The organism is Dehalococcoidia bacterium, assembly GCA_030018455.1.
Lineage (GTDB): Bacteria > Chloroflexota > Dehalococcoidia > DSTF01 > JALHUB01 > JASEFU01.
This window is the reverse complement of sequence record JASEFU010000007.1, coordinates 57,672-115,342: the sequence shown is the minus strand read 5'-3', so window position 1 is coordinate 115,342 and position 57,671 is coordinate 57,672. Positions and strand designations below refer to the sequence as shown.

At 67.1% G+C, this 57,671-nt stretch carries 48 protein-coding genes, 1 tRNA gene and 1 pseudogene (2 of these 50 cut by a window edge); 26 read left to right on the top strand and 24 right to left on the bottom strand.

Features of this window, described 5'->3' with window-relative positions; all coding sequences use genetic code 11:
- Together QME71_09220 and QME71_09215 are read left to right on the top strand one after the other, a co-directional pair.
- Positions 1-973 carry the 3' portion of a CoA transferase gene (locus QME71_09220; GenBank protein MDI6858478.1) on the top strand. It extends 233 nt beyond the left edge of the window, so the window shows 973 of its 1,206 coding nt (coding positions 234-1,206); the start codon falls outside the window, past its left edge; it ends in the stop codon at positions 971-973.
- A gap of 16 nt (positions 974-989) precedes the next feature.
- A complete protein-coding gene (locus QME71_09215) occupies positions 990-2,204 on the top strand; it encodes a CoA transferase (protein ID MDI6858477.1) in 1,215 nt (404 codons plus the stop codon).
- 164 nt (positions 2,205-2,368) lie between these two features.
- On the opposite strand, the gene QME71_09210 is transcribed toward QME71_09215, so the two are convergent.
- Positions 2,369-3,343 carry a serine hydrolase gene (locus tag QME71_09210; GenBank protein ID MDI6858476.1) on the bottom strand — a complete coding sequence of 325 codons (975 nt, stop codon included), beginning with the start codon at positions 3,341-3,343 and terminating at the stop codon, positions 2,369-2,371.
- A gap of 12 nt (positions 3,344-3,355) precedes the next feature.
- Here QME71_09210 and QME71_09205 point away from each other — a divergent pair, with 12 nt between their 5' ends.
- Positions 3,356-4,183 (top strand): class I SAM-dependent methyltransferase, encoded by an 828-nt coding sequence (locus QME71_09205; GenBank protein ID MDI6858475.1) that lies wholly within the window; start codon positions 3,356-3,358, stop codon positions 4,181-4,183.
- A 64-nt stretch (positions 4,184-4,247) separates the two neighbouring features.
- On the opposite strand, the gene QME71_09200 is transcribed toward QME71_09205, so the two are convergent.
- From QME71_09200 to QME71_09185, 4 genes are all read right to left on the bottom strand, one after another.
- Complete coding sequence (locus QME71_09200; GenBank protein ID MDI6858474.1) at positions 4,248-5,864, bottom strand: hypothetical protein; 1,617 nt, start codon at positions 5,862-5,864, stop codon at positions 4,248-4,250.
- A 153-nt stretch (positions 5,865-6,017) separates the two neighbouring features.
- Complete coding sequence (locus tag QME71_09195; protein MDI6858473.1) at positions 6,018-7,121, bottom strand: hypothetical protein; 1,104 nt, start codon at positions 7,119-7,121, stop codon at positions 6,018-6,020.
- Positions 7,118-7,939, bottom strand: coding sequence for a formyltransferase family protein (locus tag QME71_09190; protein ID MDI6858472.1), 822 nt, complete (start codon positions 7,937-7,939; stop codon positions 7,118-7,120). The genes QME71_09195 and QME71_09190 overlap by 4 nt, the downstream gene beginning before the upstream one ends.
- Positions 7,936-8,937, bottom strand: a complete 1,002-nt coding sequence (locus tag QME71_09185; GenBank protein MDI6858471.1) for a carbohydrate kinase family protein — start codon at positions 8,935-8,937, stop codon at positions 7,936-7,938. The genes QME71_09190 and QME71_09185 overlap by 4 nt, the downstream gene beginning before the upstream one ends.
- A 178-nt stretch (positions 8,938-9,115) precedes the next feature.
- Between QME71_09185 and QME71_09180 the strand changes: the two genes are divergently transcribed.
- Positions 9,116-10,216, top strand: coding sequence for a potassium channel protein (locus QME71_09180; GenBank protein ID MDI6858470.1), 1,101 nt, complete (start codon positions 9,116-9,118; stop codon positions 10,214-10,216).
- Positions 10,217-10,290: 74 nt separating this feature from the next.
- Here QME71_09180 and QME71_09175 read toward each other — a convergent pair whose 3' ends face one another.
- A complete protein-coding gene (locus QME71_09175; protein MDI6858469.1) occupies positions 10,291-10,938 on the bottom strand; it encodes an ArsR family transcriptional regulator in 648 nt (215 codons plus the stop codon).
- 182 nt (positions 10,939-11,120) lie between these two features.
- Here QME71_09175 and QME71_09170 point away from each other — a divergent pair.
- A pseudogene (locus QME71_09170) lies at positions 11,121-11,612 on the top strand (NADH-quinone oxidoreductase subunit B family protein).
- Between the two features lie 208 nt (positions 11,613-11,820).
- Here QME71_09170 and QME71_09165 read toward each other — a convergent pair.
- Both QME71_09165 and acs read right to left on the bottom strand, forming a co-directional pair.
- A complete protein-coding gene (locus tag QME71_09165; GenBank protein MDI6858468.1) occupies positions 11,821-12,777 on the bottom strand; it encodes a cohesin domain-containing protein in 957 nt (318 codons plus the stop codon).
- Positions 12,778-12,948: 171 nt separating this feature from the next.
- Positions 12,949-14,874 (bottom strand): acetate--CoA ligase, encoded by a 1,926-nt coding sequence (gene acs / locus QME71_09160; GenBank protein ID MDI6858467.1) that lies wholly within the window; start codon positions 14,872-14,874, stop codon positions 12,949-12,951.
- Positions 14,875-15,246: 372 nt separating this feature from the next.
- On the opposite strand from acs, the gene QME71_09155 reads away from it, so the two are divergent.
- A complete protein-coding gene (locus QME71_09155; protein MDI6858466.1) occupies positions 15,247-15,888 on the top strand; it encodes an HAD family phosphatase in 642 nt (213 codons plus the stop codon).
- Between the two features lie 17 nt (positions 15,889-15,905).
- On the opposite strand, the gene QME71_09150 is transcribed toward QME71_09155, so the two are convergent.
- The 4 genes from QME71_09150 to QME71_09135 all read right to left on the bottom strand — a co-directional run bounded on the left by QME71_09150 (position 15,906) and on the right by QME71_09135 (position 21,033).
- The gene (locus QME71_09150; protein MDI6858465.1) at positions 15,906-17,999 is read right to left on the bottom strand and encodes an FG-GAP-like repeat-containing protein; all 2,094 of its coding nucleotides are present in this window, start codon (positions 17,997-17,999) and stop codon (positions 15,906-15,908) included.
- Between the two features lie 347 nt (positions 18,000-18,346).
- Positions 18,347-19,228 (bottom strand): alpha/beta hydrolase, encoded by an 882-nt coding sequence (locus QME71_09145; GenBank protein ID MDI6858464.1) that lies wholly within the window; start codon positions 19,226-19,228, stop codon positions 18,347-18,349.
- Positions 19,229-19,243: 15 nt separating this feature from the next.
- The gene (locus tag QME71_09140) at positions 19,244-20,050 is read right to left on the bottom strand and encodes a glucose 1-dehydrogenase (protein MDI6858463.1); all 807 of its coding nucleotides are present in this window, start codon (positions 20,048-20,050) and stop codon (positions 19,244-19,246) included.
- Positions 20,051-20,121: 71 nt separating this feature from the next.
- On the bottom strand, positions 20,122-21,033 hold the full coding sequence (locus tag QME71_09135; GenBank protein MDI6858462.1) for a PAC2 family protein: 912 nt from the start codon (positions 21,031-21,033) through the stop codon (positions 20,122-20,124).
- Between the two features lie 109 nt (positions 21,034-21,142).
- On the opposite strand from QME71_09135, the gene QME71_09130 reads away from it, so the two are divergent.
- Entirely contained in the window at positions 21,143-22,564 is a 1,422-nt protein-coding gene (locus QME71_09130; protein MDI6858461.1) for a CoA-binding protein, read from the top strand.
- Between the two features lie 42 nt (positions 22,565-22,606).
- Here the strand turns inward: QME71_09130 and QME71_09125 are convergent, their stop codons facing one another.
- Complete coding sequence (locus tag QME71_09125; GenBank protein ID MDI6858460.1) at positions 22,607-23,893, bottom strand: MFS transporter; 1,287 nt, start codon at positions 23,891-23,893, stop codon at positions 22,607-22,609.
- Positions 23,894-24,053: 160 nt separating this feature from the next.
- On the opposite strand from QME71_09125, the gene QME71_09120 reads away from it, so the two are divergent.
- From QME71_09120 to QME71_09110, 3 genes are all read left to right on the top strand, one after another.
- Positions 24,054-24,470, top strand: coding sequence for a secondary thiamine-phosphate synthase enzyme YjbQ (locus QME71_09120; protein MDI6858459.1), 417 nt, complete (start codon positions 24,054-24,056; stop codon positions 24,468-24,470).
- A 30-nt stretch (positions 24,471-24,500) separates the two neighbouring features.
- Positions 24,501-25,367 carry a L,D-transpeptidase gene (locus QME71_09115; GenBank protein ID MDI6858458.1) on the top strand — a complete coding sequence of 289 codons (867 nt, stop codon included), beginning with the start codon at positions 24,501-24,503 and terminating at the stop codon, positions 25,365-25,367.
- Between the two features lie 234 nt (positions 25,368-25,601).
- On the top strand, positions 25,602-26,462 hold the full coding sequence (locus tag QME71_09110) for an alpha/beta hydrolase (GenBank protein ID MDI6858457.1): 861 nt from the start codon (positions 25,602-25,604) through the stop codon (positions 26,460-26,462).
- A gap of 157 nt (positions 26,463-26,619) precedes the next feature.
- Here QME71_09110 and recJ read toward each other — a convergent pair whose 3' ends face one another.
- The 3 genes from recJ to acpS are packed head-to-tail and all read right to left on the bottom strand — an operon-like array spanning position 26,620 to position 30,274.
- A complete protein-coding gene (recJ, locus tag QME71_09105) occupies positions 26,620-28,293 on the bottom strand; it encodes a single-stranded-DNA-specific exonuclease RecJ (GenBank protein ID MDI6858456.1) in 1,674 nt (557 codons plus the stop codon).
- A complete protein-coding gene (locus QME71_09100; protein MDI6858455.1) occupies positions 28,290-29,840 on the bottom strand; it encodes an NAD(P)H-hydrate dehydratase in 1,551 nt (516 codons plus the stop codon). The genes recJ and QME71_09100 overlap by 4 nt, the downstream gene beginning before the upstream one ends.
- Positions 29,837-30,274, bottom strand: a complete 438-nt coding sequence (gene acpS, locus QME71_09095; protein ID MDI6858454.1) for a holo-ACP synthase — start codon at positions 30,272-30,274, stop codon at positions 29,837-29,839. Before acpS ends, QME71_09100 begins: the two co-directional genes overlap by 4 nt.
- Before the next feature lie 115 nt (positions 30,275-30,389).
- On the opposite strand from acpS, the gene QME71_09090 reads away from it, so the two are divergent.
- The 5 genes from QME71_09090 (at position 30,390) to QME71_09070 (ending at position 35,658) form a co-directional block, all read left to right on the top strand.
- Positions 30,390-30,842, top strand: a complete 453-nt coding sequence (locus tag QME71_09090) for a metallophosphoesterase family protein (protein ID MDI6858453.1) — start codon at positions 30,390-30,392, stop codon at positions 30,840-30,842.
- Positions 30,843-31,188: 346 nt separating this feature from the next.
- Positions 31,189-32,442 carry a thiolase family protein gene (locus QME71_09085; GenBank protein MDI6858452.1) on the top strand — a complete coding sequence of 418 codons (1,254 nt, stop codon included), beginning with the start codon at positions 31,189-31,191 and terminating at the stop codon, positions 32,440-32,442.
- Positions 32,443-32,733: 291 nt separating this feature from the next.
- On the top strand, positions 32,734-33,987 hold the full coding sequence (locus QME71_09080) for a thiolase family protein (GenBank protein ID MDI6858451.1): 1,254 nt from the start codon (positions 32,734-32,736) through the stop codon (positions 33,985-33,987).
- 175 nt (positions 33,988-34,162) lie between these two features.
- Complete coding sequence (locus tag QME71_09075) at positions 34,163-34,732, top strand: LemA family protein (GenBank protein MDI6858450.1); 570 nt, start codon at positions 34,163-34,165, stop codon at positions 34,730-34,732.
- A complete protein-coding gene (locus tag QME71_09070) occupies positions 34,729-35,658 on the top strand; it encodes a M48 family metallopeptidase (GenBank protein MDI6858449.1) in 930 nt (309 codons plus the stop codon). Before QME71_09075 ends, QME71_09070 begins: the two co-directional genes overlap by 4 nt.
- 166 nt (positions 35,659-35,824) lie before the next feature.
- On the opposite strand, the gene QME71_09065 is transcribed toward QME71_09070, so the two are convergent.
- From QME71_09065 to selD, 3 genes are read right to left on the bottom strand one after another with little or no spacing between them, the layout of a single operon-like run.
- The gene (locus tag QME71_09065; protein ID MDI6858448.1) at positions 35,825-37,321 is read right to left on the bottom strand and encodes an MFS transporter; all 1,497 of its coding nucleotides are present in this window, start codon (positions 37,319-37,321) and stop codon (positions 35,825-35,827) included.
- Positions 37,321-38,034, bottom strand: a complete 714-nt coding sequence (locus tag QME71_09060) for an LppX_LprAFG lipoprotein (GenBank protein MDI6858447.1) — start codon at positions 38,032-38,034, stop codon at positions 37,321-37,323. Before QME71_09060 ends, QME71_09065 begins: the two co-directional genes overlap by 1 nt.
- Positions 38,031-39,089 (bottom strand): selenide, water dikinase SelD, encoded by a 1,059-nt coding sequence (selD, locus tag QME71_09055; GenBank protein MDI6858446.1) that lies wholly within the window; start codon positions 39,087-39,089, stop codon positions 38,031-38,033. Before selD ends, QME71_09060 begins: the two co-directional genes overlap by 4 nt.
- Before the next feature lie 229 nt (positions 39,090-39,318).
- Here selD and nth point away from each other — a divergent pair, with 229 nt between their 5' ends.
- The 11 genes from nth to QME71_09000 all read left to right on the top strand — a co-directional run bounded on the left by nth (position 39,319) and on the right by QME71_09000 (position 49,934).
- On the top strand, positions 39,319-39,996 hold the full coding sequence (gene nth / locus QME71_09050; protein MDI6858445.1) for an endonuclease III: 678 nt from the start codon (positions 39,319-39,321) through the stop codon (positions 39,994-39,996).
- 247 nt (positions 39,997-40,243) lie between these two features.
- A tRNA-Ser gene (locus QME71_09045) sits at positions 40,244-40,335 on the top strand.
- Between the two features lie 58 nt (positions 40,336-40,393).
- Positions 40,394-41,671: a MiaB/RimO family radical SAM methylthiotransferase gene (locus QME71_09040; GenBank protein MDI6858444.1), complete on the top strand. Its 1,278-nt coding sequence runs from the start codon at positions 40,394-40,396 to the stop codon at positions 41,669-41,671.
- A complete protein-coding gene (locus QME71_09035) occupies positions 41,668-42,333 on the top strand; it encodes an NUDIX domain-containing protein (protein MDI6858443.1) in 666 nt (221 codons plus the stop codon). Before QME71_09040 ends, QME71_09035 begins: the two co-directional genes overlap by 4 nt.
- Before the next feature lie 223 nt (positions 42,334-42,556).
- The gene (gene nadA / locus QME71_09030; protein ID MDI6858442.1) at positions 42,557-43,747 is read left to right on the top strand and encodes a quinolinate synthase NadA; all 1,191 of its coding nucleotides are present in this window, start codon (positions 42,557-42,559) and stop codon (positions 43,745-43,747) included.
- A gap of 85 nt (positions 43,748-43,832) precedes the next feature.
- The gene (nadB, locus tag QME71_09025) at positions 43,833-45,386 is read left to right on the top strand and encodes an L-aspartate oxidase (GenBank protein MDI6858441.1); all 1,554 of its coding nucleotides are present in this window, start codon (positions 43,833-43,835) and stop codon (positions 45,384-45,386) included.
- Positions 45,379-46,272 carry a carboxylating nicotinate-nucleotide diphosphorylase gene (nadC, locus tag QME71_09020; GenBank protein MDI6858440.1) on the top strand — a complete coding sequence of 298 codons (894 nt, stop codon included), beginning with the start codon at positions 45,379-45,381 and terminating at the stop codon, positions 46,270-46,272. The genes nadB and nadC overlap by 8 nt, the downstream gene beginning before the upstream one ends.
- A gap of 277 nt (positions 46,273-46,549) precedes the next feature.
- Entirely contained in the window at positions 46,550-47,851 is a 1,302-nt protein-coding gene (locus tag QME71_09015; GenBank protein MDI6858439.1) for a thiolase domain-containing protein, read from the top strand.
- A gap of 14 nt (positions 47,852-47,865) precedes the next feature.
- Entirely contained in the window at positions 47,866-48,330 is a 465-nt protein-coding gene (locus tag QME71_09010; GenBank protein ID MDI6858438.1) for a Zn-ribbon domain-containing OB-fold protein, read from the top strand.
- A gap of 6 nt (positions 48,331-48,336) precedes the next feature.
- On the top strand, positions 48,337-49,533 hold the full coding sequence (locus QME71_09005; protein MDI6858437.1) for an acyl-CoA dehydrogenase family protein: 1,197 nt from the start codon (positions 48,337-48,339) through the stop codon (positions 49,531-49,533).
- Positions 49,534-49,535: 2 nt separating this feature from the next.
- On the top strand, positions 49,536-49,934 hold the full coding sequence (locus tag QME71_09000) for a hypothetical protein (protein MDI6858436.1): 399 nt from the start codon (positions 49,536-49,538) through the stop codon (positions 49,932-49,934).
- Between the two features lie 37 nt (positions 49,935-49,971).
- On the opposite strand, the gene QME71_08995 is transcribed toward QME71_09000, so the two are convergent.
- The 5 genes from QME71_08995 to QME71_08975 all read right to left on the bottom strand — a co-directional run.
- Complete coding sequence (locus tag QME71_08995; protein ID MDI6858435.1) at positions 49,972-50,613, bottom strand: molybdenum cofactor guanylyltransferase; 642 nt, start codon at positions 50,611-50,613, stop codon at positions 49,972-49,974.
- A gap of 183 nt (positions 50,614-50,796) precedes the next feature.
- Positions 50,797-51,621, bottom strand: a complete 825-nt coding sequence (locus QME71_08990) for a hypothetical protein (protein ID MDI6858434.1) — start codon at positions 51,619-51,621, stop codon at positions 50,797-50,799.
- 205 nt (positions 51,622-51,826) lie between these two features.
- Positions 51,827-55,321: a transcription-repair coupling factor gene (gene mfd, locus QME71_08985; GenBank protein MDI6858433.1), complete on the bottom strand. Its 3,495-nt coding sequence runs from the start codon at positions 55,319-55,321 to the stop codon at positions 51,827-51,829.
- Between the two features lie 83 nt (positions 55,322-55,404).
- The gene (locus tag QME71_08980) at positions 55,405-56,421 is read right to left on the bottom strand and encodes a cytochrome d ubiquinol oxidase subunit II (protein ID MDI6858432.1); all 1,017 of its coding nucleotides are present in this window, start codon (positions 56,419-56,421) and stop codon (positions 55,405-55,407) included.
- On the bottom strand, positions 56,414-57,671 hold the 3' portion of the coding sequence (locus tag QME71_08975; protein MDI6858431.1) for a cytochrome ubiquinol oxidase subunit I. 83 nt of this gene lie beyond the right edge of the window; the window shows 1,258 of its 1,341 coding nt (coding positions 84-1,341); its start codon lies beyond the right edge, outside the window; its stop codon occupies positions 56,414-56,416. The genes QME71_08980 and QME71_08975 overlap by 8 nt, the downstream gene beginning before the upstream one ends.

Sequence of the window (57,671 nt, the reverse complement as noted above, 5' to 3'; positions counted from 1 at the left end):
CCCCCGCACTGCTACCGGCAGACGCATCTTCCGCGAGCTGGCCGCAGACACCGACGTCCTGATCGAGGACCTGCCGCCCGGCGGCATGCGGCAACTCGGTCTCGATTACGAGACCCTGAGCGGAGAGAATCCCGGCCTTATCATGGCGTCCATCACCCCCTTCGGGCAGGACGGGCCCTACCGCGACTACCGGTGCTACACCCTCAACCTCTGTCACGCCAGCGCTCACACGACGCAGTTCTTCGTTGCCCAGTTCGATGAGCCGGGGCGTGACCCGGTGCCACCCGGCGGGTTCACCGCCGAGTACGATAGCGGGCTGAACGCCGCCATCGCCGTGCTCGGCGCCCTGTTCGGGCGGATGCTCATCGGCGAGGGGCAATACGTCGACGTATCAAAACAGGAGACGCTGATAGGGCTGGAGCGCGTAGACATCTCCCGCTTCGCCGATGGCTCGCGCGCGCCCGCCCGCTTCGGAAAGCAGGTCGGCGGGCTGATGCAGTGCAAGGACGGCTACGTCATCCTCGTCCTGCCGCAGGACCACCAGTGGCAGGGGCTTGTCGAGGCGATGGGCAACCCCGAGTGGGCGCAGAACGAAGAGTACGCGACTGAGTTCGGCCGCTCGCAGCACGTCGAGGAGCTGCAACCGCGGGTCGACGAATGGATCGCGCAGTTCACGAAAGACGAAGTCTATCACCTGGCGCAGAAGCACAGCGTGCCCCTGGCGGCGGTGCGCTCGCCGGAAGAGGTGTTCAACTGGGAGCAGGCGCGGCTGCGCGGCTTCTTCGCCGAGATCGAGCACCCGGTCGCGGGCAAGCTGGAGTACCCGACAGCCGCCTACAAGCTGTCGGAGACGCCGTGGCAGGCGACGCGCCCGGCGCCCATGCTGGGGCAGCACAACGAGGAGATCTATTGCGGACGGCTCGGCTACTCGCGCCAGGAGCTGGTGCGCCTGGCCGCAGCGGGCGTGATCTAAGGAGCGGAAGACGGAAGTGTCGAAGAAGGCGCCTCTCGAAGGCATAAGGGTAGTCGACTTCACCTGGGCGTGGGCGGGCCCGCAGGCGAGCCTCATACTTGCCCTCATGGGCGCCGAAGTGATCAAAGTGGAAAGCCGTCGCCGGCTCGACCACTCGCGCCTGCGCTCGCTCGTAGCCGGGCCGATGGTCGGCCCCGACAGTTCCTTCATCTTCAACACGCTGAACCTCAACAAGCTGAGCGTCACCCTGAACCTGAGCCAGCCCCGCGCCGTCGAGATAGCGAAGGCGATCGTGAAGGTGAGCGATGTCGTAATGGAGAACATGCGGCCGGGCGTGATGGACAGGCTGGGGCTGGGCTACGAGGCGCTGCGCCAGGTCAAGTCGGACATCATCATGCTGTCCTCGTCTGCCGTTGGAGGCACGGGACCCGAGCGGTCGTATACCGGCTACGCGCCGACTTTCGCCGCGATGGGCGGACTTGCGTACATCACCGGCCGACCGGGCGGGCGTCCCGCGCCCCTCATGGGCTCGATCGACCTCCGCGTGGGCAGCACGTCGGCTTTCGCCGTACTCGCCGCGCTCCACTATCGCAAGCGGACGGGCAAAGGACAGTACATCGACCTCTCCTCGGCGGAAGCGGTGAGCGCGCTGATGGGCGACGTGTTCCTGGACTACAGCATGAACCGGCGCGTGCCTCCGCGAATGGGCAACCGCAGCAAGTTCATGGCTCCTCACGGATGCTACCGCTCCAAGGGCGAGAACCAGTGGGTCAGCATAGCCGTCGGCAGCGACGAGGAGTGGCGGGCGCTCTGCGAGACTATCGGCGACAAGCGGTTGAAGGAAGACGAGCGCTTCGCCGACTGCCTGAGCCGCTGGCAGAACCAGGACGCGCTGGACGCCGTCATCGGCGAGTGGACGTCAGCGCACGACCAGCACGAGATCGTCGAGACGCTGCAGAAGGCGGGTGTGGCGGCCATGCCGGTCTACGACGGGCCGTCGCTGGTGCAGGACGAGCAGGTGAAAGCGCGCGGCACGCTCACGCCCGTGGAGCACCCGCTTATGGGCGAGAAGATGGTCGTCGCTCCCATGTGGCGTTTGTCGAAGACGCCGGCGGAGATCAGGCGGCACGGGCCGCTGCTGGGGCAGGACAACGAGTACGTGCTCGGCGAGCTGGTCGGGATGTCGAAAGAGGAGATCGAAAAGCTGGCCGAAGAGCAGGTGGTGTACTAGGCCGCCCCCGCTCCTCAAGGGAACCAGATTGCTTTGCCGGTTGATGCCCCAACCTTCAGGCTGGGGCTCATGTTTGTCACTTCCGCGGCGCGGGCGGCCGTACTATCGCTGTGCGGGCCGTAGAGCGCCTCGCTCTTGCCGGTAAGACATGCGCAGTGCCAACCCTACCACCCGCCCACGTTACACGCCTCCTCCGGCTGCTGAAAACCCCAGTCCAGCAGCCTTATGGCGTCGGTGTAGCGGTCCTGGCTGCCGAGCAGGGCAACGAAGAGGCGCCGCCCGCCGCTCGCCGCGGTGGCGACCATCGTCTGGCCTGCGCCCTCCGTCCAGCCGATTTTCACGCCGTCGCTTTCGGGGTAGAGCCAGAGGAGAAGGTTGCCGTTCCAGAGCTCCGGCCCCGGCCACTGCGGCTGCCAGGTCTTCGTCCGCACGATCTCGGCGAAGAGTGGGTTCTTCATCGCGTAGCGAGCGAGGATAGCCATGTCGTACGCCGACGAATAGTGGCCCGGGGCGTCGAGTCCGTGCGGGTTGGTGAAATGCGTATCGGCGAGGCCGAGCGACTTCGCCTTCGCGTTCATGCGGGCGACGAAAGCGGGCACGTCGCCGGCGACGTGGCGGGCGATGGCCACAGCGGCGTCGTTCCCCGAAGGCAGCAGCAGGCCGTAGAGGAGATCGCGCAGCGTGAGACGCATCCCCGTCTCCAGCCCCATGACCGTGCTGTCGCCATAGTAGAAGCCGTCAACGTCCACGTCGACCAGCTTGTTGACATCGGCGGCCTCGAGGGCCACTATGGCGGCGGCGATCTTCGTGAGGCTGGCGGGAGCGAGGCGCCGGTGCGCTTCTTTCGAGAAGATGAGCCTGCCGCAGCGGTCGTCCACGATTGCGCCCGCCTTTGCGCTTATCACCGGCGTCGCGACGGGCGAGATTTCGCCGACGGCAGGCGCGCCGGCGTCGGAGCCGCCTCCGGCTCCCGCCTTCGACACCGATATCGCGGGCGCGGGCGCGCAGTCGTCGCAGACCACAGGGTTGCCGGAAGAGATCGGGGTGAACCAGTAGATAGAGAGAAGAGACGCAAGTATGGCCACGGCCGCGAGGGTGGCGAAAGAGGCGTTGTCTCGGTTCCTTCCGACGTAGCCCATGACCGGACGTAAATGTACCACATCAGTCAAGACAAAAGCGATAATCAGATCAAGCGGAATACTACTTTTCTATTGCAGCACCGTATTCTGGCGACTGAACGGCGAGGGGCGCATCGCGCGCCCGCCAACGTGCTCCGGCGGCTGGAGGTGGTCGACCTCGACCTGCTGGGGGTGAGGGCGGGCGACCGCGTACTCGATGTCGGCTGCGGGGTTGGCCGCCTGATGCTGAGACAGGCGCGTCGCGGCTGCCGCGTGACCGGGATCGATCTCGTGGACCGGGACCTGCCGCGGGCGCGACGGCTCATTGAGGGCGGGGGATGTCGCGCGGACTTGATCGTCGGCGACGCGGGGCGCCTCCCATTCGACGAGGAAACGTTCGACTTCGTAAGCTGCACCGAGACGCTGGAGCATCTCGCCGACTACCGGCTAGCGTTGCGAGAGGTAGCCAGAGTGCTCCGACGGGGCGGACGGTCTGTCATAAGCGTGCCGGACCCGCTGCCCGAGCTCCTGATCTTCAACCTGTCGGAGATGTACCGCACCGACCCCTGGGGCCACCGTCGCATCTTCAGCAGAAGGGGGATCGTGCGCGCCGTAGAGGACGCGGGGCTGCAGGTATACGCTACGCGGCGGCGGAACTCCGTCGAAGCGGCGTACTGGCTGCTCCTGTTCCTGCTCGACGCTTGCCCGGCGCTAGGCGAACGCGGCGTCGATGCGCTCAATCGATGGCGCGAGCGCTCCAACAGCGAGCCGTACTCGCTCCTCTACCACGTCCTCGACGAGGCGGGCAACCGCTTCTTCCCGAAGAGCTTCGTGGTCTACGCGCGGAAACCGCCCGCGTAGCAAACCGAAAGCGAGAGGGCCGCCCCGATGGGACAGCCCTCGCTATTGCCGTGTTCAGACCCCGTCAATAGACCGGGCAGGCGGCATGCGGGCGGAAAATCACCGAGTTATAAACGGCAAGAGTGTGATCAAGCCTGTTGAAGACGCCGTCCTTGTTGATGTCCAGCGCGGGGTGCGGCGGCAGGATACCCACCACCATGCCCATGATGCGGTTCAGGTCGAGGGAGTTGGCCTGGCCGTCCCCGTTGATGTCGACGATCTCGATCCAGTCCTCGCACCCGTCGGCATCGCTGTCCTTGCTGATGCATGACGTGCCCCAGCCCTTGACCTCCACGCCGTCGAATATACCGTCGCCGTCGGTGTCCTTATTTGCGTCGCTGCAGCCCAGGGCATCCTCGATATTTGCGGGAAGCCCGTCCTTGTCGGCATCGTTTGCGGGTATGCCGGGGGGCTTGCTGGCGTAGCTGTTCGGGTCGTACCCCATCACGCACTCCAGGCCGTCGAGGACAGTGTCGCCGTCGGTGTCCCAGCTTGGACCGTCGTCGAAGATGTCGGTGCCCATGGGCAGGGCGCAATCGCCGTTCTCGTTGTCGTCATAAGCGACGTCGCCGCCGCGGTCGGTGGGGCCGCTGCCGCAGCCCATCGCCTCGAAGATGTCGGGCCACTGGTCGTTGTCGTCGTCGCTATCGCAGGCGTCGCCCAGCGCATCGGTCATCGGGACTGTGCGGTCGATGCCGGGGACGTTGGGGCTGTTCTCGATCGGCAGGGCGTCGCTGTTGGCCTGGCTGGGGTTGAAGTAGGTAGGGCAGTTGTCATAGATGTCGGGGACGGTGTCTCCGTCCGTATCGCCGGCGGAAGGCGTGGGAGTGACGGTAGGCGTATTTGTGGCCAGAGGCGTTTCCGTGGGCGTGTGCGTTTCCGTGGGCGTGAGGGTCATCGTTGGGGCGGGCGTGTCGGTCGGGGAAGGGGAAGGAGTAGGCGCAGGCTTGATGTCTTCGCCGCCGGTGCAGGGCATGGGTTCGATGACCCCAGGGTTGCACGTGCCCATTTCGGTCGCATCGGGGAAGGCAAGCAGGCCGTTGGCGATAGTCAGGGAGTCCTCCCCGCTGGCGATGGCCTGGAAGTGGATTACGGCAATGACGCCGCTCGTCTCGTCATCTCCCAGCGTCCAGGGGCCGGCCAGGCTGTTACATGTAATATACGCGTCGCCATTGCCCGGCCCGCTCGCCGGATTCTTGTCGCCCGTCGGGTAAGCCAAACCGCCGTAGGAACAGTCCCACCCCGTTCCCAGGCTGTCGCCCCACGTCGTCGTGCCGGCGTTGGCGTCGGGGTTGTCGTCGAGCCCGTTCCCGCTGTTCGCCACCTCGGGCGCCACGTTCAACAGGTCGTTGTAGAGGACATCGAAGGCGAGCGTGCCTATCCCTGTCCCGGTAAACCCGCCGCCCGCAGCGTAAAGGCCCGACACGCAGAGGCCGATGTCGTAGATTGTGCCCGGATCATGGAAGGCCGTCGCATCGATGTCGGTGCAGGGGCCGTCGGATGTCTCCATGTCGAGGGAGAGGGCCGGGCCGGCCTGCGCCGAAACGGACGGGGCGTCCTGCGAGGAAAGGGTCGTCCGATACAGAGCGACGAGCGCCGCCAGAGACAGCAAGAGGCAGAGGAGCGAGAATCCTTTCGCCATGGGGGGACCTCCTTTCGAGGCTTCCCAACCGACCGCTCACAACACAAGGAGGCGTGGGCCGCAGCCATTTCCAGGCCCGCCCGAAGAAAAGAACCACCCGCCGATTGGAATATACCACAGTTGTCAAGGGGAGCGCCGAGGCTCCTTCGGGGTCTAGCCCAGGGCGCCGATGTGCTCGCCTCGAAGGAGGACGCGCATCTCCATGCTCCGCGTCCGCGCGCGCTCCTTCGACTCGTCGGTGATGCGGTAGATGCCGATGCCGCGCGTTTGCAGCGAGCGGAGGCGCGCGGCGACGGCGGGCGAGACGCCCATGCGCTCGAGGAGGCGGACCTGCGCGTCCTGCTCAGCCGGCCACGCCTCCGCCAGCTCGAAGACGCCGTCCTTGCCGCGACGGACGAAGACGTCAACGACGATGGAGGTGGCTACTGCGTCGTCGGCGGCGCAGGCGATTTCGGCGGCGTCGACGGCGTAGCGGTTGCCGTTGAAAGCGACCGTCAGCCCGCCGCCCTCCCGGACCAGGTCGAACGCCTTGACGTCGGTGATGCTGTCACCAACGTAGAGCAGGCGGTCGATAGGGTTGCCCGTGCGGGCCAAGCTGTCTCGAATCGCCCTTGCCTTGCCCTCCGCGCCGACCAGTCGCACGGAATCGATGAGCGCCTGCGCCCGCATGCGCGGCAGCTTCTGCCAGAACAGTTCATCCATGAAAGCGATCGTTCCCAGCGCCTCGCCGGACAGCGGCTCGTCCGCCGCATCGGGCAGCTCAAGCGGCGGCAGCGAGGCGGCCTGGCGGGCGAGGTCGCGCAGCTCCTCTATCTCATCAGGCGGCAGCGGCGCGGCCTCAAGGTCGAACGGGGTGCAATAGACGCGGTCGAAAGGGATGCGCAGCTCCTCCGCCACCGCGTGCGCGAACTGCTGATAGCTGGTGCTGACCACGAACGCTTCGATGCTCGATGAACGCGCTTCCTGGAACATCTCGGCGGCGCCGCGCACCATGCCGATATTGCGACGCGAGAACGCGAGCATTTCATCGTTGGTGAGGCCGAACGCCTTGAGGAAGGGGGCGACGAGCCTGAGCGTGCTCCCCGCCTCGTAGCCGTCCTTGCGCACGATGTCGGCCAGGTAGTCGTCGTAGCGGCTCACCTGGCTGAAGAAGCGGTCGCCGTCGGGGATGTAGCGACGGCAGACCTCGAAGGCGTTATCGTTCAGGCAGAGGGGGCCCTCGCAGTCGGAGTCGAGTTGGACGGAGCGGGGCGTCATGGTTGTTCTTTCGCCAGTTGCGCCTCGACGAGATCGTTCAGGCATAGCCCCTGCGTCGAAGGCTTCCCGTCAACGTACACGCCGCCGTCCTTGAGGACGATGCGCCCGGCGGCGACCATGGAGAGGGTGGCGATGAGCAGCGGCACCTCGCGCCGGAATTCATCGCGGCGGATGGCGGCGAAAAGCGGCTCCTCGTAGCCCTCGTTCGACCTGATCTCGTCCAGCGAGGCGTCGCGCAGCTTCTCGCTGAGCGCGGCCCACAAAGGAGCGTAGTCGCCGCCCTTGATGGGGAACGAGCAATAGCCGAGGACGGGGCCTCTATCAAGCTGCGAGGTCGCGACGTGGACCATCGCGCCCGCTTCGTCCTCTTCGTCGGCGATGAGTTGCCAGATGACGTCTTCCCACGCCCCTTTCGGCCCGTCGGGCGTCGCGGGGTGCAGGTTCAGCGCCGCATAGCGCGAGTGCAGGACATCGCTCACGATGAGCATGTAGCCGGCGAGCACGCAGACATCGACCTGGAAGGGAGCGATAAGGGGGAGGATTTCCTCATCGTACAGGCGGCGCCACCACGCGCGATCATTCTTTCGCAGGTCGGGGCGAAAGCGAGCGGAGGACCGGCAGACGACCGGCAGCCCGAGCGAAGCGGCGAAATCGAGAAAGCGGTCGCTTATCTCCGCCTCGCCGCGCTCGCGGTTGCAGAAGACGTACTCAATGCGGGCATCGAGGCTGCCCTCGGAGATTGCGCGGTGGACGCGGGCCAGGATATCGATGGCATCCTCGTCGCGGCCGGTGGAGAACCAACCGATGCGTAGCGTCACACAGGGCCCCCTTTCGCTCTCGGCTCGACAGGCGCTGCCGGGCGGAGCGTTTCCAGCAACTCGCGTCCGGGATAGCCGGCGCGTCCGTAGCCGGTGACGCTGCGCGCCGCCGCCTCGCTGCCGAGGACGGCGCACCGTCGCAGGTCGAGGTCGAGGAGAAGACCGGCGAGGAATCCGGCGGCGAAGACGTCGCCCGCGCCGGTGGGGTCGACAGCGGCGGCCACGCGGGCAGGCAGCTCGAATCGCTCGTCGCGCCCGATGATCTCGACGCCGCGCCTCCCTTTCTTGCCCGCGACGACGGCGCCCTCACGCCTGAGCAGCCGGTAGCAGCCGTCGAATGTGGGCTTGCCGGTCAGTAGCTCTGCCTCGCGCTCGTTCAGAAACAGCACGTCGGTCCGTTTCAGGACGGGGGCAAGCGCTTCCGTCCCCAGCCTGCAGTACAGCTCGCCGGGGTCGAAGCTCAGCGTCACGTCATCCGGCAACGCCTTCACGAGCGCGAGCTGCGTCGCCAGCTCCCCCGCGCGGGCGAGCGACGTGATGTGGAGGCAGCGGGCACCGCCGAGCGAGCGCCAAGTGGCCACGGGATCGAGCGCCGGAGGGTCGGCGGCGGGAAGGACGCGCAACGTGCGCTCCCCGCTCTCGTCGACGATGACGACACACCGGGCGCTGCGTCCGCCACGCAAGACCTGCGAGACATCGACGGGCGCCAGGTCCGCCAGCAGCCGCTCGCCTTCGGGGTCCGCGCCCACGCTGCTTATCATCGCCGTCCGGAAGCCGAGCCGGGCGAGGGCGTAGGCGGCGTTGGCCGCCTGTCCGCCGCCGGACTGCGCGGGGCTCACGCCCGCCTTCTTAAGTCGCGCGGCCAACCGCCCGTACTCCCTGCGGCTTATGGTCTGCTCGGAGCCCGAGAGCATCCGCAGGCCGGAGACTGCCGTTAGGGAAGGGACGAAATACGTCTCGTCGACGTTGATGGCGCCGAAACCGATTACGTCTATCATCGAGCGCTCCCACATTATAGCAGGGCGAGGCGCAAGGGTGTGCTGCGGTGCAGCCGGACGCGCGCGTTACCGATAACCACCTAGAGGCGTATGCCAAAAGGAGTAGCAGCGATGCGGCCGGCCTTCCCACGCCGGGGAAGACACGACTCCGCGCAGACGAAAACCAGGCAGCAGGGACATGGACGAGTATATCCGGAGGGAGAAGCGGCTGGCGGCGGCGGCGGGATCGGTTGTGATCAGGCGTCTCGCCGACGACCCCCATTTACGGCGGGCGGCGTTCGGCGCGGCGGTTTTCGCTTCCCTGCTGGCGCTGGGCACGACGGGGTACATGCTGATCGAGGGCTGGCCCCTCCTCGATGCCCTGTTCATGACGGCCATCACCCTTTCCACCGTCGGCTACGGGCAGATCCATCCCCTTTCGACGGGGGGAGTGATATTCAGCATTTTCCTCATTGTGTTCGGCGTGGGCGCGGTACTCTACGTGCTCAACGCCACAATTCAGGCGGTGTTCGAGGGACACCTGCGGGAAGTCCTGGGGGTTAGAAAGATGAGGACCAAGATCGACTCCCTGCGGGGACATTACGTTGTCTGCGGTTTCGGCCGCGTGGGACAGGAGGTCGCTCAGGAGCTGGAAGCCCAGCGAGTGCCGTTCGTCGTGATCGAGAGCGATCCCGAGAACCAGGAGCGGGCGCGAACCCTCGGCTATCTCTATATAGCCGAGAACGCGACCTCTCAGGAGGCGCTGCTGGCTGCCGGGGCCCGCCGTGCGCGCGGACTGATCGCGGCCGTGGGCAGCGACGCCGAGAACACCTATATCACCCTGTGCGCGCGTTCCCTCAAGCCGGGGCTGTTCATTGTCGCGCGGGCCGGCTCGCCTATCGGCGAGGAGCGCCTGCGCCAGGCAGGAGCCGACAAAGTCATCTCACCCTATCGCATCGGCGGACGTACCATCGCCTTCGCCGCGCTCTATTCCTCCGACGCCGATTTCGTCGACTCGATGCCGGGCAACCGCTGGGTGGCGGAGATGCGCATCGACGAGGGGTCGAACATGGAGGGTCTCACGGTTGAGGAGATGCTGCGGGGGCGGCCCGGCCTGAAGGCGGTCCTGGCCGTGCAGACGGCGGACGGGCAGTTGACGGTGGGGCCGCAGGGAGACAGGCAGCTGCAGGCCGGCGACTGCCTGATCGTGCTCGGGGAGGAGAAGAGCCTGACGCCGCTGCGACTCCGGCAGGAGGCGGACGGCGGCGCAGCGCCGGTCGAAGAAAGACGGGCAGGATAACAGCCGCGGCCGCGAACAACTCCGGCCCCGTGAGACATCGCAGAGTAGCGGGCCGGTCGCGCGGCACTAAGGGGTTACGAGCCGGTCTTGTCTTTGACCAGATAGGCGCAACTGCTGGCCTCGTCCTCCGTGGAGACGCCGACGGGCTGCACTTCCGCTCTCAGTAGCCGCGCCAGGAGCCGCTGATCGTGCGCACAGACTTCGCTGTGCTCGTTGGCGATTCGGGGACAGGGACAGCCGTGACCCAGCAGTAGATAGCCGTCCTTCGTCTTCCGGGCCTCAAAGACGAGCCCTTCCCCGGCGAGAAGGGCGGTAACCTCCCCCACCCGCTCTTTTAGCGTCCGGCCGGTGATGCGCCCCGCGTAGGTCTCGGCCACGCGGTCGGCCATCTTCTCGAAGATGACTTCCGCCAGGTCGACGCCGCTCTTTCCCTTCGTCTCGTCGGGCTTCAGCGTCACCAGCTCGTCGATGATCCGGTTCGTCAGGCGGATGTAGCTTCGAGGGAAGAGGTCCTCGCCGTGCTCGGTGAGGGAGAAGACGTAATGGGGCCGGCCGACGTTACGACGCTTCTGGACCATGCTAACGTAGTTGTCGCGCATGAGGATGTCGAGGTGCCGGCGGATGGTAGCGGGGGCGAGGTGCAGCTCCTTCGTTAGTTCGTCGACCGTGGCGTGCTTGCGCCGCCGCAGTATCTCGAGGAGCGTCTGGCGGGTGCTTTCCATTTCGACCGCTTGGAATCTGAGAATAGCTAAGCTGCGAGACAAATGTACCAGTAACAGGGGCCTGCTGTCAAACTTGATGCGCTTTTCATGCTTTTATCAGCACATATCGTCGCGCCCTATTGGGGGACGCGCGGGGTTGTTCACAAGCGGCAGCGGCCATATCATTGGAAAGCGAGAGAGAGATGACCATAGCAGACCCACCACCCCGGATCCCTGACCTGGCGGAAGAAGTGCGCCACAACGTGCTGATCGCCTCGCTTGAGGCGCTGACGGCGTGGGCGCGCCGCTCGTCGGTCTGGCCGATCATGTGGGGGCAGGCCTGCTGCGCCATAGAGATGATAGCCATGGCCACCTCGCGCTACGACATGGCGCGGTTTGGCATGGAGGTGATGCGCGCTTCGCCCCGGCAGGCTGACCTCATGATCGTCGCGGGCACGATAACGTGGAAACTCGCCCCCTCGATACGACGCGTCTATCTCCAGATGGCGGAGCCAAAGTGGGTGCTGGCGATGGGCGGTTGCGCCATTACCGGCGGCCCGTTCGCCTACGGCTACAGCACGCTGCCAGGCGTCCGCACGGTCATCCCTGTCGACGTTTTCGTGCCCGGTTGTCCGCCGCGGCCGGAGTCGCTGCTGACGGGGCTGATGATGCTCCAGGAGAAGATCAAGCGCGAGGCGGCGGAAGGGCGCTGGCAGCGCGACGAGCCTTCGGGCGATTTCAGCGCCTACCTCCCGCCGGACGACCCGATCCGCAAAGAGCTGGAGTCGCTGTTCCCGCCCTACGCCGGAAAGTAGGACTCTCTCCTTCTACCCCCTTCAACCCATTGCACGCAGGCGTCCTGTCCCGCAGCCACGGGTTTGTTCCGCCGTCTCCGCCTCCAGATTAGCGGTGCCAGAAGCGCTCGCTTTCCTTCTGCTGGGCGTAGAAGCGGAAGGTGAAGGCCCAGGTCGAGAGGCCGAGTATCAGGGCGCCAAACAAGAAGAACCAGCGCCAGAGCTGCGAGGGGCTGCCCGCGGTACCGGCAGAGGGCAGGTTCTGAGCCGTCGCGTTGGCGGCAGCGGCTACCACCGCCGCTTCCGGCGTGGGCGTCGGCGTGGCAACGCTCGACTGCGGCGCGGGCGAAGGCGTGGAGGTGGCGGTGCCGGTGGGCTTTGGCGTCGCCGTCCCCGTGGGCTGAGGTGTGACGGTGCCCGTAGCCGTCGGCTGAGGGGTGCTCGTGCGGGTGGCGGTCGCCGCGCCGGTGGGCGTAGGCGTCGGTGGCGCGGGCGTGGCCGTGCTCGTGGGCGCTGCCGCGACCTCGACGCTCCCGCCACTCGTTTCAGCCGCTATCGGCTCATTCTGGGGGTCCCAGAGGAGGGCGCTCGTTATGGAGAGGGCGCTCGTGCCCGTAGCCTTCGCCTGAAAGCGGATAACGGCAAGGACGCCCGAGCCGCTGGCGGGCGGAGCAGGCTGAATGAGAGTGAAGTCGTAATCGACCGTGCCGGCGGCGTTATCGGCCGCGTTGGTGACGATCTCGCCGGGGCCCTCCGACGGGCCGGGGAACGTGCCAGCGTACACCTGCACGCCGTCGCGGCTGAGATTGGCATCGACCACTTCCAGGACAGCCGGGTCGAACGTGAGGTGGAACGAGGCGCTGTAGAGGTTGGTGACATCGCTGATGCGTATGGACACGTCCGTCGTCTCCCCCACAACGATGCTGCTGGTAGCGGGGTCGACGGCGACGGCGGGGCCTGCGGCATCGGTGCCGCTGCCCGGCAGCGGGCCGAAAGCAAGAAGCACGAACGCCGCTGCCAGAGCAGCCTTCGCCGGCCAGAGCAGCCATCGCTGCCTCCGGGGCATGAGCAGTCCTCCCGCTAGATGCGTCTGTATCTGTATCGGCAGGCGGAGAACGGTTCGACAGGACGGAGGCGGGGAAAGAGGCCCCTGGAAAACAATGAGGGCGGAGACCTGCTCCGCCCTCGACCATCATGTTTATGTTGAAGCGGCGTCCGTACGTCGCGGCCGTCGCGTCTAGACCTCCGTCTTTAGCTCCTCGTACGCTGCCTTCACCTCTTCGATGGAGGCCCCGTCCTCGAGGGTGGTGGCGTCGCCGATAGGCGCCTCCATGGCGACCGCTTTGAGAAGACGCCGCATGATCTTGCCGCTCCGCGTCTTCGGCAGCTTCTTCACCAGGATCACCTTTTCAGGCGTGGCGATCGGGCCCATAGTCGCCCGGATGTGGGCCTTGATCTCCTTCTCCATCTCGCTCGAGGGCTGGTAGCCTTCCCTGAGGATGGCGAAGATGGTGATCGCCTCGCCCTTCACCTCGTCCGGCTTGGCGATGGCCGCCGCTTCGGCCACGGCCGGGTAGGAGACGGCCGCGTTCTCGAGCTCGAGGGTGCCGAGTCGGTGGCCGGCGACCTTGATGACCTCGTCGGCGCGGCCGAGGAGCCAGAAGTAGCCGTCGCTGTCCTGGATCGCGTAGTCGCCGGTAAGGTAGTTGCCGGGGAAGCGACGCCAGTAGGCGTCTTTGTAGCGCTCTTCGTCCTTGTAGAGCGTCATCAGCATGCCCGGCCAGGGCTTCTTGATGACGAGCAGCCCCTTCTCGCCTGCAGCCACCTTGTTGCCGCTCTCGTTGACCACTTCCGGCACGATGCCGGGAAGCGGGAAGCTGGCGGAGCCGGGCTTGAGCGGCGGCATCTGGATAGCCGGCGCCTGCGAGATCAGGATCCCTCCCGTCTCCGTCTGCCACCACGTGTCGACGATGGGGCAGCGGCCCTTTCCGACGTGGTTCCAGTACCAGAGCCACGCTTCGGGGTTGATGGCTTCGCCGACGCTTCCGAGGAGCCTCAAACTGCTGAGGTCGTACTTCTCCAGCCACTCAGCCCCCGCCTGCATGAACATGCGAATGGCGGTAGGAGAGGTATAGAGTACGTTGACGCGGTATTTCTGGATGATCTCCCACCAGCGGCCGAGGTCCGGGTGGTTGGGCGCACCCTCGTACATCACGCTGGTGGCGCCGTAAGCGAGGGGGGCGAAGACGATGTAACTGTGGCCGGTGACCCAGCCGATGTCGGCGGTGCACCAGTAAACGTCGTTCTCTTCGACGTTGAAGACCCACTTGAACGTGGAGTGGGTGTAGACCATGTAGCCGCCGGTGGAGTGGACCACCCCCTTCGGTTTGCCGGTGGTGCCTGACGTGTAGAGGATATACAGGGGATGGCTCGACTCCACCGGCACAGGCTCAACATATTCCTCCGCCTGGGCGATGAGCTCGTGGTACCAGAAGTCGCGCCCTTCGGCCATCTCGACGTCGACGCCGGCGCGCTTCACCACCACCTGCTTCTGAACGGTGGGGGAAAGCTTCATCGCCTCGTCGGCGACTTTCTTCAGAGGGAAGGTGCTTCCACGGCGGAAGCCGCCGTCGGCCGTGACCAGGACCTTCGCCTCCAGGTCGTTGAGCCTGTCGGCGAGCGCCTGCGCGGTGAAGCCGGAGAAGACGGCGGTGAACACTGCCCCGAGGCGGGCGCAGGCGAGCATGACAATCGGCAGTTCAGGGATCATGGGCAGGTAGATGCCGACCTTGTCGCCTTTGCCGACGCCGAGCTTCTTCAGCATCGAGGCGCACCTGTTGACATCTCGGGTCAGCTCGGCGTAGCTAATCACGCGCGTGTCGCCCGGCTCCCCCTCCCAGTAGTAGGCCACCTTGTTTCTTCGCGGGCCTTCGGCGTGCCGGTCGGCGCATAGGTAGGAAGCGTTGAGCTCACCGCCGATGAACCATTTCGCGAACGGTTCGTCCCATTCCAGCACCTTGTCCCACGTCCTGAACCACTCCAGTTTCCGAGCCTCCTCTGCCCAGAACTCCTCCGGGTCTTCGATGGACTTTTCGTAGAGATCGAAGTATCTCCGGCGGGGCCAGTATTCGATCGTGCCGTTGCTCTGCGGAGAACCAGTCAAGTCAGCGTACCTCCTTTAGTCCGCCGCGGGGCGCCGCGGACACAAAGCTCCGCCGCACCCACGCGCGAGAATCACTTGCGCGACTGGGCAAGAACCAGTTTCCCGGGCGCAGCGCCCGCTACAGGACCTTCTGCGCCCTTACCAGGGTTTGGCAACGCCTGAGCGCATTACCGGCTTCTTCGGCGCCCTTTTGTTGGCGGCCCGAATCAGCCCTCGATTTCAGACTAACATCAGTCGGGTTAAAATGCTATACGCAATTCGCGCCGGAAAGTCTACGCGCAATTACCTAGCTCCTGATCGCGCGCCGGACTTGCAGCTCGAGTCGTCGGCAGCCCGGTGAGGAGAGCCGGCGTTTACGCGAATGAGAATGCGATGACCGAAGCCGTCCTCTGGGACCTCGATGGCGTGCTCGCTGATACCGCGCCGTACCACTTCCAGGCGTGGCGTGAGCTGTTTCGCCGCGAGGGCAAGGAGATCAGCGAGGACGATTTCGTCCGCACTTTCGGCCTCAGGAATGCGGCGATCCTGCGCGACATCCTGGGAGAGCTGCCGGAGGAGCGCGTGGAGGAGCTGGCGCGCGCGAAGGAGGAACTCTTTCGCTCAGCGATCAGCCGCGGGATGCGGGCCAATCCGGGCGCGCTGCCGCTGCTGGAGCGACTGCGCGAGGCAGGCAAGAAGATGGCGATAGTGTCTTCCGCGCCGCGGCAGAACGTGGAAACGATACTCGATAGTCTGGGCGCGCGGCCCTACTTCGACACGCTGATCGCGGAAGAGGATGCGCCCCGCGGCAAGCCCGACCCGCAGGGGTATCTCCTCGCCGCGGAGCGGCTGGGGGTGCCGCCGGAGCGGTGCGTGGTTATCGAGGACGCTCCCGGCGGCGTCGAGGCGGCCAAACGAGCCAGCATGCGCTGCATTGGGCTGGCGGCGGGCAGGGCGCCGGAGACGCTACGAGAGGCGGACATTGTCGTGAGAAGCCTGGGGGAAAGCGAAGTCTACTCATTCCTCGGCGTCTGACGCTCAACGGCCCGCTGTCAACGGCAATCGCAGGCGGAGGGAGGCTCGACGAGGCTCGAGTTCAGAGCGGCAATGACGGCATCGAGGGAGTTCATCATCCCGTCCTTGTTGAGGTCGAACGCGGGACTGACCTGAGGGTAAGGATCGGGTACGGGGTCGCCGTCGGCGGGGTCATCGTCCTGGACGGCGAACACCCTCTGGAGAACGCGCACGTAGTCCAGGCCGTTCGCCATAGCGTCGCCGTTGACGTCGGCGATCTCCTTATCATCGTCGCAGCCGTCCCCGTCGCTATCGGGAAGTGTCGGCGATGTCCCCCATCCTCTGACCTCAATTCCGTCCCCTATGCCGTCGCCGTCGCTATCCTTCAGGGAATCGCTCGAGCCGAGGATGGCCTCGACGGCGGCGGGCAGGCAGTCCCTGTCCGCGTCAGAGGGCAGCGAGCACGAAGGCCGGCTACCGGCATCAAGGGGATCGCTGCCGAGGAGGACCTCCGCCCCGTCGATGACGCGGTCACCGTCGCTGTCGCGGAGGGCGGGATTCGTCGAATGGGCAGCCTCGTCCGCGTCTGGCAGCAGATCGTTATCGGCGTCATCGTCGCAAGCGTCGCCGACGCGGTCTTCGTAGGGGTTCGTGACGTCGTCTCCGGGAACGACGGGGCCGTTGTCGATGCGGCCGAGAAGCGTGTTGGCCTGATCGGGATTGAAGACGAGGGGGCAGTTGTCTTCGTCATCGGAGACTGTGTCGCCGTCGGCATCGGGCTCGGCGAGGAACACGAACGCTTCGCCGGCGTCGAGCGACGTCCCGACGTCCGACCACGGCGCCCCGGCGATGAAATCGTCCTGTCCGTCTCCGCTCACGTCCGCCAAAGCGATGGCGCGGGCGAAGAAGGCGAATCGCTCCGGCTGCGGGTCCTCGAAGAAGATGAACTCGTCGAGCGCCGGGCCGAGATAGATATACGCCTCGCCGCCGCTGGTCGCCGCCAGGCCGCCGGAGTCGGCGTCATGCACCCCGATGACGGCATCGGCGTAGCCGTCGTTGTTGACGTCCCCCGTGGTGAGCGCAAAGCCGAAGTAGGCGTCGAGCTCGGGGACGACCTCCTGCAGCATCTTCGAGAACTGGAGCGAGGGGGCCGCGAAGACAAACACCTGGCCGGCGCAGGCGTGCGGCAGCACGTCGGAACCATAAGCGCCCACCATCACGTCGTCATCGCCGTCGCCATCGAAATCGCCGGACGTGACGGCCCGCCCGAAGAAGGCCCCGCTCATCGGCTCGGGGTCTTGCAGGAGGGAGGGCGCGCCGAGAGCGGGCGCGACGAAGACGAAGGCCTGGCCGGCATCGACGAAGCCGCCCGCCACGTCTGAGTCGGGCGCGCCGACGATGACATCGTCGTCGCCGTCGCCCTCGAGATCCCCGGTAGCGACCGCGCGGCCGAAATAGGCCTGGGCCTCGGGCTGCGGGTCCTGAAGGGAGTAGTACGAGGTGAAGCCGGGCCCAAGGAAGACGAAGGTCTTCCCGGCCCGCGTCAGACCGCTCACCGGCGTTTCCGGCGCGCCCACGACAAGGTCGAGGTGGGAATCGTTATTGACGTCGCCGGTGGCGAGGGCACCGCCGAAGCGGGCGTTAGTCTCCGGCGACGGGTTGTCGATGGCAGTGACGGCGGAGAAGTCCGGGCCGCGCATGATGAAGACGCGCCCCGCGCCATCGGTGGCGCCGACGTCGGCGTATGGGGCGCCGGCGATGACGTCGTCCAGCGTGTCGCCGTCCATGTCGCCGGCGGCGAGCGCCCAACCGAAACGCGCCCCACTTTCGGGCACGGGCTGGCGCAGGGTCGGGCCGGCGGCGAGCGTTGGGGCGGCGAAGACGTTGACCTCTCCCGCGTTGGCGAGGCCGTCGACGGATGCGTAGGGAGCGGCCACGGCGACCTCATCGTAACCGTCGCCGTCGAAATCGCCGCCCGTTACCGCGAATCCGAAGTATGAATAGGCTTGCGGCGTCGTCGACCGGAGCGTGATGGCGTCGCCGAAGCCGGCGCGGGCGCCATCGGCGAGCAAGGCCGCGGCGGCCAAGACGCAGAGCATCGGCAGAAGCGGCGCCCGGCGGGAAGAAAGCAAGGCGTTCTCCTTCCCGGTCAAGGGACGGCGAACGGGGCCGTCCAGAACAGCAACGTATCGGCGGGGAAGGTTGTTACACGCCTGCGGGCGGCTTGCGGCTTAACGCTCCTCGACTACGCCCTGGCGAATTCTGCCTCGTATGACCACGCAGAGCGCTCCAACTTCGTTTCTCAGCACCGCGCCCCAAAGGACGCGGCATCTCTGCTCCACACGGCTCCGCGCGGTCCTTCGAATGCGATCGCCGGCCTCATTCTTCCGTTCCTTATGCCCCGGCCTTCAGGCTGGGGTGTAGTTGAACGCTCGGGGCGCTTTCACGCCGCACTTCTAGACCGGCCACAGCTCCTGCGTTAGGACCGCAACTCTGCCAGGAAGTCGATGATAAGGCGGTTGACCTCCTCCGGGCGTTCCTGCTGTGTCCAGTGGCCGCACTCCCTGATCGTCTCCACCCTGAGGTTAGGCACCCAGCGCTCCATCCCCTGCGCCGTCTCGGCCTTGAGGATGGGGTCGCCCTCGGCGCAGACCATCAGCGACGGCACGGTGACTTTACGGCCACGGAGATAAGCTGTCAACTCCCAGTTGCGGTCGATGTTGCGGTAGTAGTTGATAGGACCGGTGAGGCCGCTCTTGCGGAAGGCGGCCGCGAACGCCGCCACCACTTCCGGGGTGATGAAGGCGTCGTTGACGGCGATCCGCCGCATCGTGCTCTCTAGGAACCTCTCAAGGTCCGCCCCGATATCAGCTTCGGCCCGTCCCGGCTCCTGGAAGTAGAGGATGTAGTTGAAGCGGCCGTCGGGGAGCAATTTCATGGCGTCGGTAGGCCGCCGCGAGCCGCGATTGGTGAACGGCGTGTTGAGCGAGATCACGCGCTCGACCCGCTCCGGCGCCAGCAGCGCCCACTGCCAGACGATGATGCCGCCCCAGTCGTGGCCGACGATGACCGCCTTCTCGAGGCCGAGGGCGTCGAGGAGGCCCGTGAGATCGCCGACGAGGTGGTGGATGGTGTAGGACTCAATACCCTCGGGGACGTCCGTGTCGCCGTAGCCCCGCAGGTCAGGCGCGATGACGCGGAAGCCGGCAGCCGCGAGCGCGGGGATCTGAAAGCGCCACGAGTACCAGAATTCGGGGAAGCCGTGCAGCAGGAGCACGGGGAAGCCCTCGCCCTGCTCCACGTAGTGCATGCGTATGCCGTTGGTCTCCGCGGACCTGTGGCTCCACGGCTCGTCCGCCATTGCCGTCTCCCCGCGCTACTCTGCGACCAGGGGCGTGCTCAGCAGGGCCCCGCCATCGACAACGATTTCGGCGCCGGTGGTATAGCTGGAGGCATCAGACGCCAGGTAGATCGCGGCGCCCGCTATCTCGTCCGGCTCGCCGATACGGCCCATCGGCATGTGCGCCGCCAGCGCCGCCTTCTGCCGCCTTGCCTCCTCCGGCGGCAGGTGGAACCAGTGGGAATCGAGCATTTTACTGGTGATGGCGCCGGGCGCGATGGTGTTGACCTGGATATTGTAGGGCGCGAGCTCGGCGGCAAAGGCGAAGGTCACCATGCGCACGGCCGCCTTCGAGATGCTGTAGATGCTGACCCCACGCTCCGGCTTGAAGGCGTCCACGGAGGCGATGTTGATGATCTTCCCGCCGCCCTGCTCCTTCATCACCCGCGCCACCCGCTGGCTCAGGAAGTACAAGCCCTTCAGATTGACGTTCATTATCGTCTCCCAGAGCCGTTCGTCCGACTCCAGGACGCTGCCCATCGCGGGGCTGGCGCCGGCGTTATTGACGAGGATATCGATCCGGCCGTAGCGCTCCATCACCGCATCGACCACCTTCTGGATGTCTTCCATGTGCCCGAGGTGTGATTGGAGCGGCCAGCAGTCGCCGCCGGCAGCGCGGATCTCCTCCGCCGTTGCCTCGAGGTCGTTCATCTTGCGGCTGGTGATGACGACCCTCGCGCCCGCCTTTGCGAAGCCCTCGGCGATGCCCTTGCCGATGCCGCGTCCGCCGCCGGTGACGATCGCCACCTTCCCCTCGAGCGAGAATCTCGTGAGGTCAAACACCTGTGGTCTCTCCCTTCGATACCGTTTGCTTCAGCCCATTGGATCCCGCGCGCGCTGCGTCCGGCCGTCCGCTAATCGCTGCCGCCGTTCTCGCCCCGGCGCCTGCGGAGGAACTCCTCAAGATCGTGTATCAGAGCTTCGCTGGACGGGAACTCGACCTGCTCTCCCTCTTCGCCGGCGGGCTGCTCGCCCCCCAGCGCTGCGTCGACGCGACGCTCGAGCTCGCGGACGTAGGCCGCCGCTTCCGGATTACGGGCGATGACCGTGTTGACCTGCTCCTCAAAGCGTTTCACTGCCTCGTCGAGGTCTTCGAGGTCAATCCCCAGCCCGAACAGGCTATCGACGGAGTGGAGGAGCGCGGAGGCGACCTTCGGGTTCTGGGTGACGCCGAGGTAGTGGGGAACGCTTGCCCAGAGGCTTATCGCCGGGAGCTCTTCGCGCAGACAAGCGTCGTGGATGGCGCCGAGTATGCCCGTTGGGCCCTGGTAGCGGGTGGGGCCGATGTTCATGTCACGGAGCCGGGCAATGAGAGCGGCGTCGGTGGCGAAGCCGATGAGGGGCACCGGCCGCGTATGCGGCGTGTCGGCGAGCATGGCGCCGAGCGTCACGACCATGCTCACCCCGCACTGCCGCGCCAGATCGATCACCTCGCCCGTGAAAGCTTTCCACTTCAGGTGCGGCTCGTTGCCCACGAGGATAACGAGATCGCGCGGTAGCGAGGGGTCCCTGTGATAGTAGTAGGCGTTTGCCGGCCATTCGAGCTGTCGCTGGAAGTCGGCGCCGACGCGGACGATGGGACGCGTGCTCGTGAAGTCGTAGAACTCCTCGGCGTCGATGTCGGCGAAGCGGCGGGCGTCCCACTTGTCAATGAGCACGCGCAGCGATGCGGTCGCGGCTTCGGCGGCGTCGTTCCAGCCGGCGAAGGCGACGAGGAGAAGGGGGTCGCGCAGTTCAGGTAGCTCTTCGACTCTTGTATACTGCATCTCAATCGAGTCGCACGATCTTCCTTCGAGTATAGCAGACCGCGTGAACGCTGAGGCAATGAGTCAGCGTCTCGCGTCGGCACGGAGCGCTAGACATAGGTGAGGAATCATGGATGACAAAGTCGCGGCCGGCGGGCAAGATGCCTGCTCTATTAAGGATACAGCGCCTGGGGCTTTTCCCGCGAAGGCGCTCTTTGAGCCGGAATCCGTCGCGGTCGTCGGGGTGCCGCGGACGCTGAAGCCTGGTCAGATATTCCTGCTGGGGCTGCTGAATCCCGGCTACCGCGGCCGCATCTATCCCGTCAACCCGAACGCGGAGGAGATCGCCGGGCTGCGCTGCTACCCGTCCGTCTCGTCGCTGCCCGAGACGCCCGACCTCGCGATCATCGTCGTGCCGACGGCGGCGGCGGTGCCGGTCGTGGCCGAGTGCGCGGAGAAGGGGGTGAAGGCGGCCGTCCTCTTCACGGCCGGCTTCTCGGAGGCGGGGACGGAGGAGGGACGGCAGCGGGAGGCAGAGGCGCTGGCGGCGGCGCGTCGGACCGGCATGCGGCTTCAGGGCCCGAACTGCATGGGACTCTACGTACCCAAGTCGGGCCTGGCGATGTTCCCCGCCATGCCGCCGGACGTAGGCCCAATATCGTTTGTATCGCAGAGCGGGTCGCTGTGCAGCTTTCTTGTCGGCGTCGGGCACGGACGCGGCCTCGCCTTCAGCAAGGTGGTGAGCATAGGCAACCAGGCGGACCTCGAGGCGTCGGACTTCTTCGAGTTCCTGGCCGATGACCCGGAGACGGAGGTCGTCGGGGCGTACATCGAGGGGGCGAAAGACGGGCGGCGTCTGCGACGGGCGATGGAGCGGGTAGCGCAGCGCAAGCGGCTCGTGGTCTGGAAAGCGGGGCGCACGGCCTCGGGCGCGAAGGCGGCGAACTCGCACACGGGGTCGCTTTCGGGCGAAGCGGAGGTGTGGTCGGGGCTGCTGCGGCAGGTGGGAGCGATCCAAGCGCGCGACATGGACGAGATGGTGGACGTGCTCGTCGCCTGCCGCTACGTGCCGCCGGACTCCGGGCGTCGCATCGCGATACTGGCGGGCCCCGGCGGGCCGGCGGTGTCAGCGTCGGACGCCTGCGAGGAGAACGGGCTGACGCTGGCGCAACTATCGGCGGGGACGCAGGAGGTGCTGCGGGCCATCATCCCGGCCGCGGGCACAAGCGTGCGCAACCCTGTCGATATGGGGATGGTGATCGTCGGCACGAGCGAGATCTACTACCGGGCGACGGAGGCGACAGCGATGGACCCGAACGTCGACGCCCTGCTGGTGATCGGCGGCGCGCCGATGGGAGGGACGATGGAGCCGTACGCGGCGACGATCTCCGACATCTCGCGGCGGACGGGGAAGCCGATCATGCAGTCGTCAGTGGGCGGGGGCGAGATCCTGTTCGACAAGGCGTTCGCGCGGCACGGAGTGCCGTCGTACTCGAGCCCGGAGCGCGCGCTCTGGGCCTACTCGCGCGCCACGCGGCGCGTCATCACCTGAACGTTCAACGATTGCACAGCGCGAGATCTCAGGGTCGTCGCATCAATAAGCGGGCGCGGTGCGGCTCAGCACGAGGCGCCACGCCGCCCACCCCATGGCGCTGATGACGATCCCCTCGATGACCGCCAGCGCGCGCAGCCCGACGACGTCGGCTATCGCGCCGGCAAAGACCGCGCTTATCGGAAAGACGGCGACGACCGTGAACATGAGGCCGAGTACGCGGCCCCTGATCTCGTCGGGAAGGCGCAGCAAGAGGAACGTCTCGTAGGCAGCGAAGAGGGCGCTTTCGGAGCCGCCGGCCACGAAAAGGACGGCTCCCGTGAGCGCCGCCCACTGCGAAAGGCCGTAGACTATTGCCGCCAGCCCGGTGCCCAGCACGCCGGCGAACATCAGCAGGCCGATCTGCCGCTCCTTCCCGAACGTCGCGACGCTCATCGCGCCGATCACGCTGCCCGCGCCCAGGCTCGCGCTCAGCGCCCCGAACGTCTCCGGCCCGGCGTCCAGCTCCTGCCGCACGAAGAGCGGAAGCAGCAGCACGTACGACTGGCCGAGGACGAAGGGGATGAGCATCGCCGCCGTGATGCGCAGCAGCTCCTTGTGGGCTACAAGATAGTCGTAGCCCTCCCGCAACTCCTGGACGACGCCCGACGCCGCGCGCTGCGGCACCCGTCCGAAGGCTGCGGCGACGGCGAGCATCATAAGCAGGGCGATTACGTACGATCCGGTCGTGACGAAGTACGCCGCGGCGATCCCCAGCGCGCCGATGAGCACGCCGCCCGCGGCCGGCCCGGCGACGTTCGGCAGGCTGTGGCTGACCGAGTTCAGCGAGATCGCGTTCATCAGGTGCTCCTGAGGCACCAGGCGCGCCGTCATCGCCTGGCCGGTGGGGAAACGCACGGCGAAGAGCACGCCGCCGACACCCGACACCAGCAGCAGGTGCCAGATGGCGACAAGGTCGAAGGCCACGAGCACGCCGATCGTGACCGCCGTAGTCAGCGCGACGACGTTGCCAAGGATGAGGAGGTTGCGCCGGTTGAAGCGGTCGGCGAGCATGCCCATCGGTATCGAGCCCAGGCCGAAGGTCACCGCCCACACGGCATCGACGGCGCCCAGCAGCAGCGCCGAGTCGGTGAGCTGGACGATGAGCCAACCCTGGGCAGTGAACTGCACCATGATGCCGACAGCGACAATCAGGTTGCTGAACCAGAAGAGTCGGAACTGCGGGTAGCCGAGCGACACGATGGGACGGCGTATCCACGCCCAATCGCTCTCCGCGCGGGCTGCGTCGCTCTCGGGCAGGAAAACTTCGGAGTCGGGCGGAACAACCATGCCATGCCCATTCTAGGCGAAGGACGCCCCTCGGAGACAGCGCGAAGCGGGCAATCCGCGTCGATGGCGCCGTCGACGTCGTGCGGCATCACAAGCAGCGGCGCGGAAAGGAGCATCTCCGCGGCGCTATAATGAGGCATCACCCCCGAAGGAGCGCAAGATGGTTGTTAGCAAGAGCATATCGCTGCAGACCAGGGGCAACGGCGACGCCAGCGACATCACGGACGCCGTCGCCAGGGCGGTCGCGGAATCGGGCGTGAGTTCCGGCGTCGTCACGCTGTTCTGCCCGGGCTCGACCTGCGGGCTGACGACTATCGAGTACGAGCCGGGCGCTGTCGCCGACCTCAACCAGGTGTTCGACGAGATCGTCCCCCAGAACCGCTACTACCGCCACAACGAGCGGTGGGGCGACAACAACGGTCACAGCCACGTGCGCGCGGCGCTCGTCGGGCCGTCGCTGGCGGTGCCTTTCGTGCGGGGCGCCTTGACCTTAGGCACATGGCAACAGATAGTACATCTGGACTTCGACATACGACCAAGGCGCCGCGAGGTCATCGCGCAGATCATCGGCGAGTAGGGCAGGAAGAAGGGCAGAAGGGAGAGCGGCGTGAGGGTTCTCGTGCTGGGCGTGGCGCTCCTGGGCGGGGTGCTTTTCGGCCTTCTTGTCTCCAACGGCTGTGAGATGATCAACGGGGATCCTGCGCCCACGCCCACGCTCACCCCCACAGTCACCCCCACTCGCCCGCCGCTGCCGACCCAGGAGCCTACCCCCGTTCCCACGCCCACGCCCTCGATTGCCCCGGGCGCGGCGATAATCATCGGCGGCGAGGTGCGGACGCGCGGCGACCCCTCGACGGCCAACCCGGAGGTTGGAGTGCGACAGGACGGCGAAACGGTGAACGTCGTCGCCGCAGTGCAGGGCGAGAACTGGCTCGTGGGCAGCCAGACGTGGGTGTCGAGCACGCCGGCGTGGGCAAGCGAATGGCTCCAGCTCGACGACGGCAGCTACGTGTTCGGCGCCTTTGTGTTCCGCCTCGGCCCCGACGAGACGTCGCCCCTCATCGACCCGCAGGGTCAGGAGAAGTGGATCGACATCAATCTGTCGACGCAGACGGCGGCGGCGATGATCGGCGACACTGCAATTCACGTCGCCCTCGCCACCACCGGCAGCCCCGACTTCCCCACTCCTAAGGGGTCGCACGTGATCCAGCCTGACGGCCGCATCGCGGTGGAGCGCATGACGGCGGCGCAGGCGGGGTACCCGCCCGGTCAGGCGCAATACGACGTCGAGCGCGTCCTCTTCACGCAGTACTTCGACCGCTACGGCAACGCCATTCACCTCAACTACTGGCGTCCGGAATCCGTGTTCGGCAGCACGCCGACGAGCCACGGCTGCGTGGGACTCCAGCTCCACGACGCGCAGTACTTCTGGCTTTTCGGCGCGCCGGGCATGCGCGTCGAAGTCCACGATTGACCTCTCAGCGCCGCGACATCTAGACTCCAGCCGGTTTCCAGACCCCTATCGAGGCGCGCCATGAGCAAAGACAAGGCGGAGGGACGCAGCGACTGCGCCCGCTGCGGCAGCTACGTGTCCTACTCCCCAACTACATGGACGCACCCGCGGAGAGGCATGCCGCTCTCTGATACGTCTGCTGTTGACCACGGCCTTTCGCTTTCTTAGACTCATGATGACCTCAAAGGACCGAGAATGACCCCAGCGGGAGCTACCGACCTCTTTCTGGACGTAAACGGCATCCGCCTCCACCTGCTCGATTGGGGCGGCGAAGGCCAGACCATCCTCTGCGTTCACGCAAACGGCTACCTGGCCGCTCTGTGGCACCCCATCGCCGTCGTCCTGCGGGAGGAGCCCGCGCGTGTCCTCGCCCTCGACCTGCCGGGCTGCGGCGACAGCGAGCCTGCGCCCGGCTATAACTGGAGCGCGCTTGCCGACTACGTCGGCGGGACGATGCGGGCGCTCGACCTCGGCCCGTACGTGCTCGTCGGCCACTCGATGGGGGGCGCCTTCTCGGCCATCTGCGCCGCGCGCTACCCGCCGCTTGTGCGAGGCATCGTCCTCGCCGACCCCGTCATCCTCAAGCAGGCGTTCTACGCAAGGCCGGAGGTGGCCGAGCAGAGCGACTTCTACGGCGCGAGGAAGCGGCGTCGTTCGTGGCCGTCGCGGGAGGCGATGCGGGAGTCGCTTTCGGGCCGCGTGCCGTATTCGCGCTGGCGGCCGGAGTTCTTCGACCTCTTCGTGCAGGAGGCCGTGCGCGAGACGGACGACGGCGAGGTGACGCTCAAGTGCCCGCCGGAGACGGAAGTGGAGATCTACCGGCAGACGCTCTCCTACGACCTGTGGCCGGAGATAGCGCACGCGGACGTGCCGGCGATCGTGCTGCGGGGGACGTCGAAGGAGGGGTTTGCGTCGACGACGGCGCCGGAGCTGGCAGGGTGGTTGCCGCAGGGGGAGGACCGTCCGCTGCCGGACGCGTCGCACCACGTGCCGATGGAGCGTCCTGACGCCGTCATCCGCGCCGTCCGCGATCTCCTCTCCCGGCTCTCTGCCTGATCGACGACCCGCAAGCGAAGGGTGGTTCTGCCCACCCTCCCACCCAGTCTTGTCTGTGGGCAATCGGGGGGAGATCCTTTGCGACCCCCGCCTACCGGCAGGCAGGCCCGGCAGAGGGGACGCCCCTCTGCACTCCCCGGAGGCTCCGGCTGGCGGCCTACGAGGAAATGGCGAGGTCGTGGAGGAGGAGTTGGAGGGAGCCGTAGCCCCCGCGGTCTGAGCCAATCGAGTAGACGATATCGACCTTCGACCCCGCGCGCACCGGCGCGTCCCCCAGCCCGAAGCCGATCGCCGGCCACACAACGCGGCCATCCTTTAGCTTCAGGCGCAGGTGCTGGTCGTCCGCGCCCACCGTCCGCCCTTCGACGACCGTGACGCCGCGGCTCCAGAACACCGGCTCGGGGTTGCCCACGCCGAACGGCGCCATGCGCGAAAGCCACCGTATCTCGTCGCCGCCGACGTCCGCCAGCGGCGCCACCGCGTCGACGTCGATCACCGGCGTCAGCTCCAGCCCCGCCAGCCGTTCGCGCGCGCACGCCACCAGCCGCTCCCGTATCTCCGGCAGCCGCTCGTTCTCAGCGGTGAAGCCTCCCGCCTGCCGGTGCCCGCCGGAGCGCAGAAAGAGGTCGCCGCACTCGCGCAGGGCAGCGGCGATATCGAACTCTTCGATGCTGCGGGCACTGGCGCGGCTGATGGCGCCATCGGGGCTGTAGACGACGCACGGCCGGTAAAGCTCCTCGGCGAGTCGCGAGGCGACGAGTCCCGCCACGCCCGGGGCTATCGCCTCGCTGCCCAGCATGACGAGCGGCGCCCCCGCGTCTTGCTCGTCAAGCAAACGGCGCGCCACTTCGAGGGCGGCTGCCTGCTGGCGCTGCCGCTCGCGGTTCAGCCCGTCGAGCTCGCGCGCGAGCTTCCACGCCCGCGCCCGGTCCTGACAGAGCAGCAGTTCGAGACCGTGGCGGGCATGGGCAACGCGTCCGGCGGCGTTGAGCCGCGGCCCGAGCATGAACGAGAGGGCCTCCGTGTCCAGCGTGGAAGCGTCGACGCGCGCCACCTCCATCAGCGCCTGCAGCCCGCAGCGCTCCGTCCGCCGCAGCGCCTCGACGCCCCTTCGCGCCAGGTCGCGGTTGACGCCGGTAAGCGGCGCCATGTCGACGACGGTGCCCAGGGCGGCGAGGTCGAGGCAGCTTTCGGGGGGAAAGGGACGGCCCGAGGCGTCGCAGAGCGCGGAGGCAAGGAAATAGGCGAGCCCGGCGGAAGCGAGACCCTCGTAAAGTGAGCTGGAATCGACTTTCGGATTCACGATGGCGAGCGCGTCGGGGAGAAGCGCCGGCGGCACGTGGTGGTCGACGATGACGACGTCCATGCCGCAGTCGCGTGCGTGCGCCACTTCTTCGACGGAGCTTGTGCCGCAGTCGACGGCGAGCAGCAGGGTCGCGCCCTCTCTGTGAAGCCGCGATATCGCCCCCGTGTTCAGGCCGTACCCCTCGAGGAAGCGGTCGGGGACGTAGGAGATGACGTTCGCCCCAAGGGCGGCCAGCGCCTCGATGAGGATGGCGGCGGCGGTCAAGCCATCGACATCGAAGTCGCCGAAGACGGCGACGGTCTCGCCAGCGCGGGCGGCCTCCGCGAGCCGCGCCACCGCTTTATCGAGGTCGGGGAGCGCGGGGACATCGCTTTCTGCCCCGCCGTCAAAGAAGGCGCGGGCGTCTGCGGCGCCGGCGATGCCGCGCGCTTCCAGGACGCGCCGGACGAGCGGGGGGTAAGGGGAGCCGTCGAGCGCGCCTTCGCAGCCGCTTTCCCGCATCCTCCAGCGGCGCTTCATCCTCATCGGAGCCCCTTCATCACCAGCGGGAGCTCCGGCAGGAGGTCGCCGGCGACGGCGCCCGTTTCGCCCAGCATCTCGCGTACGCGCTCACCGGCGGCCGCGTGCAGATAGACGCCGCAGGCAGCGGCCTCGAAACGCCCCAGTCCCTGCGCGAGGAGGCCGGCGATTGCCCCGGCGAGGACGTCGCCCGTGCCAGCGGTGGCGAGCGCCGGGTTCGCGAACGGGCTCACGGCCGCGCGCTCGTCCGGCGCCGCAACGACCGTGTGGGCGCCCTTCAGCACGATCTCCTGGTTCCACTCGGAGGCGTAACGCATGGCCGCGCCGAGCCGGTCGGACTGAATTTCCGGGATGGGGCGGCCCGTCAGGCGTCGCAGCTCGCCCGGGTGCGGCGTCATGATCATGGGGACGTTTATCTGCGCCGGCCAGTTCGGCGTTCCGGCAAGGATGTTCAGCCCGTCGGCGTCGAGGACGATGCCCAGCCGCGTGCCTTCCTTTAACGAGAAGAGGAGCGAACGGACGAAAGCCATCGTCGCGGCGCGCCGCCCGAGACCGCACCCGAGGAGGAGGGCGTCGAAATCGCCGAGGAGGTCGAGCACGCTCGAGGTCGCCCGCTCGGATATGCCGCCGTCCTTTTCGGCAAGCGGGAGGTACGTCGCCTCCGTCAGGCCGGCGGCGACCATGCCGTAGATGCTGCGCGGACAGGCGACGGTTACGATGCCCGCGCCCACGCGCGACGCGCCCGCCGCGGCGAGCCGCACGGCGCCGACGAAGTTCTCCGAGCCGCCGACGACCAGCACCCGCCCGAACGTGCCCTTGTTGGCGTCGGGGGGACGGGCCGGGAGCACGCCTGCCACCCACTCGGGCGTCAGGAGCTCGACCTTGACGGCCGCCGTCGCCGCCGCCGGTATGCCGATGTCGACGACCTCGACGTGGCCGGCGTAGCGCGACCCGGGAAGCGTGTGAAGGCCGACCTTCGACAGGCCGAAGGTGACGGTGGCGTCGGCGGCGACGCAGTGGGGGTCGACGGCGCCGGTGTCGGAGTTAAGGCCGGTCGGCACGTCCACGGCGACGAGCCGCGGCGGCTGCCGTCCTTCGCGCGCCTTGCGCAGCCGGTTGAGGATGGTCGCGAGGTTGGCCTCGACGGGCCGCTGCACGCCGATCCCGAGCAGGGCGTCGAGCACGAGCTCGGCGTCGGAGAGAAAGCGGTCGAGGGCGGCGAACGAGGCGTCGTCTTCGGCGTTGGCCATGTCGAGCTCGCGCTTGACGAGTTCGAGGTAGTTGTTCTCGTCGCTTCGACGCCTGGCGAGGAGGTAGACGCGCACCTCCGCTCCCCAGTCGTGCAGGTGACGGGCGGCGACAAGGCCGTCGCCGCCGTTGTTCCCCGGCCCGGCGAGGACGAGGATGCGGCGTCCGCGCACGTTTCCCAGCATCTTGCGCACGTACTGGGCCGCCCCCAGGCCAGCTTTCTCCATCAACTGCTCGAGGGGAATCCCTGCCTTCACGGCCTGCTGGTCGAGATGGCGCATCTGGTCGGCGGTTACAAGCTTCATAGAAAGCCCCCTTCTCGAAGACGGCGCAGCAACCGTCTGCGCTCGGCCTGCGGATCGTCCGATTTGCGCTGCAGTCCGACGACCGTGGCGATGGCGTACTCCCGCGAATGCGTCAGGCTCACCTCCAGCGACGTGAGGCCGATAGCGCGCGCCCGCCTGCGCGCCCGGCTCGCAAGGAAGAGGAGCGGCTTGCCGCGCTCGTTGGGGAGGACCTCGATATCGCGCCAGCCGACGCCGCGGACGCCGGTGCCCAGCGCCTTCATCGTCGCCTCCTTGGCGGCGAAGCGGGCGGCGAGCTGGTGCGGGCGGTCGCGGGAGACGGCCAGTTCGGCGGCGGTGAAGATGCGGGCGCGAAAGCGGTCGCCGTGGCGCTCGAGGACGCCGCGTATGCGGTCGATCTCGACCATATCAACGCCGACGGCGAGCGAAGTCATGGGTGCCTAATTCTATCACAGCCGCTGTCAGAGCAACCAGGTAACCCCTTTTGTTTTCGCGCCCGCTTCGATTATTCTCGGTGTGGCCTCGTTTGCCGGAGATGAAGGTGCCCTCTTGCTCATCGGCCTGATATCGGACACGCACGGCTACTTCGACGACCGCATTCGCGAAGCCTTCGCCGGAGTCGATCACATCCTCCACGCCGGCGACATCGGCAGCATGGATATTATCCGCGAGCTCGAGAAGCTGGCGCCGGTCACCGCCGTCCGCGGCAACGCCGACCGGGCGCCGGTCTTCACCCTTCTCGCGACCCACCACGACCTCTGCTTTGAGGGCTGCAACATTCACCTGGTGCACCGCTTCGACGACAGCAAGGCAGGCCCGGAAGTCAAGGTGCTGGTGCACGGCCACTCGCACGAGCCGCTCATCCGGAACAACGAGAAGTACCTCCGCCTCAACCCCGGTTCCGCCGGCCGGACGTATCTTTCGGAGGAGCCAACGGTCGGGCTGCTGCACATCGATGGCGACAGCGTCCGGGGCGAGATCGTCGGCCTGGGGCCGCGATAGCTGGCGTGCGCCGGACCTTCATTCGAGCGCGGCGGTTGACGGCAGACCCCTCAACCCGAGGCAGGCAGACGTTTCCGGCTGCGGCCCCTTCTATGTTTAGCCGCTCCACACCGCGCCCCAAAGGGCACGGCGTCGACCGCGTTCTGCGGGCCCGAAAAACGCCCGGTTCGCAGGCATAAGCCACAGTTGCCTTTCCATGACGCCGCCCCCAGGCTGCGGTTGTGCCTTCAGACAATTCCTTCTCAGCGATCGCCGCCTGCCTGGAAACCGGTGTTGACCACTAACCGGAATCACGAGTATTCTCACAGGGCTGAAAGACCGGCGAAAGAGAAGGGAGCGATAATCGATGCGAGAAGCAGTAGTCGTTGACGGGGTGCGGACACCCTTCGGCCGCGCGGGAAGGCGGGGCATGTTCCGCGCCATCACGCACGTCGACCTCATGGTGCCGCTGCTCAAAGAGATCGTGAAGCGCAACAACCTGGACCCCACAGACGTAGACGAGATGCACATCGGCTCGGCGGGCTACGTCAACCCCCTTACCAAGGCGCGCGCCTACCTCTGGGAGTCGGGCCTGCCGGACAGCATTTGGGGCGTCGACATCAACACGCAGTGCGCGAGCGCGCTCCACACGGTCGTCACCGCCTGCGAGCGCGTGATGTCGGGCACCGCCGATATCGTCCTCGCGGGTGGCATCGAGACGATGGACCGCACGGGCGTGGTGACGCCGGAAGAGATGGCGGGTCAGGCGCCGCCGCCGCCGAACATCCTGCCTCCCCAGTCCGACATGCCCTACCCGCCGGACTGGAAGGAAGCGGAGCGGCTGCCCTGGTGGTTCACCATCAAGAACCCGCAGCTCATTAACATGCTCTGGACGGCCGAGAACCTCCACGCGCGCTACAACATCACGCGGGAGGAGGCAGACGAGTGGGCGCTGCGCAGCCAGCAACTGGCGGTGGCGGCCCAGGACGCCGATAAGTTCCGCCATGAGATAGTGCCGATCACCATCAAGTACACCGACGGCACGAGCGAGACGATCTCGAAGGACCAGGGGCCGCGCCGCGAGACCAGCCTCGAAGCGCTGCAACAGCTCCGGCCGATCCTGTCCCCGGAAGGCAAAGTGACGGCCGGCAACTCTTGCCCCCGCAACGACGGCACGACAATGTGCCTGGTCACCAGCAAGGAGGTCGCGAAGGAGCGGGGCTGGAAGCCGCTGCTCACCTTCCGCCATTGCGCCACCATCGGCGTCGACCCCGACGTTATGGGCATCGGGCCGACGTGGGCGACGGACAAGCTGCTGAAGCGCACGGGAATGAAGCTTGAGGACTTCGACGTCATCGAGCTCAACGAAGCGTTCTCCTGCGTCATCAACTACTGGATCCGGGAACTCAAAGCATCGGACAAGGTGGTCGAGAAGATAAACCCGTGGGGCGGCGCCATTGCCATCGGCCACCCGCTAGGGGCCACCGGCGCCCGCCTGATTACGACCGCCGGCTTCCAGTTGCGGGAGAACGGCGGCCGCTGGGCGCTCACCACGCTCTGCCAGGGGATGGGCATGGGCTACGCCGCCGCCTGGGAGCGCGAAGACTACCCCTGGGCCTAGCCCGGGCGCTACCGCGAAGAAGCGTCGGGAGGGTCGAAACCGGCCCTCCCCGCTTGTTCGCACCCTGAGACGCGCTACCGTCCAAGCGTCTCCGCGTCCCAAAGGAACGGGCATTTCTGCGCCGGCGCCTCAAGTTCATCCGACGGGCGCGGTCACACGCTCTTTCTCCCGCCCGTGTATCGATCTGCTATCCCTCGGCAGGCCGACGGCGAAGCGTTTGACCCATAATCCGTCTGTCAATATGCTGATTCTGTCCTCAGGCAAACGACTCAGAGAAAGGGAGCAACAGCAATGCGAGAAGCCGTAATCGTTGATGGGGTACGAACGCCGTTTGGACGCGCCGGCAGAAGGGGCGTGTTCAAAGCCATCACCCATGTCGACCTCATGGTCCCCCTCTTCAAGTACCTGCTGCAGCGCAACAACCTCGACCCGAAGGACGTCGACGAGGTGCACATGGGCTCGGTGATGCTTTCGAGCCCCCTGACCAAGGCGCGGACGTACCTCTTCGAGGCGGGCCTGCCGGAGAGCATCTGGGGCACGGACGTCAACACTCAGTGCGCGAGCGCCCTGCAGACCACAGTTGAAGCATGCCAGTGCGTGATGGCGGGAGGAGCCGACATTATCCTCGCCGGCGGCATCGAGACGATGGACCGCACAGGCGTCGTCTCGCCGGAGGAGATGGCCGGGCAGGCGACGCGCGGACCCAGCCTTGCGCCGCCAAAGTCCGACATGCCCTATCCCGAGGGCTGGAAGGACGCGGAGTTGCTGCCCTGGTGGTTCACCGTGAAAAACCCCATGCTGATGAACATGCTCTGGACGGCCGAGAACCTGCACTCACGCTTCGGAATCACGCGCGAGGAGGCTGACGAATGGTCGCTGCGCAGCCAACAGAAGGCAGTCGCGGCCCAGGACGCCGGCTTCTTCAAAGACGAGATTATGCCGGTGACAATCAAGTACACCGACGGCACCAGCGAGACGATCGACAAGGACCAGGGGCCGCGCCGTGAGACGACGCTCGAAGCGCTGGCGGGGCTGCGCCCGATCATGAAAGAGGACGGCTTCGTCACCGCCGGCAACTCCTGCCCGCGCAACGACGGCGGCACCCTCTGCCTCGTCACGACGAAGGAGATCGCCAAGGAGCGGGGCTGGAAGCCGCTGCTCACCTACCGGCACTCCGCAACGATCGGCGTCGACCCCGACGTTATGGGCGTGGGCCCGCGCTGGGCGACGGAGAAGCTGCTCAAGCGCACGGGAATGAAGCTTGAGGACTTCGACGTCATCGAGATAAACGAAGCGTTCGCCTGCGTGCTCAACTACTGGATCCGGGAGCTGAAAGCATCGGACAAGGTGGTGGAGAAGATCAACCAGTGGGGCGGCGCCATCGCCATTGGCCACCCGCTTGGCGCCTCGGGCACGCGCCTGATAACGACCGCCGGCTTCCAGTTGCGGCGCAACGGCGGCCGCTGGGCGCTGACGACGCTGTGCCAGGGGAGCGGCATGGGCTACGCCGCCGCCTGGGAGCGCGAAGACTACCCCTGGGCCTAACGGGGCATAGTCCGCCGGAACGAGGGGGCCGGGAAGATCCGGCCTCCTCTCTTTTCGGCTCTCGCCCGCCCGGCGATCGTGCTCCTGTTCGCGGCGGGCTTCCCACCCGCAGGCGCACAGCTTACAATTAGGCGACGCGTCGGCTTCGGCGCAAAACTGCGAAGGAGGCAGTACCGTGACGGCAGCCCTCATCGTCCTCGCCGTCGTGATTGTCATCGTCGTCTTGATGGTGCTGTTCACGCTCGGCATCTACAACGGCCTTGTGCGCTCGAAGGTGCGGACACAGGAGGCATGGTCGGGAATCGACGTCCAGCTCAAGCGCCGCGCCGATCTCGTGCCCAACCTCGTCGAGACGGTGCGCGGCTACGCGGAGCACGAGCGCGCAGTGTTCGAGAACGTCACGCGCGCCCGCTCGATGCTGCAACAGGCGGAAGGCCCGGCCCAGGCGGCTGAGGCGAACAACCAGCTAACACAGGCCCTGCGGTCGCTGTTCGCAGTGGCGGAGAACTACCCGCAGCTGCGGGCGAGCGAGAACTTCATGGCGCTGCAACAGGAGCTTTCCGACATCGAGGAGAAGATCGCCTACGCCCGCCAGTTCTACAACCGCAACGTGACCGACTTCAACAGCCGCATCCTTGTCGTGCCGAACGTATTCATCGCCCGCATGTTCAACTTCCAGCCCTTCGAGTTCTTCGAGGCCGAGGAAGGAGCACGCGAGGCGCCGGAGGTCAGCTTCCAGCGTTGACCGACAAAACGCCGACGAAGCCCGTCCTCATCTACGACCAGATCGACAAGAACCGTCGCGCCACCTGGCTGCTGCTCGTCGGCTTCGTGGCGCTCGTGGGCGTCATGGCCGTCGCCATCGATATCGCCCTCGGGCTGCCGCTCGTCATCGTCCCCGTGCTTATCGGCATGGCGGTGATTTACGCCATTTTCAGCTACTACGCCTCGACGCGCGTCACGCTCGCGATCTCGCAGGCGCGCGAGGTGACGAAGGCGCAGGAGCCGGAATTGCTGCGGACGGTGGAGAACCTGTGCATCGGCGCCGGTCTGCCCATGCCGAAGGTCTACGTCATCGAGGACGGCTCGCCGAACGCCTTCGCCACCGGCCGCGACCCCGACCACGCGGTGGTCTGCGTGACGCGGGGACTGCTGGAGAAACTCGACCACCTGGAGCTGGAAGGCGTCATCGCGCACGAGCTGTCGCACATCGGCAACTACGATATCCGGCTGATGACGGTCGTCGTGGTGCTCGTGGGGCTGATCGCGCTCATGGCCGACCTGATGCTGCGCCTCACGTTCTGGGGCGCGGGCAGCCGTTCGAGCAACCGCGGCCGCGGCGGGGGTGGCGCCGCCCCGTTCATTTACGCCTTCGCCATCGTCGCGATCATACTGACGCCGATAGCGGCACAGCTCATCCGCTTTGCGCTGTCGAGGCAGCGGGAGTACCTGGCGGACGCGTCGGGGGCGCTGCTGACGCGCTACCCTGAGGGACTGGCGCGGGCGCTGGAGAAGATAGCGGCGGACCCCGACCCGCTGGAGGTGGCGAATAAGGCGACGGCGCACCTGTACATCAATAATCCGCTGCGAGAGCACAAGAGTTTCCTGAACAACCTGTTTGCCACGCACCCGCCCATCGAGGAGCGCATCGCCCTCCTTCGCGCGATGTGATGGGGTCGGGCAAGATGCCCGACCTACGAGGTGAGGTCACGCACCCGCCCATCGAGGAGCGCATCGCCCTCCTCCGCGCCATGTAACGTCTCGCCGGCAGGGTCGGGCCTACCCGCGTGCGGCGGGCAGGCGTGCCCGGCCAGCCAGCATTGCATGGCAGGCCCCGCTAGTGGGGGGCGCGCCAGACTTCGGTGAGGCGGAAGCGACGCGCGACCCCGCGGCCGATCAGCATCGCCGGCACGACCGCGGCGAAACACACCAGCGCCGCCACCAGGAACGTGTCGCTGAAACTCGACACCTCGAGGCTTCGCACCTTCTCCTCGTACTGCGGGTCGTCCAGACCGACGCCGCCCGCCAGCTCGTAGAAGCGCCCCAGCCCTCGCGACGTCAGCAGCGCCACGCCTATCAGCATCCCGACGAGGCGCATCACCGTGAGCAGCGCCGACGCCGTCGCCCTATCTCGCTCGGCGACGGAGTTGATGACGGCGGCGCTGATGGGGGCAATCACGAGCCCGAAGCCGAGGCCGGTCAGCAGCAGGTTCAGCGTGAACCAGGGGTCGGCGATTTCGTCCGTCCAGAAGTGCATGAGGAAGAAGCCGAGGCCGCTTATCGCCATGCCTATCGCCGTCGTGCGGTTGTAGCCGAGCCAGCCCGAGAGGTAGCCGCCGGCAACGGCACCGACGGGCAGCATCACGGTCAGACGCATCAGGTTTAGCCCCCCTTCGAAGTAGGAGCCGCCCAGGATGGCGATGGTGAAGACGGGCACCGACACCATGGCGACGATCAGTCCGCCGCCCATAAGCATGTGCGTGAAGTTGCCGGCCGCGAAGACGGCGGAGCGGAACAGCGATAGCGCAAGCATCGGCGTGCGGGCGACGCGCTCGCGCCAGATGAAGGCGATGGTGAACGCGGCCGCGGTCAGATAAAGGAGCAGGTTGATCCACCACGCGCGCCCGGCGACGGGGTCGTCGGTGAGGGCGACGGCGAGCGACGTCAGCGCGCCCGCGATCAGCATCCCGCCCATGTAGTCGACGGCGACGGGCTGCTTCTCCTCCCGCCGCGTCATAAGCAGGACGATGACGATGACCGGTATGCACAGCGGGACGTTGATCCAGAAGTGGCCGCGCCAGCCGAGCAGCTCCACCCAGCTACCGCCCCATAGCGGCCCCAACAGCCCGCCGCCCTCGGCCGCGGCGCCCAGCAGCCCGAAGCTCAGCGCCCGCCGCTCCGGCGGCACGTGCTGGGCCACGATCGCCATCGAGATGGGCACGAGCGCGCCCGCCCCCAGCGCCTGCACCGCCCGAGCGACGATCAGCATCTCCAGGCTCTGACAGGCCGAGACCCACAGCGACGCGATAAGGAAAACTGCGAGCGCCAGGAGAAAGATGCGGCTGTGCCCGTAGACGTCGGCGACGCGCCCCATCAGCGGCATGGCGACGACGTACCCCAGGATGTAGCCGTTGATGATCCACGCCGCGCGGTAGAACTGGTCGAGGGGGACGTTCACGCCCTCCAGTATCGGTTCGAGGAGGGTGACCACGACCGTCTGGTCGAGGGCGCCGAGGAAGACGGCGAACCCGACGGCAATGAGCAGCCATGTCGTCGCCATCTGCGGGCGGGAGAGCGCCCAGTTGCGCACGGAGTCGGTTATCGTCTGTGACATCAGGGCGGGGGCGTCACAGTGACGGGCTCATTGTAGCGGGAGATGTGGAGCTTGCGCACGATGTCCTGCGGCTCGTCGGCGGCGATGGGCCCTTCGAGGTAGATGCGGCGCATCAGCGAATCGTCTTTCCCCACCCACGCCCTGACGCGAATCGTGAAGCCGGGCTCGGCGATGGGCGCCGCCGCCTCCAGCACCTCCGACGCTACCGTCCCTTCCAGCACGTAGCTGGGCACGCCGTCCACCTCTTCCTCGCCGGTAACCTGCGGGGCCACGAGGGAATCCGCCACCACCTTCACCCCCTGCGCTGGGTCGAAGACGTCCTTTATCGTCGTGCCGGAGGGCAGCGGCTGCCACTGACGGTTGAACGGGTTGGTGATCCAGCCTTCATCGCCGATGCCGATGACCTCGACGCGCACCGTCTGGCGGCCTGCTCTCGCTTCCAGCCTCGCCCACAGCCGGTCGGGCACGACTACGTTGCCCTCCGCCGTCACGAGGTCGAGATCGAGCGGGATGCGGGACGCGCCGTTCTCGTGCTCGAGGCGGAAGTGGAACGTTTTCATGGTATCGACCGCTGCGACGGCGTCCGCAAGCACCTCGTCGCCGGGCGGGAGCGCCACCGGCGTGCCCTCTCCGCCATCGCCGTCGCCGCAGGAGAGCGCAACGGACGCAACCAGCGTTGCGGCCGCCGTAATCAGGACGAGTCGCGGTCTCACGGCAGCACCCTCACTCCCGAGCCCTCAACGACGCGGCCGACCCGCCAGAAGGCGAGCCCCTCCGCAGTCATCCGTCGCTCCAACTCGATCGCCCGCTCTTCGGGAAGGGCGATCAGCAGCCCGCCCGATGTCTGCGGGTCGAACAGGACCTGCCGCATCGATTCGGCTACGCTGTCATCGATAGTGACCGTGGCCTCAAGGGCGGAGCGGTTGCGCGCGCCGCCGCCGGTACCGATCCCTCGGTCGGCGTAATCGAGCGCGCCGGGCAGCAGCGGCAGGCGCGACGCCTCGAACTCGAAGGCGACGCTTCCCGCCTCCGCCATCTCGGCGCCGTGGCCCATCAGCCCGAAGCCGGTGACGTCGGCCATGGCGTGGACCCCGACTTCGCGGGCGATCTGCGACGGACGGCGGTTGAGGGCGAGCATGGAGTCGACCGCTGCCCGGACGTGAGCGGGATCGGCCATGTCCACCTCTTCGGCAGTGAGGATGATGGCCGTTCCCAGGGGCTTGGTCAGGACGAGCGCGTCCCCGGGCTGCGAGCCGCTGCGCCTGATGAGCTTTCGCGGATCGACGGTGCCTAGGACACACAGCCCGTACTTGGGTTCGCGGTCGTACACGGTGTGGCCGCCGGCGATGGCGCCGCCCGCCTCGGCGACCTTCGCCGCGCCGCCCCTGAGGATCTCGCCCAGGACCTCCGGCGGCGCGTCTTCGGGGAAGCCGACGACGTTCAGCGCGAGGACGACCTCGCCGCCCATGGCGAAAACGTCGCTCATGGCGTTGGCGGCGGCGACGGCCCCAAACACGTACGGGTCGTCCACAACGGGAGGGAAGAAATCCGTCGTCAGCACGATCGCGAGGTCGTCGCTGAGCTTGTAGACGGCAGCGTCATCCAGCCCGGCGAGCCCGACGATGAGGTCCGGGTAGTCCTGCGGCTTGAACGCCTCAGCGAGCGGGCGCACGACCTGCGCCAGTAGGGCGATCCCCGCCTTGCCCGCTCAGCCGGCGCACGACGCGAGCCGTGTGAGGCGGACTTCTTGTCCCTCGCTCTGCGTCATCTCTCCCTCGCTGTTGTGGCTGTTGGCGCTGGCGGCCAACTCTTCAGGCGATTATACAATGAGTCTGGGGGTAATGACAGGACGCTCCCATTCAGCCGTCGCGCACGGAAAACAGGGCCTGACCTTTGGTCCGGCGTCCGTGGAGAGGGCCAAATGGAGAGAAGGGATTCAGCCCTCCACGTCAGTTCGGTAGAAGCAGCCCGGTGGGAATCGTGAGTCCACGCGAGACATGCTCGAAGCGACCGAAATCATACAACGGCTGAGGGCCGCGTACGGCCCCCTCCCGCGAAGACAGCGGCGCGCCCCCCTCGACGAACTCGTCCTGGGGGTGCTGTCGCAGAACACGTCGGACGTGAACTCGGAGCGGGCGTTCGACCGGCTGAAGGCGTCCTTCGCGGACTGGGAGCTGGCCGCGAGGGCGAGCGTCGCCGAAATCGAGGACGCGGTCCGCGTCGGCGGGCTGGGCCCGACGAAGGCCGCGCGCATAAAGGCGCTGCTCGACGAGGTGCGCCGGCGGGGGGGCGCGCTCGACCTGCGGGCGCCGGCGTCGCTGCCGCTTGGCGAGGCGAAATCGTGGCTGGAGTCGCTGCCCGGCGTGGGACCGAAGACGGCGGCCGTCGTGCTCCTCTTCTCGTTCGACATGCCGGCGATGCCCGTCGACACGCACGTACACCGCGTCGCCTGGCGGCTGGGACTCATCTCGCCAAGGGCGTCGACGCGGCGGGCACAGGAAACGCTGGAGTCGATGGCGTCGCCGGGGCACATGTACGACTTCCATGTGTACCTTATCGCGCATGGGCGCCGCACGTGCGTGGCGCGCCGTCCGCGCTGTCCGGAGTGCGCGCTGCGTCAGGGCTGCCCCTCGGCAAAGCTTTACCATCCTTTCTTGGCAGTAAGCAGTTCTTGAACGTGCGGCGGAATTCCGCGAGTAGCGGAGGCGTCTGTGGCCGCGTTAACGGGGGTACAGGAGGCAGGGACCCTGTCAGGGGGTTTGGGAGGTTCCCTCCCCAACTGCGCAGATAGAGGCCGCGAGCCGTGCTTCGAAGGAGGACGTGCGATGTGGCCGACGCATCGAACAGATCCTGCACCTCGGCGGGACCGACGACCGCCCAGCCTTGAAAGGCCCTCCCCGCCATGCTAACATTGACACTTGCGGAGGGATCGCATAGTGGTCTAGTGCGGCCGCCTGCTAAGCGGTTACCCTGGGAAACCGGGGTCATGGGTTCGAATCCCATTCCCTCCGCCATGCACCATCGCGACTTTGCCCCTTCCCGAGGGGCTTTCTTTTCGAAGGGGAGACCGACCTGCGCTACCACATCTGGACGATGGGCTGTCAGATGAACATCGCCGACTCGGCGAAGCTGGCGGCCGGGCTCGACCTGCTGGGCCACGAGCAGACGGAACGCGTCGAGGACGCCGATCTGATCGTCGTCAACACGTGCGTCGTCCGCGAGCACGCCGAGAACCGCGCCGTAAACAAGCTGGCGGCGTTGCGGCGGCTGAAAGCGCGGCGGAACGGCGTCAAGATCGCGCTCACGGGCTGCCTCGTCGGGCCGCACCTCGACGACTTGCGGAAGCGCTTCCCGTACGTCGACGCCTTCGCGCCCCCGCAGGCCTTCGACGAGATCGGCGGGCTTGCCGGCGCGCCCTGCGGCGGCGGCTTCTGGGACGGCGTCTTTCCCGTGCCCGGCGGCCCGACCGCCTACGTGCCGGTGATTCACGGCTGCAACAGGTTCTGCTCGTACTGCATCGTCCCTTACCGGCGGGGCCGTGAGCGCAGCCGCCCGATCGACGAGGTGCGGCGCGAGGTCGAGCGCCTGGCCGCCGGCGGCGCGCGTGAGGTCACGCTCCTCGGGCAGTCGGTCGAGGCGTACGGACACGATTTGCCTGACCGGCCCGACCTCGCCGACATGATGCGCTCGCTTCACGATGTCGACGGGCTGGAGCGCATCCGCTTCCTGACCTCGTACCCCGCCGATTTGACGGAGCGCATAATCGAGGCGGTCGCGGAGCTGCCGAAGGTCTGCGAGTGCTTCAGCCTGCCCCTGCAATCGGGGGACGATGAGGTGCTCGCGCGCATGCGGCGCGGATATACCGTCGAGCAGTACCGCGCGGTCGTCGAAAGCATACGGCGCGCGATGCCGGACGCGGGGATCAGCACCGACGTCATCGTCGGCTTCTGCGGCGAGAGCGACGAGCAGTTCCGCCGCACGTACGACGTGCTGGCGGATCTGCGCTTCGACAAGGTGCACGTGGCCGCCTACTCGCCGCGTCCGGGCACCATCGCCGCCCGCAAGATGGCGGACGACGTGCCGCCGGAAGCAAAGCAGGCGCGGCTGCAGGCGGTCGAGGAGCTGGAGGCGCGGGTGGCGGGAGAGATAAACGCCGCCCTTGTCGGTACTGTTCAGGAGGTGCTGGTCGAGGAACGGCGCCGCGGCAGGTGGAGCGGGCGCACCCGTTCGGGGAAGCTCGTCCACTTCGACGGCGAGCTGCGGCCCGGCGACCTGGCGCGCGTGCGCATCGAGAAGGCGAGCCCGTGGTCGCTGATCGGCAGCGTTATCGAGAGGAAGGCGACAGCGTGACCCCGAGAAGCAAAGCGGATGGGGCGCAGCCCATTGTCGCCGTCTTCGTCGTCATCTTCACCGTGAAGGACGAAGACCTGAAGGTGCTGCTCATCCGACGCGGCGTGGAGCCGTTCCGCGGCTGGTGGGCAATACCGGGCGGACGTCTTCAGCCCGGCGAGACGCTGGACGCGGCGGCGGCGCGCAAGCTCGTCGAGGAGACGGGGGTCAGCGACGTTTACCTGGAGCAGCTCTACACCTTCGGCGAACTCGACCGGAGCGCGCGGGACGGCGCCATCGCTATCGGCTACTTCGCGCTCGTCCCCTACGACAGCGTTTCACTGCCCGCCCGCGAGGACTGGCCCACCGCCTGGTTCTCCCTCAAGGAACTGCCCGACCTTGCCTTCGAGAACAAGACGGTGCTCGACTACGCGCTGACGCGGCTGCGCTACAAGCTGGAGTACACGAACGTGGCGTACAGCCTTCTGCCACCCTTCTTCACGATGAGCCAGCTCCAGTCGGTCTACGAGTCGATACTGGGCCGGAAGCTGGACAAGCGGAACTTCCGAAAGCGCATCCTATCGCTGGGGATCGTGCAGCCGACCGAGAAGACAGTGGTCTTCGGAGCGCACCGTCCGGCCAAGCTCTACACGTTCTCCTCGCGCCGGCCGCAAACGGTCTGACCTCCCCGATCCGTGAGCCTGCGCCGTCGCGACGCTGGGTGACTACGTCATGGTGTTCAGCGGGCCGCGCTCCCACAGCATGTAACCGACGAATCAGGGATCCACAAGAAGAACCGCGATTTCCCGTCCGGCGCCCTTGACAACAGAAGGAACGTGTGTTAGCGTTAGTGTACTAGAGACACTAACCACCCCGCTGCCGTAGGGAAGTGAGAGGAGCCGCCCGATGGTAAAGGAAGCGCTTTTCCACCCCGATACTGCTGCGGCCTGCGAAAACGTCCCGGCGACCGTTCCCCTGGGGGAGGAGCGGTCGTTCGCTTTCTGGCAGCAGGACATCCCTGAGGAGTACTGGCCGCTGGAAGCCGACGAGCTCCGCGAGCGTATCGCGGCGGCGCGACGGGCGCTGGGACCGAGGGCCGCAGTCCCCGGGCACCACTATCAGCGCGACGATATCATACGCTTCGCCGATGTCCGCGGCGATTCGCTGAAGCTGGCGCAGTGGGCAGCGCGACAGTCCGAGGCGGAGTTCATCGTCTTTTGCGGCGTTCATTTCATGGCAGAAAGCGCCGATATCCTGACGGCGCCCCGCCAGGCGGTGATGCTCCCCAACATGGCGGCCGGCTGCTCCATGGCCGATATGGCCGCCCCCGAAGACGTCCTCTCCTGTTGGCGAGAGCTGGAGGAGCTGGGCATCGCCGGAGAGACGGTGCCCGTCACTTACATTAACTCGGCGGCGTCGCTCAAGGCGTTCTGCGGGCAGCGTGACGGTATCGTCTGCACGTCGACCAACGCGCGCGCGGTCGTCCGCTGGGCCTTCCAGCAGAAGAAGCGCGTCTTCTTCTTCCCCGACGAGCACCTTGGCCGCTACACCGGCGTCAGCGCCGGCATCCCCCTCGAGGCCATGCCCGTCTGGGACTACTTCCGCCCGAAGGGGAGTCTCGGTGGCAACGAAGCGGAGCGGCTGCGGGAAAGCCGCATGGTCCTGTGGAAGGGGTACTGCGGCGTCCACCAGCGCTTCACCGTGGAACAGGTACGGCAGGCGCGCGAGCGCGACCCGGAGGTGCGGGTAGCCGTCCACCCCGAGTGCCGGTTGGACGTGATACAGGCGGCCGACTTCTGTGGCTCGACCGAGCAGATCATCCGCGCCGTCGAAGAGTCGCCATCCGGCAGCCGCTGGGCAGTGGGCACCGAGATCAACATGGTGCGCCGGCTGGCCCAGGAGAACCGCGACAAGACTGTCTTCTCCCTCGATCCCGATCCCTGCCCCTGCTCGACGATGTACCGTATTCACCCCGCGTATTTGTGCTGGGTGCTCGAGCGCCTGGTCGCGGGCGAAGTCGTGAACCGCGTGACGGTGGAGCCGGAGACGGCGCGCTGGGCGAAGCTGGCTCTCGACCGCATGCTATCGATAGCGTGAGGCCGGATTCGAAGTCCGCACCGGCCGGGGAATGTTTGGCGCCGACGTGGAGCGATGTCCGCAGTATGGGCGCCGCGCGGAGAGTATGTTGCCCGCTTACGACTACGTCATCATAGGCTCCGGTATCGCCGGGCTCTTCGCGGCGCTCACTGCCCGCGACCACGGTAGCGTGCTCATCGTTACGAAAGGCTCGATCGACGAGTGCAACACGAAGCACGCGCAGGGCGGAATAGCCGCCCCCGTGGGCATCGATGACTCGCCCGCGCTCCACCTCCAGGACACGATCGCCGCCGGCGCGGGTCTCGTAAACGAGGAGGCGGCCCGCATCCTGACGGAGGAGGCGACTGACCGCATCGCCGACCTCGTGCGCTTCGGCGTGCCGTTTGACAGCGTCGACGGCGAGGTGGCGCTCGGCCGCGAGGGTGCGCACAGCCGGGCACGGGTGCTCCACGCCGGTGGCGACTCCACGGGCGCGCACATCGAGCTGTCGCTGAGCAGCCTGGCGCGGATGTCGCGCATCACCGTCCTCGAGTACTGCCTGGCGGAGGAGATCCTGCTCGAGGACGGCTGCGTGCGGGGAGTGCGGGCGCTGGACGCGCGGACGCACAGCCGTCAGGAGTTCGAGTGCCGCCATCTCATCCTGGCGACGGGCGGCTGCGGCCATCTCTACAAGGTGAGCACGAACCCGGACGTCGCCACGGCAGACGGCGTGGCGCTGGCCTACAGGGCGGGCGCCGAAATCACCGACATGGAATTCATCCAGTTCCACCCAACGGCCCTGCGGATGCCGGGCGTGCCGCCGTTCCTCATCTCCGAGGCGGTGCGCGGCGAGGGCGGTGTCCTGCGCAACCGGCAGGGCGAGCCCTTCATGGCGAAGTACCACCCGCAGAAAGACCTTGCGCCCCGCGACATCGTGGCGAGGGCGATCCTCAGAGAGCTCACGCATGACGGCAGCGACCACGTCTTCCTTGACGTGACGCACCTGCCGCCGCAGAAGGTAAGCTCGCGCTTCCCCCAAATCTACCGCTTCTGCCACGAGCGCGGCCTCGACATCACGAAGGAGCCGATACCGGTGTCGCCCGCCGCCCACTACATGATGGGCGGCGTCCGCACGAACACCTGGGGCGAGACGAACCTGCGCGGCCTCTACGCATGCGGCGAGGTCGCCTGCACGGGCGTCCACGGCGCGAACCGGCTCGCCAGCAACTCGCTGCTGGAGACGGTCGTCTTCGCGAAGCGGGCCGTGGAGCGGACGCTCATGGCGGAAGCGCCCGCGGAACCACGGAACGGAGAACAGCTCCTGCCCGAGGAGACGGCCACGCTTCCGACTCCGGAGCCCGGCGAGCCGCCGCGGCTGGACCGCTCGCGGTTGCAGGCGCTTATGTGGGAAGACGTGGGCATCGTGCGATGCGAGGAGTCGCTGCGGCGCGCGAGGGCGACGCTTTCCGCTTGGGCGGCATCGCTGGCGCCTCCCGCCGACCGGCCGTCGCACGAGCTGGCGAACTTGCTGCTGGCGGGTCGTCTCGTCACCGAAGCGGCGCTCCTGCGGGAAGAGAGCCGCGGCGCCCACTACCGCACCGACTTCCCCGAGCCGCGGGACTGCTGGCGCCGCCACATCGTCTTCAGGAAAGATGGCTAGAGAAGCGCTTCCCCCCCTTGACGAGGCGTACCTGGCGCATCTGGCGCGCGCCGCTCTCGACGAGGACGCCGCCGGTCGCGACGTGACGACGCAGGCGCTCGTACCGCCCGACCTCACAGGCAGCGCGACGATTGTCGCCAAGCAGGCGGGGGTCGTCGCCGGGCTGCCGGTCGCCGCCGCCGTCTTCCGCGCCGTTGACGCCGCCCTCGCGTTCGAGCCGCAGGTCGAAGACGGGGCGCGCGTCTCCGCAGGCAAAACGCTGGCCGTCGTGAGCGGGCGCGTCGCGTCCATCCTCAGCGGGGAGCGCGTCGCCCTCAACTTTCTGCAACGGCTTTCCGGCGTCGCTACCGCCACCACCCGCCTCGTCGATGCCGTCGGGGACTTGCCTGCACGCATCCTTGACACGCGGAAGACGACGCCCGGCCTGCGGACACTGGAGAAGTACGCCGTGCGCGCCGGCGGGGGGCATAACCATCGCCGCGACCTGGCGGAAGGCGTCCTCGTGAAGGACAATCACTGGCGGGCGGCGAGAGCACAGGGTAGCGACGCTTGTGGCGTGATCGAACGGCTGCGCGAGAAGGCCCCCGATGCGCGCCTCCCCGACGGCAGGCGCGGCATCGAGGTGGAGGTAACATCAGAGGAGGAGGCGCGGGAAGCCCTCGACGCCGGCGCGGACATGCTCCTGCTCGACAACATGGGGCTGGACGAGATGCGCCGCGTGGTCGAGATGAGCCGCGGGCGGGCCCTAACGGAGGCGTCGGGCGGGATAATGTTGGAGACGGTGCGGGCGGTGGCGGAGACCGGCGTCGACTTCATCTCCGTGGGGGCGATCACGCACTCGGCGCCCGCGCTCGACATCAGCCTCGAACTGGAGGCATTCGGCTAGTCAACCGCGTCTCTGGGACTCCGCCGCCCCTCATGCGAGCGCGGAAGGCTGCCCCGCGGGCTGAAGCCCGCTGCACCTGTCTTCACCCTCCAGCGTTTGGCCCCGTATCGCGGTCTCGGACATGCGGACCACAGGCCCTACCCGACCGCCTCAGCCGACCCTTGTTCTCATTGCCGATACGACAGTAATATGGGCGCGCAACTCAGGCCGGGCGCGGCGCGCGCGGCTGCCCATTTCATCGACACGCGGCTATTCAGGAAGGAGGTCGGCAAGCGCTGTGAGAAGGGTATGTATTGTCTCCGGCGGCATCACCAAGTTCGCCAAGGCCAATCTGTTGACCCAGGAAGCGATGTGCAAGGACGCGCTCGACTACGCCCTCAACGACCTGAATGGTCGCCTGGAGCTGAGGGACATACAGACGACCATCTGCACTTACTTCTCCGATCACTTCAACAGCCAGCTCCTGTTCGATTCGCTGACGCAGGACTACCTGGCGATGTGCCCGCGTCCCTCGATGCGCATCGAAGGCGGCGGGGCGACGGGCGGGCTGGGCATCCGCGCCGGTTATATGGACGTCGCTTCCGGCCTGTCGGACCTCTGCCTGGTCTACGGGTTCGAGAAGATGAGCGAAGTCAGCACGGCGAAAGGGAACGAGTTCATCGCCCTCGCCTCCGACACCGACTTCGACTTTCCGGTCGGCGGCTATTACTCCGGCTACTACGCGACGATGGCGCAGCGTCACATGCACGAGTTCGGGACGACGACGCTCCAGATGGCGAAGATCGCGGTCAAGAACTACGACAACGCCTTCCACAACCGCTGGGCCCAGAAGCATGAGCGCTGGACGGTCGAGGAGGTGATGAACGCGCCCATCATATCGACGCCCCTCACGCGGCCGATGGTGTGCGTGATGAGCGACGGGGCGGCGTGCCTCATCCTCTGCACAGAGGAGTGGGCAAAGCGGCTGCGCCCTAATGGCGACTACGCCGTTATCACCGGCCTGGGCTGCGGGACGGACACGATGCGCCTGGGCGACAGGCCGCGCGGCGACGTTATCCCCCTGCCGGGCGATCCGCCGGGCAAGTACGACTATCTCAAGGGCCGCTGGCCGGGCATCGCATCGTTCCGGGGAGGACGCGAGGCGGCGCGCCAGGCCTACAAGCAGGCAAACATCACGAATCCCGTCGAGCAGCTCGACTTCGCAGAGGTGCACGACGCCTACGCCTCGAGCGAGCTGCAAACGTACGAGGACATGGGCTTCGCGCTCTACGGCGAGGGCGGCCGCTTCATCGAGGAAGGGCATCCTTATGTCAACGGGAAGATGCCGGTGAACCCCTCCGGCGGACTCCTCGCCTGTGGCCACCCTGTCGGAGCAACCGGCATCATGCAGGGCGTCTTCGCGTTGTGGCAGCTCCAGGGCAGGATGGCCGAGCACTGCAGCGACCCGGCCGCCGGAATCGACGGCGCCAACATCCAGGTGAAGGACGCGAAGCGGGGCCTCATCCACAGCCACGCCGGCACCGGCACCTACATCACGGTCAATATCCTCGAACGGCCCGAAGTTGCCGCCGAGAAGTAGATTCGGGGGACGACATGACGCATGTGTACAACACAAACCCGTTGCAGGTCGCTCGACATTACGAGATCGACTACATCCACAGCTACGGCGAGGTGAGCGATTTCTTCCTCGGGTTGCAGCGCCGGAAACTGCTTGCGACACGCTGCCTGAGCTGCGGCCGCACCTGGCTGCCGCCCCGCCGCGACTGCGGCGCCTGCGGGGCGAAAACGGAGTGGTTCGAGGCGCCGCAGGAGGGAAAGGTCCACAGCTACTCGATACTTCACTTCGCCGCCGAGGCCTTCCTCAGCGAAGTGCCGTTCGTGCTCGCGTACATCGAGCTGGAAGGCATCGACACGGTGTTCCTGTCGCGCGTGACGGGCTGCAAGCCGGAAGAGGTCTACATCGGCATGCCGGTGCGGGCCAAGTTCCGCCGGCTGGTCGACTGGACGCCGAACGACGTGGTATTCGTGCCGCAGGACAAGGCGCCTGCGGAGGAGTAGCAGCGAATGGACTTTCGCTTATCGCCGGAGGAAGAGGCGTTCCGGCGTGAGGTGCGCGCGTTCCTCGAACGGGAGTGGCCGCCGCGGGCCGCCACGTTGCCCGACGGCTCTCGCATCGACGCTCCGCCGCCGATAACGCCCGGCTACATGCCGTCACGGGCCGACGAGCTGAAGCTGGGGGCGAAGGGCTGGCTGGCCGTAAGCTGGCCGGTCGAGTACGGCGGCGGGGGCAAGCCCTTCATCTATCAGATGATCGTCGATGAGGAGCTGGCGTACCACAACATCCCCGCCAGCGAGGGCATGGGCCGGACGATAGTGGCACCCACGCTGCTCGCGTACGGCACGGAGCGGCAGAAGCAGGAGTTCCTTCCGCGCTTGGCGAAAGGCGAGATAACGTTCTGCCTGGGCTACACCGAGCCTGAAGCCGGCTCCGACCTGGCGTCGTTGCGGACGCGGGCGGTGGCTGAAGGCGACGAGTACGTGATCAGCGGCAGCAAGATCTATACCAGCGGCGCTGACGCGAGCGAATACTGCTGGCTCCTCGCGCGTACCGATCCCGAAGCGGCGAAGCACCGCGGGCTGTCGCTGTTCATGGTGCCGATGGACTCGCCGGGCGTGACGGTGCGGCCGCTTGCCAACATGCTCGGCGTCGCCTGGTTCAATGAGGTCTTCTTCGAGGACGTGCGGGTCTCCCGGCTCAACCTGGTGGGGGGCGAGAACCAGGGATGGCAGATTGTGACGACGGCGCTCTCCGCCGAGCGCTTCTCGCTGTACCATTGCCGCAGCCAGTTCCGGCTCCTGCAAACGGTTGTGGAGTACGCGCGACGGGTAAAGAAGGGCGGTAGGCCGCTCTTCGGTAGCGCGGCGGTGCGGCAGAAGCTGGCGCAGCTTGCCATCGAGTTCGAGGTGGCGCGGCTCCTGAGCTATCGCGCAGGACTGATGCGCAGCCGCGGGCAGCCGCTGACCTACGAATCGGCGATGGTCAAGATGTTCAACACGGAACTGAGCCAGCGGCTGTACAATGTCGCCATCGACATGCTCGGCCTGTACGGAGGGCTGCTGCCCGATTCGGCGCGGACAGTGCTGGGGGGCGCGGTCGGCCACGGGTACCTCGATGCCGTGCAGGCTACGATCGGGGCGGGCGCGTCGGAAGTGCAACGCGACATCATAGCCCGACGGGCGCTGGACATGCCCCGAGGCTGACGGTGGCCGTGGTCCTCTGCTTCGGAAACCCCTACGTCCCTGAAGATGCGCTCGCCATCGAGCTCGGCGAATCGCTGGAGGCGCCGGGCTTCACGTTCGTCCCCACACCAGCGCCGGAGTCGATCATCGACCACCTGGAAGAAGAACTGTACGTGATGGACGTAGCGGAGGGGGTGAGCGAGGTGACGCTGATCACCGACCCCTCGAAGCTGCGCCTGCCGCCGCGCGTGACCGCGCACGACATCGACCCCGCGCTCTTCTTGCGGCTCGTGGAAACGCTGTACGGGGTCAAGGTGCCGGTCATCGCCCTGCCGATGGGGGTCGAGCGTGAGGTGGTGCGGGGGCAACTGCTGGAGTTGCTGTCGCGGCTGACGCGGGAAAAGGAGCCGGGGGGAGAATAACACGCGGCACCTCAGCCTGAAGGCTGGGGCATACTTCTCATTCTCGTCGAGGCGGCTGCAGCATGGCGGCGGCGCGGCTGAGATCCTCCTCTGTATTAATGTTGAAGAAGGATAGCCCTTCGGGGTCGAAACGCGTCCAGACGTCCTCGTCGACGTAACGCACCCTGACGGCGGGTAGGAATGAGATCACTTTGAGGTGGCCGGCGACGAGTTCGCGGCGCATCGGCTTAAGACAGCTTCGCCGGTACACGGCGTGCAGCGCCTGGGTGCGGCCGCGCCGTCGCGGCATGACGACGTCGTAGCCCTCGCTCAGACGGAGAAGCTCGCGCAGGAGCGGCACGGAGAGCAACGGCATGTCGCAGCCGGTCACGAGGGCCAGCTCGCGCCGCGCCTCCCGCAGACCGCTATAGATGCCACCGAGGGGCCCTTTCGCCGGAAGCACGTCCTCGACTGCGCGCAGCGTCCGGGCGGTTGTGACAGGGGGCAGCGTCTGGCCGGCGGCAGTCACGACGACGATCTCGTCCACTACCACTGCGACCTTGTCTACCACCCACTGAAGCAGGTGCCTGCCGAGCAGGGGCTCTGACGCCTTGTCGCGGCCGAGGCGGGTGCCGGCGCCGCCGGCAAGGACGATTCCGGTGGCCGCGGGAGTTTCTTCGCCGGGTGGCTCCTCAAGCACTTGCTGCTCCCCCTGTACGATCATTCAGAGGCGGGGCGTGCGTCAAGGGGGCGTTTGAGAAACGACGACGCACGTGAGGAGGTCGGCACGGTGGGAAAAGCCGGCGGGAGGACCAGGGTCCCCCTTGCACGCGTTCCGACGGCGAATGCCAATGACCGGAGGCGACCCTGCGAGATCTGCAAGTTAGGCGTCGGTGAAGACGCCGCCGAGAACGACCATCGCCAGCCCGGCAAGGGCGACGAGGGCGAACTCGAGGACGACGGGCCACGACAGGTTGGCCGTAAGGTGGTGCTGGATGAGCCCGCTCGCGACGTAGAAGACGAGCAGCAAGAAGACGGCGGCCAGGAAGCCGTCGAGGGGGGTGAAGTACAGCGCCCAGCGCGCCTCGGCGACGACGAGTCCTATCGCGAAGGAGAAGGCGAGGGCCCTCATGCTCGCCTTCACGATGGGAAACGGCATGAGACCCGGCTCGCGCAGTATCTCGGCTCCGAGGACGGCGCTCACAAGCCCAACACACAGCGCCGCGGGCACCAGATCGAGCTCAAAGCTGTAGAAGACGGCGTACAGGGCGAACGCGGCGAGATAGGCGAAGAGGTTGAGGGTGAAGCGCGCGCCGACGTATGACGCGCTCTCAGTGTCGACGGCTACGTACTCGGCATAAAGCACGGCGCCCATGACAACGCCGGTGACGACGGCCGCCAGTATCGACCAGTAGCCGCCGATCGTGTCCTCGAGAAAGAAGCCGCCTGCAAGCGCGACGAGGGTGGGCACGAGCAGGTACGGCGCGGTGTCGATGGGCTCGCGGAAGAGGCTGTTGGGATGCGAGCGCACGATGCCGTCGGCGCCGAGGGCGACGAGGCCGGTGACGACGATGAGCAGCCAGGGCTTCGTCGGCTCGACGGCGAGGAAGAGGGCGAGGCCGAGGGTGTACACCGCGGCCATGAGGGGAATCTTGCCGGTCTGCGGAACGGCGCTTAGATTCAGGTTCACGGGCGACAGTTTCTCCAAGAAGGCCTCCCCCGAGGACGAAAGCTCCGGCATTTTACCGTTGCGCTTCGGATGGTGTCAACCGCGAACGAGGCGTTGGGGGTGGGGGCGGGGGCGCCGTGCCCGCGAAGCGGGCAGAGGCTGTCGCCCGCGGGCGACAGCCTCGAGCGCCTGCGGCGCTCACGGCGCCCCCACCCCCACAGCGCCCCCACACCCACACACCGCCTCACGCCTCCACGGGCTCCCTCACCTCCGATGCGATCGCCTCGACGACCTCCAATAGAATGTCGCGCCAACCCTCCCCCATCTGCGATCGCCGCAGACGCACCGACCTCGGCCCCACCCAGCTCTGCGCCGGAAGCCGCCCCCGCAGCCTCTCGCGCGGCAACGACACGCCCGATGCCATCCGCAACACTATCTCGTCGCCCTCCGCCTGAATCGACTGCACACGCGCTTCTTCCGCCGCCCCCTTCAACCTCACCACGTACAGCAGCGCCCGCACCGGCCGCGGCAGGGGCCCGAACATGTCCTCCATCTCGCGCGCCAGCTCGTCGATCTGTTGCTTATCGCGCGCGGCCGCCATCCGGCTGTACAGCGCGAGACGCAGGTTCAGGTCTTCGACGTAGCTCTCGGGGATGAACGCCGTGAGCGGCAGGTCGATCATGACCGGCGGGCGCGCCTCCACCGGCGGCGGCGTTTCACCCCGCTGCAACGCCTTCAAGCGCTCGACGGCCTGCGCCAGCAGCTTTGAATAGAGGTCGAAGCCCACTGCGCCGATGTGGCCGCTCTGCTCCGCGCCCAACAGGTTCCCGGCGCCCCGTATCTCGAGGTCGCGCAGCGCGATGCGGAAGCCCGCTCCCAGCTCCGTCGCCTCGAAGATCGTTTGCAGGCGCTTCTGCGCCGGTTCCGTCAGCAGCCGTCGGCGGTCATACAGAAGGTAGGCGTAGGCGCGGTTTATCCCCCTGCCCACGCGACCGCGAAGCTGATAGAGCTGCGCCAGACCGAAGCGCTGCGCCTGATTTATGATGATGGTGTTTACGTTCGGGATATCGATGCCCGACTCGATGATCGTGGTGCAGACCAGGACATCGACCTCTCCCTTCACGACCTCGAGCATCACCCGCGCGAGCTGCTCCTCCGGCATCTGGCCGTGACCGACCGCTATCCGCGCCTCCGGCACGAGATCGCGCAGACGCCGCGCCACCGTCTCGATGCTCTGCACGCGGTTGTGCACGAAGTAGACCTGCCCGCCGCGCTCCATCTCACGCAGGATCGCCTCCCTTATGAGCCGCTCATCATATTCCAGAACGTAGGTCTTGATGGGGAGGCGCTCCTCAGGAGGCGTCTCCATCGTCGACATGTCGCGGATGCCGGCCAGTGACATGTGCAGCGTGCGCGGTATCGGCGTGGCCGAGAGCGTCAGCACGTCCACCTCGCGCCGCATCTGTTTCAAGCGCTCCTTGTGGGAGACGCCGAACCGCTGCTCCTCGTCTATGATGACCAGCCCCAGGTTCTTGAAGGCCACGTCCTTCTGTAGCAGCCGGTGCGTGCCGATCACGATGTCCACACCGCCCGCAGCCAGGTCGCGCACGACCTCCTGCTGCTCCTGCGGCGAGCGAAACCGCGACAGCATCTCGATGCGCATGGGGAACGCCGCCAGCCGCTCCGTGAACGTGAAGTAGTGTTGCTGGGCAAGCACGGTCGTCGGCACGAGCATCGCCACCTGCATGCCGTCCATCACCGCCTTGAAGGCTGCCCTTATCGCCACCTCCGTCTTGCCGTAGCCGACGTCGCCCACCACGAGACGGTCCATCGGCCTCTCCGACTGCATGTCCGACTTGACCTCCCGCATCACATCGAGCTGGTCAGGAGTTTCCACGTACGGGAACGAAGCCTCCATCTCCTGCTGCCACGGGCTGTCAGGCGGGAAGGGATGCCCCATCAGCACCTGCCGTGAGGCGTAAAGCTGGAGCAGCTCCTGCGCCAGCTCGCCTACCGCGCGGCGCACCCGCTCCTTCGCGCGCGACCACTCCTGCGTCCCGAGTCGCGTAAGAGAGGGCGCCGCCTCTCCCGCGCCGATGTACCGGCCCACGCGGTCGACCTGATCGGTGGGAACGAAGAGCTTGTCGCCCTCGGCGTAGTGCAGCTCCATGTACTCGCGCTCCGTGCCGTTCTGCCGCAGCTTCGTCAGACCGGCGAAGCGGGCGATCCCGTGCTCGACGTGGACAACGAGGTCGCCCGGGCGCAGCTCAGACAGGAAGGGCTCGAGCGAAGGCGCCGGCGGTCGAACCGGCCGTCGCTGCTTGACGAAGCCGAAGACTTCCGCGTCCGTAAAAAGCGTGAGCGCGCGGCCGTCGCGCTGGAGAGCCCAGCCCTGCGGCAGCGACCCGTGCACCAGCGACAGCGACCCCGCAGGCGGCGGCCCGTCCAGCGAAAGCGACGGCACGACGATCACGTCGCGCTCGCCCAGCACCTCCGAGAGACGCGCCGATAGCTGCGATACGATGACCGCCGTCTCCTTCCGTCGCGATGCCTCCGCCAGGTCTTTCGCCAGCTCCTGCAACCGGCCGCCGTAGCTCTTCGGCGCCGCGCAGGGAAGGAGGAGCGTGCGTTCGTCGTCCTCGCCGCCGGCCCATCGAGAAACAACGAGCGTGTTCGGCCGCCCGGCCAGCGAAGTGTGCAGTTCCTCCCACGACAGGTTAGGCAGCGGCATGTTCCGCGGCAGCTCTCCCCTGCCGGCCGCCTCGTCGCGCACTTCGGCGACCTGCCGGTCGTGCTCCTCCTGCGCGGCGCTCAGCTCGGGCAGCTCGTCGAGGACGAGCAGCGATGCGCCGGCCTCCTGCGCCATATGATCGAGAAGCGTCGCGCGGGCAAGGAACGGCAAATAGAACGAGTCGTCGTCGAAGCCCTGGCCATCCGCCAGCATGGCCAGCTCCTCGCGGAAGCGCCGCACTACGTCCTCCTGAGCGTTCGTGAAATCGAGCCGCGCCAGCAGTTCGGGGCCGCGCGGCTGCGGCAGCAGCATCTCCCGCGCCGGCCCCAGCGTGACGGAGTCGGTAAGGCGTACCGTCCGTTGCGTCGCCGGGTCGAACAGGCGCAGGCTTTCGACGCGGTCACCGAGCAGCTCAATGCGCACCGGCAGGTCGGCGTCGGGCGAAAAGACGTCGACGATGCCGCCGCGACGGCTGGCTAGGCCGGGCGCGTCGACCAGCGGTTCGAAGCGGTAGCCCCGCTGCAACAGCCGCCTGAGCAGCGGCTCCGGCGAGAGCGCGCCGCCGGCGTTAATGGTCTCGCGCCCCGAGCGCAGCTCTTCCGGCGACAGCGTGGTCTGGCTCACCGCCTGGACCGAGGCGACGATGATCAGGCGCGACGATGGCCGCTCGCTCAGAGCCGACAGGACGCGCAGGCGGTCCCTTATCGCCGGCCAGTCGGGCGCCAGGCGTTCGTATGGGAGCGTGTCGCGACGGGGGAAGAGGAGCACTTCTTCCTCGTCGCCGAGCCACGTCTTCAGCTCCTCCGTCAGCGCCCAGGCTGTATTGGGACGCGACGTCACGACCAGCAGGGGGGCGTCGACGTAGCGCGAGAGCACGGCCAGAAGACAGGCCTTCGCGCCCTCGGCGGCGGCGACGATCCGCCGCTCGCCCGTCGATTCGAGGAGGCGGGCGAGCCGCTCCTTTCCGAGCACATCTTCGATTAGCGGGAGGAGTCCGGTAAGTTTCATGATCAACGCCGAAAAGGGCTGGCCACTGAAACCAGCCCCTTTTCATTGTAGCAGCGCCCGCGTCAGCCCAACAACCGGCGGCGCTAGTAGGCCTCGCCCTCTTTCTCCTCCGCCGGCTCGGCGACGAAGCTCAGGTACAGGAGCAGCAGCGCCGGCGCAATGATGACCACGCCCACCACCAGGCTTATCAGCGACGCCCGCAGCATCGCATCATTCGTCGCAGCCTGGAAGATGTCCTCGCCCGGCACGATGAAATACGGGTACTGGATCACCCCCCACGTCGCGACGAGCAGCGCCATCGCGCCGCCGCCCATCACCGGCGCCAGAGCGTACCACCGCCGCCACAGCACGAACATCGACGCCAGCCCCGCGAGCAGCGCCACGCCCGACACCGCCAGCGGCGCCGGACGCTGCCACTGCTCCCAGAAGTCCGTCGCTTCCCAGCGCGCGACGGCCAGCGTGACGACTGCCAGCGCGGCCACCGCCACGCCCGAGACCAGCCCCTGCCGTCGGAAGTCCTCGCGCAGTTCGCCGCCGGAGCGCACCGTCATGTAATTCATGGTCAGGTAGCCGCAGATGGCGACCGCCGTCAGCCCGAAGAGAATCGGCACCGGCCGCACCCAGGGCTCGTAGAGACCGGACGCCACGAAGCTCTGCTCGACCTCGATCTCGCCTGCGGCCGTGGCCCCCAGCGCGACGCCGAAGAAGAAGGGCGCGATGACGCTCGCTATCGAAAAGGTGATGCCGTGAACGGGGGCCGTCGGCGCTCCCGCCTCCCTCGCGAAGTTGCGGAATGCGAACGCAGCGCCACGGAAGGTGATCCCGATGATCCCGATGGTTATGGGCACCAGCAGGGCGATGAAGAGGTCGCCGAAAGCGAGCGGGAAGGCCATGAACAGCACGACGACAGCGAAGACGAGCCAGACGTTGTTCGTCTCCCAGACCGGGCCTATCGCCTTATAGAGGGCGTTCCGTTGCTGCTCCTTCCGCGGCCCGTTCGCCAGCGCCGACCAGATGCCGCTGCCGAAGTCGGCGCCGCCCAGGACGGCGTAGCCGACGAGTCCGCTCAGCACGACAATTGCCGCCAGCTTCTCAAGCACCGAAGATCCCCTGTTTCGATTCGTCTTCCCGCGGCGTCTTCGTCCGTCCCCGCTGCTGCCACGAGAGGACGCCCGCCAGCCCGATCGTCAGGGCAATGTATGCCAGCGAGAACAAGAGCAGCAGCACCCATATCCCCTCGCGCGGCGTCGCGCCCGACTCCGTCCGCATGACGCGGTATATCACCCACGGCTGCCGCCCGAACTCGGTCACGAACCAGCCCATCTCTATCGCCACGAAGCCGAGAGCGCCGACGCCGGCCAGCGCCAGCAGGAGCAACCGCCCGGGGTCGATACGGCGCGTCCAGGCCGCCATGCCCCAGAACCAGCCCGCGACGCCAACGAAAAGGAAACCGAGCCCGACCATGATCTGGAACGGGAAGTGGGTCAGGAAGACCGACGGCACCTCGTCGTCGGGGAAGGCGTTGAGGCCGCGCACCTCGGCGTCGAAGTCCTCGAAGGCGAGGAAGCTGCCCAGCTTCGGTATCTCGATGGCGAAGCGCGTCTCGTTGTCGTCGGGGAAGGGGATACCGCCGATGCGCAGCGGCATGCCCTCGACCGTCTCGAACTGGCCCTCCATCGCCGCGAACTTCTCCGGCTGGTCGTGCGCCAGGAAGCGGGCGCTGAGGTCGCCGGTCACCACCTGCAACGGGGCGAAGATGACGACGAGCCCCATGCCCAGCACGACCGCCATCTTGTTGTAGTCGGAGCGGTCGCCGCGGAGCATCGCAAAGGCGTAGTAGCCGGCGACGGCGAGCCCCATCGCCACGTAGGCGGCAAGGGCGCCGTGTATGAACTCGTACGGGAGGGCATCGTTGAACATCGCCGCTACCGGGTCGACGTTCGCCACCTGGCCGTTGACGATCTCGTAGCCCTCGGGCTGGTTCATCCAGCCGTTGGCGCTGATTATGAAAAACCCTGAGGCGAGCGCGGCGATGACGATCGGGATCGTCATGAGCCAGTGGGCGGTAGGATTGAACTTGTTCCAGCCGTAGATGTAGAGGCCGAGGAAGATGGCCTCGGTGAAGAAGGCAAAGCCCTCGAGGAAGAAGGGGAGGCCGATGACGCCGCCCGCGAAGTCCATCCAGTTGGGCCAGAGGAGTCCGAAGGAGAACTCGAGGAAGGTGCCGGAAACGGCGCCGACGGCGAAGAGGACGGCGGCAACGACGGCCCAGCGCTTGGCCATGAGCTGGTACATTTCCTTGCCGGTGCGGAGGAAGAGGCCTTCGGCGGCGAAGAGTAGGACGGGGAGG

Excerpts from the sequence above, each read along its gene's own strand:
- QME71_09065 (MDI6858448.1), bottom strand. The coding sequence starts at position 37,321 with ATGTCACAGACGATAACCGACTCCGTGCGCAACTGGGCGCTCTCCCGC.
- QME71_09125 (MDI6858460.1), bottom strand. The coding sequence starts at position 23,893 with ATGGTTGTTCCGCCCGACTCCGAAGTTTTCCTGCCCGAGAGCGACGCA.
- QME71_09100 (MDI6858455.1), bottom strand. The coding sequence starts at position 29,840 with ATGAAGCTTGTAACCGCCGACCAGATGCGCCATCTCGACCAGCAGGCC.
- QME71_09200 (MDI6858474.1), bottom strand. The coding sequence starts at position 5,864 with ATGGCGAAAGGATTCTCGCTCCTCTGCCTCTTGCTGTCTCTGGCGGCG.
- nth (MDI6858445.1), top strand. The coding sequence starts at position 39,319 with ATGCTCGAAGCGACCGAAATCATACAACGGCTGAGGGCCGCGTACGGC.
- QME71_09145 (MDI6858464.1), bottom strand. The coding sequence starts at position 19,228 with ATGGCGGACGAGCCGTGGAGCCACAGGTCCGCGGAGACCAACGGCATA.
- QME71_09185 (MDI6858471.1), bottom strand. The coding sequence starts at position 8,937 with ATGATAGACGTAATCGGTTTCGGCGCCATCAACGTCGACGAGACGTAT.
- QME71_09155 (MDI6858466.1), top strand. The coding sequence starts at position 15,247 with ATGACCGAAGCCGTCCTCTGGGACCTCGATGGCGTGCTCGCTGATACC.
- QME71_09005 (MDI6858437.1), top strand. The coding sequence starts at position 48,337 with ATGGACTTTCGCTTATCGCCGGAGGAAGAGGCGTTCCGGCGTGAGGTG.
- QME71_09135 (MDI6858462.1), bottom strand. The coding sequence starts at position 21,033 with ATGCAGTATACAAGAGTCGAAGAGCTACCTGAACTGCGCGACCCCCTT.
- QME71_09130 (MDI6858461.1), top strand. The coding sequence starts at position 21,143 with ATGGATGACAAAGTCGCGGCCGGCGGGCAAGATGCCTGCTCTATTAAG.
- QME71_09110 (MDI6858457.1), top strand. The coding sequence starts at position 25,602 with ATGACCCCAGCGGGAGCTACCGACCTCTTTCTGGACGTAAACGGCATC.
- QME71_09175 (MDI6858469.1), bottom strand. The coding sequence starts at position 10,938 with ATGGAAAGCACCCGCCAGACGCTCCTCGAGATACTGCGGCGGCGCAAG.
- acpS (MDI6858454.1), bottom strand. The coding sequence starts at position 30,274 with ATGACTTCGCTCGCCGTCGGCGTTGATATGGTCGAGATCGACCGCATA.
- QME71_09180 (MDI6858470.1), top strand. The coding sequence starts at position 9,116 with ATGGACGAGTATATCCGGAGGGAGAAGCGGCTGGCGGCGGCGGCGGGA.
- QME71_09195 (MDI6858473.1), bottom strand. The coding sequence starts at position 7,121 with ATGACGCCCCGCTCCGTCCAACTCGACTCCGACTGCGAGGGCCCCCTC.
- QME71_09205 (MDI6858475.1), top strand. The coding sequence starts at position 3,356 with ATGTACCACATCAGTCAAGACAAAAGCGATAATCAGATCAAGCGGAAT.
- nadB (MDI6858441.1), top strand. The coding sequence starts at position 43,833 with ATGTTGCCCGCTTACGACTACGTCATCATAGGCTCCGGTATCGCCGGG.
- QME71_09120 (MDI6858459.1), top strand. The coding sequence starts at position 24,054 with ATGGTTGTTAGCAAGAGCATATCGCTGCAGACCAGGGGCAACGGCGAC.
- QME71_09210 (MDI6858476.1), bottom strand. The coding sequence starts at position 3,343 with ATGGGCTACGTCGGAAGGAACCGAGACAACGCCTCTTTCGCCACCCTC.
- mfd (MDI6858433.1), bottom strand. The coding sequence starts at position 55,321 with ATGAAACTTACCGGACTCCTCCCGCTAATCGAAGATGTGCTCGGAAAG.
- QME71_09010 (MDI6858438.1), top strand. The coding sequence starts at position 47,866 with ATGACGCATGTGTACAACACAAACCCGTTGCAGGTCGCTCGACATTAC.
- recJ (MDI6858456.1), bottom strand. The coding sequence starts at position 28,293 with ATGAGGATGAAGCGCCGCTGGAGGATGCGGGAAAGCGGCTGCGAAGGC.
- QME71_09165 (MDI6858468.1), bottom strand. The coding sequence starts at position 12,777 with ATGCCCCGGAGGCAGCGATGGCTGCTCTGGCCGGCGAAGGCTGCTCTG.
- nadC (MDI6858440.1), top strand. The coding sequence starts at position 45,379 with ATGGCTAGAGAAGCGCTTCCCCCCCTTGACGAGGCGTACCTGGCGCAT.
- nadA (MDI6858442.1), top strand. The coding sequence starts at position 42,557 with ATGGTAAAGGAAGCGCTTTTCCACCCCGATACTGCTGCGGCCTGCGAA.
- QME71_09080 (MDI6858451.1), top strand. The coding sequence starts at position 32,734 with ATGCGAGAAGCCGTAATCGTTGATGGGGTACGAACGCCGTTTGGACGC.
- QME71_09085 (MDI6858452.1), top strand. The coding sequence starts at position 31,189 with ATGCGAGAAGCAGTAGTCGTTGACGGGGTGCGGACACCCTTCGGCCGC.